Annotated in this window: 55 protein-coding genes, 1 tRNA gene, 1 other RNA gene, 1 pseudogene and 1 riboswitch; of the genes and pseudogenes, 21 read left to right on the forward strand and 37 right to left on the reverse strand. The window is 71.2% G+C overall.

What is annotated here, in order from left to right; genetic code table 11:
* Positions 1-148: 148 nt before the first annotated feature.
* Positions 149-1,666: a protein kinase domain-containing protein gene (locus WA640_RS24880; RefSeq protein WP_335991462.1), complete on the reverse strand. Its 1,518-nt coding sequence runs from the start codon at positions 1,664-1,666 to the stop codon at positions 149-151.
* A gap of 181 nt (positions 1,667-1,847) precedes the next feature.
* On the opposite strand from WA640_RS24880, the gene WA640_RS24885 reads away from it, so the two are divergent.
* Positions 1,848-3,089, forward strand: coding sequence for a M20 metallopeptidase family protein (locus WA640_RS24885; RefSeq protein WP_335991464.1), 1,242 nt, complete (start codon positions 1,848-1,850; stop codon positions 3,087-3,089).
* Positions 3,090-3,186: 97 nt separating this feature from the next.
* Here the strand turns inward: WA640_RS24885 and WA640_RS24890 are convergent, their stop codons facing one another.
* From WA640_RS24890 to WA640_RS24945, 12 genes are all read right to left on the reverse strand, one after another.
* Complete coding sequence (locus WA640_RS24890) at positions 3,187-3,324, reverse strand: hypothetical protein (RefSeq protein ID WP_335991466.1); 138 nt, start codon at positions 3,322-3,324, stop codon at positions 3,187-3,189.
* A 48-nt stretch (positions 3,325-3,372) separates the two neighbouring features.
* Entirely contained in the window at positions 3,373-4,650 is a 1,278-nt protein-coding gene (locus WA640_RS24895) for a thymidine phosphorylase (RefSeq protein ID WP_335991467.1), read from the reverse strand.
* A gap of 27 nt (positions 4,651-4,677) precedes the next feature.
* Positions 4,678-5,073, reverse strand: a complete 396-nt coding sequence (locus WA640_RS24900; RefSeq protein ID WP_335991469.1) for a cytidine deaminase — start codon at positions 5,071-5,073, stop codon at positions 4,678-4,680.
* 2 nt (positions 5,074-5,075) lie between these two features.
* A complete protein-coding gene (locus WA640_RS24905; RefSeq protein WP_335991470.1) occupies positions 5,076-6,344 on the reverse strand; it encodes an ABC transporter permease in 1,269 nt (422 codons plus the stop codon).
* Positions 6,345-6,349: 5 nt separating this feature from the next.
* Positions 6,350-7,636, reverse strand: coding sequence for an ABC transporter permease (locus WA640_RS24910; RefSeq protein ID WP_335991472.1), 1,287 nt, complete (start codon positions 7,634-7,636; stop codon positions 6,350-6,352).
* Complete coding sequence (locus tag WA640_RS24915) at positions 7,633-9,186, reverse strand: ABC transporter ATP-binding protein (RefSeq protein WP_335991474.1); 1,554 nt, start codon at positions 9,184-9,186, stop codon at positions 7,633-7,635. Before WA640_RS24915 ends, WA640_RS24910 begins: the two co-directional genes overlap by 4 nt.
* A 40-nt stretch (positions 9,187-9,226) precedes the next feature.
* Entirely contained in the window at positions 9,227-10,330 is a 1,104-nt protein-coding gene (locus WA640_RS24920; RefSeq protein WP_335991475.1) for a BMP family lipoprotein, read from the reverse strand.
* Between the two features lie 198 nt (positions 10,331-10,528).
* A complete protein-coding gene (locus tag WA640_RS24925; RefSeq protein ID WP_335991476.1) occupies positions 10,529-10,876 on the reverse strand; it encodes a hypothetical protein in 348 nt (115 codons plus the stop codon).
* Between the two features lie 184 nt (positions 10,877-11,060).
* Positions 11,061-12,218, reverse strand: coding sequence for a galactokinase (gene galK / locus WA640_RS24930; RefSeq protein WP_335991477.1), 1,158 nt, complete (start codon positions 12,216-12,218; stop codon positions 11,061-11,063).
* A gap of 42 nt (positions 12,219-12,260) precedes the next feature.
* Positions 12,261-13,286: a UDP-glucose 4-epimerase GalE gene (gene galE, locus WA640_RS24935; RefSeq protein WP_442904823.1), complete on the reverse strand. Its 1,026-nt coding sequence runs from the start codon at positions 13,284-13,286 to the stop codon at positions 12,261-12,263.
* Entirely contained in the window at positions 13,229-14,323 is a 1,095-nt protein-coding gene (gene galT / locus WA640_RS24940; RefSeq protein WP_335991480.1) for a galactose-1-phosphate uridylyltransferase, read from the reverse strand. Before galT ends, galE begins: the two co-directional genes overlap by 58 nt.
* Complete coding sequence (locus WA640_RS24945; protein ID WP_106363212.1) at positions 14,320-15,111, reverse strand: DeoR/GlpR family DNA-binding transcription regulator; 792 nt, start codon at positions 15,109-15,111, stop codon at positions 14,320-14,322. Before WA640_RS24945 ends, galT begins: the two co-directional genes overlap by 4 nt.
* Positions 15,112-15,215: 104 nt before the next feature.
* Between WA640_RS24945 and trpS the strand changes: the two genes are divergently transcribed.
* Together trpS and WA640_RS24955 are read left to right on the forward strand one after the other, a co-directional pair.
* Positions 15,216-16,232 carry a tryptophan--tRNA ligase gene (gene trpS / locus WA640_RS24950; RefSeq protein ID WP_335991482.1) on the forward strand — a complete coding sequence of 339 codons (1,017 nt, stop codon included), beginning with the start codon at positions 15,216-15,218 and terminating at the stop codon, positions 16,230-16,232.
* Entirely contained in the window at positions 16,232-16,807 is a 576-nt protein-coding gene (locus WA640_RS24955; protein WP_335991484.1) for a 2'-5' RNA ligase family protein, read from the forward strand. Before trpS ends, WA640_RS24955 begins: the two co-directional genes overlap by 1 nt.
* Before the next feature lie 30 nt (positions 16,808-16,837).
* Here WA640_RS24955 and WA640_RS24960 read toward each other — a convergent pair whose 3' ends face one another.
* Entirely contained in the window at positions 16,838-17,194 is a 357-nt protein-coding gene (locus tag WA640_RS24960; RefSeq protein WP_335991486.1) for a TFIIB-type zinc ribbon-containing protein, read from the reverse strand.
* 195 nt (positions 17,195-17,389) lie between these two features.
* Here WA640_RS24960 and WA640_RS24965 point away from each other — a divergent pair, with 195 nt between their 5' ends.
* Positions 17,390-17,716, forward strand: coding sequence for a hypothetical protein (locus WA640_RS24965; RefSeq protein WP_146148007.1), 327 nt, complete (start codon positions 17,390-17,392; stop codon positions 17,714-17,716).
* Positions 17,717-17,816: 100 nt separating this feature from the next.
* Here WA640_RS24965 and purH read toward each other — a convergent pair whose 3' ends face one another.
* The 4 genes and pseudogenes from purH to WA640_RS24985 all read right to left on the reverse strand — a co-directional run bounded on the left by purH (position 17,817) and on the right by WA640_RS24985 (position 22,085).
* Complete coding sequence (purH, locus tag WA640_RS24970) at positions 17,817-19,358, reverse strand: bifunctional phosphoribosylaminoimidazolecarboxamide formyltransferase/IMP cyclohydrolase (RefSeq protein WP_335991488.1); 1,542 nt, start codon at positions 19,356-19,358, stop codon at positions 17,817-17,819.
* Positions 19,359-19,383: 25 nt separating this feature from the next.
* Positions 19,384-19,547: riboswitch (ZMP/ZTP riboswitch) on the reverse strand.
* 78 nt (positions 19,548-19,625) lie between these two features.
* A pseudogene (locus WA640_RS24975) lies at positions 19,626-20,114 on the reverse strand (VanZ family protein); the annotation flags it as partial.
* Between the two features lie 10 nt (positions 20,115-20,124).
* Positions 20,125-20,730 (reverse strand): phosphoribosylglycinamide formyltransferase, encoded by a 606-nt coding sequence (gene purN / locus WA640_RS24980; protein ID WP_335991489.1) that lies wholly within the window; start codon positions 20,728-20,730, stop codon positions 20,125-20,127.
* Positions 20,727-22,085 carry a cell division protein PerM gene (locus WA640_RS24985; protein WP_335991491.1) on the reverse strand — a complete coding sequence of 453 codons (1,359 nt, stop codon included), beginning with the start codon at positions 22,083-22,085 and terminating at the stop codon, positions 20,727-20,729. Before WA640_RS24985 ends, purN begins: the two co-directional genes overlap by 4 nt.
* 114 nt (positions 22,086-22,199) lie before the next feature.
* On the opposite strand from WA640_RS24985, the gene WA640_RS24990 reads away from it, so the two are divergent.
* Positions 22,200-22,637 (forward strand): thermonuclease family protein, encoded by a 438-nt coding sequence (locus WA640_RS24990; RefSeq protein ID WP_181245687.1) that lies wholly within the window; start codon positions 22,200-22,202, stop codon positions 22,635-22,637.
* Between the two features lie 33 nt (positions 22,638-22,670).
* On the opposite strand, the gene WA640_RS24995 is transcribed toward WA640_RS24990, so the two are convergent.
* The 3 genes from WA640_RS24995 to WA640_RS25005 all read right to left on the reverse strand — a co-directional run bounded on the left by WA640_RS24995 (position 22,671) and on the right by WA640_RS25005 (position 25,430).
* Positions 22,671-23,381, reverse strand: a complete 711-nt coding sequence (locus tag WA640_RS24995) for an MIP/aquaporin family protein (RefSeq protein ID WP_106363202.1) — start codon at positions 23,379-23,381, stop codon at positions 22,671-22,673.
* A gap of 103 nt (positions 23,382-23,484) precedes the next feature.
* Entirely contained in the window at positions 23,485-24,132 is a 648-nt protein-coding gene (locus tag WA640_RS25000) for a response regulator transcription factor (RefSeq protein ID WP_106363201.1), read from the reverse strand.
* Positions 24,120-25,430, reverse strand: a complete 1,311-nt coding sequence (locus tag WA640_RS25005; protein ID WP_335991494.1) for a sensor histidine kinase — start codon at positions 25,428-25,430, stop codon at positions 24,120-24,122. The genes WA640_RS25000 and WA640_RS25005 overlap by 13 nt, the downstream gene beginning before the upstream one ends.
* A gap of 212 nt (positions 25,431-25,642) precedes the next feature.
* Here WA640_RS25005 and WA640_RS25010 point away from each other — a divergent pair, with 212 nt between their 5' ends.
* Positions 25,643-26,368 (forward strand): ABC transporter ATP-binding protein, encoded by a 726-nt coding sequence (locus WA640_RS25010; RefSeq protein ID WP_335991496.1) that lies wholly within the window; start codon positions 25,643-25,645, stop codon positions 26,366-26,368.
* Between the two features lie 70 nt (positions 26,369-26,438).
* Here WA640_RS25010 and WA640_RS25015 read toward each other — a convergent pair whose 3' ends face one another.
* Entirely contained in the window at positions 26,439-27,890 is a 1,452-nt protein-coding gene (locus tag WA640_RS25015; protein ID WP_335991497.1) for an MFS transporter, read from the reverse strand.
* A 140-nt stretch (positions 27,891-28,030) separates the two neighbouring features.
* Here WA640_RS25015 and WA640_RS25020 point away from each other — a divergent pair, with 140 nt between their 5' ends.
* From WA640_RS25020 to WA640_RS25045, 6 genes are all read left to right on the forward strand, one after another.
* Entirely contained in the window at positions 28,031-28,363 is a 333-nt protein-coding gene (locus WA640_RS25020) for a MarR family winged helix-turn-helix transcriptional regulator (RefSeq protein WP_335991498.1), read from the forward strand.
* A 143-nt stretch (positions 28,364-28,506) separates the two neighbouring features.
* Positions 28,507-29,574, forward strand: a complete 1,068-nt coding sequence (locus WA640_RS25025; protein ID WP_335991500.1) for a hypothetical protein — start codon at positions 28,507-28,509, stop codon at positions 29,572-29,574.
* Positions 29,575-29,685: 111 nt separating this feature from the next.
* Positions 29,686-30,117 carry a cobalamin B12-binding domain-containing protein gene (locus WA640_RS25030; protein ID WP_335991501.1) on the forward strand — a complete coding sequence of 144 codons (432 nt, stop codon included), beginning with the start codon at positions 29,686-29,688 and terminating at the stop codon, positions 30,115-30,117.
* A gap of 610 nt (positions 30,118-30,727) precedes the next feature.
* Positions 30,728-31,906 (forward strand): ADP-forming succinate--CoA ligase subunit beta, encoded by a 1,179-nt coding sequence (gene sucC / locus WA640_RS25035; RefSeq protein ID WP_106363194.1) that lies wholly within the window; start codon positions 30,728-30,730, stop codon positions 31,904-31,906.
* 4 nt (positions 31,907-31,910) lie between these two features.
* On the forward strand, positions 31,911-32,798 hold the full coding sequence (gene sucD, locus WA640_RS25040) for a succinate--CoA ligase subunit alpha (RefSeq protein WP_106363193.1): 888 nt from the start codon (positions 31,911-31,913) through the stop codon (positions 32,796-32,798).
* 178 nt (positions 32,799-32,976) lie between these two features.
* The gene (locus WA640_RS25045) at positions 32,977-33,702 is read left to right on the forward strand and encodes a ComEA family DNA-binding protein (protein WP_335991503.1); all 726 of its coding nucleotides are present in this window, start codon (positions 32,977-32,979) and stop codon (positions 33,700-33,702) included.
* A 6-nt stretch (positions 33,703-33,708) separates the two neighbouring features.
* Here WA640_RS25045 and WA640_RS25050 read toward each other — a convergent pair whose 3' ends face one another.
* Positions 33,709-34,197 carry a cupin domain-containing protein gene (locus WA640_RS25050; RefSeq protein WP_106363191.1) on the reverse strand — a complete coding sequence of 163 codons (489 nt, stop codon included), beginning with the start codon at positions 34,195-34,197 and terminating at the stop codon, positions 33,709-33,711.
* 110 nt (positions 34,198-34,307) lie between these two features.
* Between WA640_RS25050 and WA640_RS25055 the strand changes: the two genes are divergently transcribed.
* The 6 genes from WA640_RS25055 (at position 34,308) to WA640_RS25080 (ending at position 37,844) form a co-directional block, all read left to right on the forward strand.
* A complete protein-coding gene (locus tag WA640_RS25055) occupies positions 34,308-35,537 on the forward strand; it encodes a metal-dependent hydrolase family protein (protein ID WP_335991505.1) in 1,230 nt (409 codons plus the stop codon).
* A gap of 74 nt (positions 35,538-35,611) precedes the next feature.
* Positions 35,612-36,034: a YbaB/EbfC family nucleoid-associated protein gene (locus tag WA640_RS25060; RefSeq protein ID WP_335991508.1), complete on the forward strand. Its 423-nt coding sequence runs from the start codon at positions 35,612-35,614 to the stop codon at positions 36,032-36,034.
* The gene (locus tag WA640_RS25065; protein ID WP_335991509.1) at positions 36,034-36,363 is read left to right on the forward strand and encodes a hypothetical protein; all 330 of its coding nucleotides are present in this window, start codon (positions 36,034-36,036) and stop codon (positions 36,361-36,363) included. Before WA640_RS25060 ends, WA640_RS25065 begins: the two co-directional genes overlap by 1 nt.
* Complete coding sequence (locus tag WA640_RS25070; RefSeq protein WP_335991510.1) at positions 36,363-36,863, forward strand: WXG100-like domain-containing protein; 501 nt, start codon at positions 36,363-36,365, stop codon at positions 36,861-36,863. Before WA640_RS25065 ends, WA640_RS25070 begins: the two co-directional genes overlap by 1 nt.
* A gap of 1 nt (position 36,864) precedes the next feature.
* Positions 36,865-37,395, forward strand: a complete 531-nt coding sequence (locus tag WA640_RS25075) for an EndoU domain-containing protein (protein ID WP_335991511.1) — start codon at positions 36,865-36,867, stop codon at positions 37,393-37,395.
* Positions 37,392-37,844 (forward strand): hypothetical protein, encoded by a 453-nt coding sequence (locus WA640_RS25080; protein WP_335991513.1) that lies wholly within the window; start codon positions 37,392-37,394, stop codon positions 37,842-37,844. Before WA640_RS25075 ends, WA640_RS25080 begins: the two co-directional genes overlap by 4 nt.
* A 44-nt stretch (positions 37,845-37,888) precedes the next feature.
* Here WA640_RS25080 and WA640_RS25085 read toward each other — a convergent pair whose 3' ends face one another.
* The 8 genes from WA640_RS25085 to WA640_RS25120 form a co-directional block, all read right to left on the reverse strand.
* Positions 37,889-38,953 carry an ABC transporter ATP-binding protein gene (locus tag WA640_RS25085; RefSeq protein WP_106363184.1) on the reverse strand — a complete coding sequence of 355 codons (1,065 nt, stop codon included), beginning with the start codon at positions 38,951-38,953 and terminating at the stop codon, positions 37,889-37,891.
* Positions 38,950-40,035 carry an ABC transporter ATP-binding protein gene (locus WA640_RS25090; protein ID WP_219926616.1) on the reverse strand — a complete coding sequence of 362 codons (1,086 nt, stop codon included), beginning with the start codon at positions 40,033-40,035 and terminating at the stop codon, positions 38,950-38,952. The genes WA640_RS25085 and WA640_RS25090 overlap by 4 nt, the downstream gene beginning before the upstream one ends.
* Complete coding sequence (locus WA640_RS25095) at positions 40,035-40,997, reverse strand: ABC transporter permease (RefSeq protein ID WP_335991516.1); 963 nt, start codon at positions 40,995-40,997, stop codon at positions 40,035-40,037. Before WA640_RS25095 ends, WA640_RS25090 begins: the two co-directional genes overlap by 1 nt.
* Positions 40,994-42,001 carry an ABC transporter permease gene (locus tag WA640_RS25100; RefSeq protein WP_335991517.1) on the reverse strand — a complete coding sequence of 336 codons (1,008 nt, stop codon included), beginning with the start codon at positions 41,999-42,001 and terminating at the stop codon, positions 40,994-40,996. Before WA640_RS25100 ends, WA640_RS25095 begins: the two co-directional genes overlap by 4 nt.
* Before the next feature lie 21 nt (positions 42,002-42,022).
* Complete coding sequence (locus tag WA640_RS25105) at positions 42,023-43,765, reverse strand: ABC transporter substrate-binding protein (protein WP_335991519.1); 1,743 nt, start codon at positions 43,763-43,765, stop codon at positions 42,023-42,025.
* Between the two features lie 212 nt (positions 43,766-43,977).
* On the reverse strand, positions 43,978-44,574 hold the full coding sequence (recR, locus tag WA640_RS25110; protein ID WP_106363180.1) for a recombination mediator RecR: 597 nt from the start codon (positions 44,572-44,574) through the stop codon (positions 43,978-43,980).
* 39 nt (positions 44,575-44,613) lie between these two features.
* The gene (locus tag WA640_RS25115) at positions 44,614-44,940 is read right to left on the reverse strand and encodes a YbaB/EbfC family nucleoid-associated protein (RefSeq protein ID WP_219926649.1); all 327 of its coding nucleotides are present in this window, start codon (positions 44,938-44,940) and stop codon (positions 44,614-44,616) included.
* Positions 44,941-45,053: 113 nt separating this feature from the next.
* The gene (locus WA640_RS25120) at positions 45,054-47,015 is read right to left on the reverse strand and encodes a DNA polymerase III subunit gamma and tau (protein WP_335991522.1); all 1,962 of its coding nucleotides are present in this window, start codon (positions 47,013-47,015) and stop codon (positions 45,054-45,056) included.
* Positions 47,016-47,334: 319 nt separating this feature from the next.
* Between WA640_RS25120 and WA640_RS25125 the strand changes: the two genes are divergently transcribed.
* Positions 47,335-48,819, forward strand: a complete 1,485-nt coding sequence (locus WA640_RS25125) for an RICIN domain-containing protein (RefSeq protein WP_335991523.1) — start codon at positions 47,335-47,337, stop codon at positions 48,817-48,819.
* A gap of 92 nt (positions 48,820-48,911) precedes the next feature.
* Here the strand turns inward: WA640_RS25125 and WA640_RS25130 are convergent, their stop codons facing one another.
* From WA640_RS25130 to WA640_RS25145, 4 genes are all read right to left on the reverse strand, one after another.
* A complete protein-coding gene (locus WA640_RS25130) occupies positions 48,912-50,090 on the reverse strand; it encodes an ABC transporter permease (RefSeq protein WP_442904827.1) in 1,179 nt (392 codons plus the stop codon).
* A 114-nt stretch (positions 50,091-50,204) separates the two neighbouring features.
* Positions 50,205-50,909 (reverse strand): ABC transporter ATP-binding protein, encoded by a 705-nt coding sequence (locus tag WA640_RS25135; protein WP_335991526.1) that lies wholly within the window; start codon positions 50,907-50,909, stop codon positions 50,205-50,207.
* Positions 50,906-51,988 carry a peptidoglycan-binding domain-containing protein gene (locus tag WA640_RS25140; protein ID WP_335991527.1) on the reverse strand — a complete coding sequence of 361 codons (1,083 nt, stop codon included), beginning with the start codon at positions 51,986-51,988 and terminating at the stop codon, positions 50,906-50,908. The genes WA640_RS25135 and WA640_RS25140 overlap by 4 nt, the downstream gene beginning before the upstream one ends.
* Positions 51,988-52,551, reverse strand: coding sequence for a hypothetical protein (locus WA640_RS25145; RefSeq protein WP_335991528.1), 564 nt, complete (start codon positions 52,549-52,551; stop codon positions 51,988-51,990). Before WA640_RS25145 ends, WA640_RS25140 begins: the two co-directional genes overlap by 1 nt.
* Before the next feature lie 143 nt (positions 52,552-52,694).
* On the opposite strand from WA640_RS25145, the gene WA640_RS25150 reads away from it, so the two are divergent.
* Both WA640_RS25150 and WA640_RS25155 read left to right on the forward strand, forming a co-directional pair.
* The gene (locus WA640_RS25150) at positions 52,695-53,351 is read left to right on the forward strand and encodes a response regulator transcription factor (RefSeq protein WP_106363436.1); all 657 of its coding nucleotides are present in this window, start codon (positions 52,695-52,697) and stop codon (positions 53,349-53,351) included.
* Positions 53,348-54,511 carry a sensor histidine kinase gene (locus tag WA640_RS25155; protein WP_335991529.1) on the forward strand — a complete coding sequence of 388 codons (1,164 nt, stop codon included), beginning with the start codon at positions 53,348-53,350 and terminating at the stop codon, positions 54,509-54,511. Before WA640_RS25150 ends, WA640_RS25155 begins: the two co-directional genes overlap by 4 nt.
* A 44-nt stretch (positions 54,512-54,555) precedes the next feature.
* On the opposite strand, the gene WA640_RS25160 is transcribed toward WA640_RS25155, so the two are convergent.
* Positions 54,556-54,631, reverse strand: a tRNA-Thr gene (locus WA640_RS25160).
* Positions 54,629-54,722, reverse strand: an RNA gene (gene ffs, locus WA640_RS25165) — signal recognition particle sRNA small type. The genes WA640_RS25160 and ffs overlap by 3 nt, the downstream gene beginning before the upstream one ends.
* Positions 54,723-54,818 lie beyond the last annotated feature (96 nt).

A 54,818-nucleotide genomic window follows, 5' to 3' on the forward strand; every position in this document is an offset into this window, starting at 1 on the left:
CCACCACCACCAGAGACAGGTGTTTTTTCTCTACTAACTCTCACAGGTCGGGTCGAGTTTGCACAGAACTATTTTCCAGCCTGTGGATAACTCTGTGGAAGTGCTGTTCAGAAGGCGTGTCGTGGATCTGGGCCGACGGCGACGCGGGTCAGCAGGCTCCGGGGAAGGACTCCCAGTAGGTCAGCGTGACCGTGGTGTCGTAGTGGGTCGGGGTGCCGCCTGAGGGGTTCTGGTAGACGACCGAGCACTCGGTCTGGCCGGTGCCGGGGTCGTCGGTGACGGTGTCGTAGGCGACCGATTCCCAACCGGCGGAGACGAGTTCGTCGCGGGCGTCGGTGTACCAGATGCCTGTGACATCGGGAATGGATGCGGCGCCCGGGTCGACCTGGCCTCCTTCGTCTTCGCCTCCGTCTTCGGGTTCGGTCGGGTCCGGGTTGTTGTCGTCATCGGTGCTGCCGGGGTTTCCGCCGGTGTCGTCCGCCGCCGTTGTCGTTTCCTCTGCGGCGGATTCCGTCGCGGAGGTCGACGGTTCTGCGGAAGGTGAGCCTGTGCCGGTCGCGGCCTGAGTCTCGTTGTCGGTTGCGGCGTTGTGCGTCTCGATCACGCCGGTCGCGCCGTCGCCGTTGTCGTCGGCCCGGCTCCATGGGGACAAGGCCACCACGACCGCTGCGGCGCAGACCGCCATCGCCGCGGAGGAGGCGATGAGCAGGCGGCGGCCGCGGCGCCGCGGGATCGGGGTCGCAGTGGTGACCGGTTCGAAGGGCCGGGCGCCCGCGGGCGGCGTCCACGGCTGGGCCGCGCCCGGGATCGCGAGGACCGGTGAGGCTGCCTGGGGCGTCAGCGGATCGGCGACCGCGTCGCGGCAGACGCGCGCGAAGTCCTCGGCCGTGGGCCAGCGCTGGCCTGGGTCCTTCGCGAGGGCCTGGAGGATCGCGGCGGCCGGGGCGGGCGGGATGTCGGGGTCGAGGGGCGGGGGCGGGTGATGGAGGTGGCCGTTGAGGATGGTGCCGGCGGTGTCGCCGGTGAACGGCGGTGTGCCGGAGAGGCATTCGTAGGCGACGGCGCCGAGGGAATAGACGTCGGTGGCGCCGGTGAGGGGGCGGCCTTCGAGTTGTTCGGGGGAGGCGTAGTAGAGGGTGCCCATGAGCATCCCGGATTCGGTGATGGTGCCGCGACCGGGTGAGAGGGCGATGCCGAAGTCGACGAGGACGGCTTGGCCGCGGGCGTCGATGATGATGTTGGCGGGCTTGATGTCGCGGTGGACGATGCCGTGCTCGTGGGCGTGGTGGAGGGCGGCGGCGACTTCGGCGGTGAGGCGCATGGCGTCGGGGTGCGGGAGGGGGCCGTCGAGGAGGCGGGCGGTGAGGGTGCGGCCTTCGATGAGTTCCATGACGAGGTAGGCGAGGGTGCCGCCGTCGCCGTCGTCGGTCTCGCCGTAGTCGTGGAGGGCGGCGATGCCGGGGTGGCGGAGGGAGGCGACGGCCTGGGCTTCGTGCTGGAAGCGGGCGCGGGCGGTGTCGTCGTGTTCCAAGTCGGACTTGAGGATTTTGACGGCGACGGCGCGTTCGAGCCTGGTGTCGCGGGCGTTCCAGACCGAGCCCATGCCGCCGGAGGCGATCGGGGCGTCGAGGCGGTAGCGGTCGGCGATCATCGATCCGGTGTGCACGGCGATCCTCGCAAGCGGTGGTGCGGTAGTGGGTCCGGTGATCGTGGCACCGGCCGCCACGTATCGCTCACGCGAACGTCATGACGGGTCCGCCCGACCGCGATTCCGGGGGTCTGCATGACTGCGGAAGGGGCCGTGGAGGATCGAGAATCGGGGCATCGACTTCCGTTCGGAGGAAACCATGAATGCACCCCGTCTCTCCCGTCTCAGCCGCCGCGTGCTGCTCGGCTCCGCGGCCGTCGCCGCCGCGGTGGGGCTCCCGACTCCTGCCGGTGCGGCGTTGCGGCGCAGCGCGATCGACGCGGAAGTGGACCGGCTCGAAGGCGATCTGATCGCGTTCCGCCAGGACCTGCACGCGAACCCGGAGGGTCCCGGCGAGGAGTCGCGCACCGCGGCCAGGGTCGCCGAGCGGCTGACGGCCGCAGGGCTGTCGGTCACGGCCGGTGTCGGCGGGCACGGCGTCGTCGCGGTCGTGCGCGGGCGCCATCGCGGCCGCACGGTCGCCTACCGCGCCGATATGGACGCGGTCCCGGGCGGGGACCAGATCGGCGGCGGGACGGCGCCGCTGCACCTGTGCGGGCACGACATCCACACGACGGTGGGTGTCGGTGCGGCGCTGGTGCTCTCGCGGCTGCGGCACCGGCTGCACGGCACGGTCGTGTTCGTGTTCCAGCCCGCGGAGGAGACGCTCACCGGGGCCCGCGCGATGCTCGATGCGGGGGTGTTCGGGATCGCCCGGCCGGAGGAGATCCATGCGCTGCACTGCGGTCTGCTCCCGGTCGGCACGTTCGGTATCAATCCGGGCTCGGGTCTGCCGGGGCAGGACCGGGGGACGGTCGTCCTCGACGGGGAGGGTGCGGCCGAGCGCGCCGAGCGGCTGTCGGCCGATATCGCCGCGCTCGCGACGGTGTCGGTGCCGCAGGGCCCGGCGGACCTGGAGCGGCTGGTCGAGGACCTCCAAGTCGAGGACGGTCCGCTCGCCGAGTTCGTGTACACGCGGGCCTCGGCCGAGGAGGGCACGGTGTCGTTCGCGTCGCGCTGCTGGCCGGAGGACCGCTACACGGAGGTGCGCGCCGACATCGACGCGCTCGCCCGGTCGTACGGCGGGTCCGCGGTGTTCCCGCAGGACCCGTTCCCGGCCATGGTCTGCCCGGCCCCGGAGGCGTACGGGCTCAAGCGGTTCCTGGACCGGAACGGGTTCGGCACCGGTGTCGTCCATGCCGCGATCCCGTTCAGCGGAGAGGACTTCGCGCTGTTCCTCGACGAGCTTCCCGGGACGTACACGTATCTCGGGGTCCGGTCGCCGGGCGCGGACGTCACGACGTCGTACCCGCACTTCCCGACGTTCGACCCCGACGAGGCGGCGATCGGGCACGGCGTGCGGGCCATGTCGGCGTGGCTTTCCGAGCGCACTGCTTGCTGAGGAACCGTCTGCTGGCAGGCGCTTGTTGAATCGTCGTCTGCCGCAGGCGCGGTACGGGCGTCAGATCCGATGTGGAGCCGCTGCCCGTCAGAGTCGGTCAGTGCCTTTGCGAGAAGTCGAACCCGCCCCGGCCGGTGAGGGTGCGGTCGTAGACCTCGGACCCGATCAGGTCGTCCATCGTCATGCGGTGGAGCTCGCCAGTCGGGACCTCGACGGCGGCCAGAGTAGTCGACATCGTCCGCGCTGACGCGGTCGAAGTCCCCGGCCCTTCCGGTGGATCGGGTTATGCGGTGACGCGGTCGAGGATGATCGGGCCGCGGTCGGCCGGGCGGTCGCCGACGGACCAGTGGCCCGCGAGGGCGTCCTTGGCGGCGGCGAAGCGGTCCGGGGTGTCGGTGTGGAGGCGCAGGACCGGCTCTCCGGCCTTGACGGGTTCGCCGACGGTCTTGAGGATCTCGATCCCCGCCCCGAACTGGACGGGCTGGCCCTGGCGCTCGCGGCCCGCGCCGAGGCGCCAGGCGGCGACGCCGACGGCGTAGGCGTCCATCTCCGCGACGAAGCCGTCCGTGTCGGCGGTGAGCTCCTCGGTCTCGCGGGCGATCGGGAGGGGCGCGTCGACCTCGCCGCCCTGGGCGGTGATCATCTTGCGCCAGGCGTCCATCGCGCGGCCGTCCTTGAGCGCGGCGGCCGGGTCCGCGTCGGGTCGCCCTGCGGCGGCGAGCATCTCCTTGGCGAGGGCCACGGTGAGCTCGACGACGTCGGCGGGGCCGCCGCCCGCGAGGACCTCGACGGACTCGCGCACTTCCAGAGCGTTGCCCGCGGTGCGGCCCAACGGGATCGACATGTCGGTGAGGAGGGCGCGGGTGTCGACGCCGTGGTCGGTGCCGAGGCGGACCATCGTCTCGGCGAGCTCCTTGGCGCGCCCGAAGTCCTTCATGAACGCGCCCGAGCCGACCTTGACGTCGAGGACGATCGCGTCGGCGCCTTCGGCGATCTTCTTGCACATGATGGAGGACGCGATCAGCGGAATCGACTCCACAGTGGAGGTGATGTCGCGGAGGGCGTAGAGCTTCTTGTCGGCGGGCGCGAGGTCGCCGGTGGCGGCGCAGATGACCGCGCCGATCTCCTTGAGCTGCTCGACCACCTGGGCCTCGGTCATGTCGACCTGGAAGCCGGGGATGGACTCCAGCTTGTCGAGCGTGCCGCCGGTGTGGCCGAGGCCGCGGCCCGACAGCTGCGGGACGGCCACGTCGAAGACCGCGACGAGCGGCGCGAGCGGGAGGGTGATCTTGTCGCCGACGCCGCCCGTGGAGTGCTTGTCGACGCACTTCTTCCCCACGGCCGCGAGGTCGAGGGTGATCCCGGAGCGGATCATCGCGGCGGTCCAGTCGGCGATCTCGCGGGGCTGCGCTCCATTGAGGAAGATTGCCATCGCGAGCGCCGACATCTGCTCGTCGGCGACGTCGCCCTTCGTGTAGGCGTCGATGACCCAGTCGATCTGCGCGGACGAGAGCTCGCCGCCGTCCCTTTTGGTGCGGATGACGTCGACGGCGGTGATCATTGGCTTTCCCTCACTACAAGAATGGATTCAGTTAGCGGACAGGTGGTCCGGGCCGAACGCGCCGGGGAGCAGGGCCCCCACGGTCGTCGGCGCGGACCCCTCGTCCACGAGGCAGTCCGGGCCGCCGTGCTCGAACAGGAGCTGGCGGCACCGGCCGCAGGGGGTGAGGGGTTCCCCTGCGCCGTCCACGCATGCGACCGCGACCAGCCGTCCGCCGCCCGTGGCGGCGAGCTGGGAGACCATGCCGCACTCGGCGCACAGGGTCAGGCCGTACGAGGCGTTCTCGACGTTGCAGCCGGAGACGATCCGGCCGTCGTCCACGAGCCCGGCGACGCCGACCGGGTACTTCGAGTACGGGACGTACGCGTGCGCCATGGCCTCGCGGGCCTTGCCGCGCAGCAGCTCCCAGTCGACGTCGGCCACGGCTACTTGTCCCCCGGGTTGTACGGGACGCCGTCGGCCGCAGGGGCCTTGGCCTTGCCGATGAGGCCCGCCACGACCACGAGGGTGACCGCGTACGGGAGCATCTGGAGGAACTCGCCGGGCACGGACGACCCGGCGGCGGAGAGGTCGCGGGCGATCTGGGTGGTGAACCCGAAGATCAGGGCCCCGGCGAGGACGCCGAGGGGGTTCCAGCGGCCCACGATCATGACGGCGAGCGCGACGAAGCCGAGCCCGGCGGTCATGTTCTTGTTGAACGCCAGGGAGTTCCCGAGGGTGAACCACGCGCCGCCGAAGCCCGCGAGGAGGCCCGCGGCGACGACGTTCCAGTAGCGGAGGCGGTTCACGTTGACGCCCATGGAGTCCGCGGCGGCCGGGTGCTCGCCGACGGCGCGGGTGCGCAGGCCCCAGCGGGTCCGGTACAGCAGGAACCAGACGACGGCGACCATGACGAGGCCGACGTACACGAACAGCTTCTGCTGGAACAGGACCGGGCCGATCACGGGGATGTCCGTGAGCGGGCCCCAGGTGAGGACCGGCAGGGAGAACGCGTCGTTGAAGCCCTCGGCCTTCTTCAGCTGGTCGTACATGAAGCTGGTGAAGCCGAGCGCGAGCAGGTTGAGGATGACGCCGACGACGACCTGGTTGACCTGGTACTTCGTGGCGAGGAGCGCGAGGAGCATCGTCGAGAGCGACCCGGCGAGCATCGCGCCGACGAGCCCGGCGTAGACGCTGCCGGTGATGTTCGCGACGAGCACGCCGGTGAACGCGCCCATGAGGAACTGGCCCTCGATGCCGATGTTGATGACGCCGGAGCGCTCGCAGACGACGCCCGAGAGCGCGCCGAAGATGTACGGCATCGACAGGAACAGCGCCCCGGCGAGGATCGACTCGGCCCGGAAGACCGTGCCCTCCTGGGAGTAGGCCCAGAACAGCAGGCCCAGCATGATCGAGGCCACGCCCACTGTGGACGCGAGTTTGAACTGGCGCCGCGAGAGCCCGATGAGCATCCAGGCGCCCGCGGCGGCGCACAGGGCGCCGAGGACGAGCACGATCGCGAAGGTCGGTGCGGCCCAGGAGGCGTCGGTGAGGGTCTTGTCGAACGCGATGACGGTGCTCTTGCCGCCGAGCCATGTGAACGCGACGACGACGAGCAGCGCCCCCAGGACCAGGTAGACGGCTCCGGCCCTCGCGTGGCGGGCCGGGGCGCGGTCGTCGACCAGCGCGGGCGCGGGCGCGGTGTCCACTGCCATGGGGCTCACCAGCCTTTCGCTTCGAGAGTGACGAGGCCGCCGCGCGGGGTGCGCAGGTGGAGGATCGCCTTGACCAGGGCCGGTGCGGCGATGAACAGCACGATGGTGGCCTGGAGCAGGGTCGAGATGTCGACGGGCACGTCGGGCTGCGCCGAGAGCGCGCCGGCCTTCAAGGCGCCGAACAGGAGCGCGGAGGCGACGATGCCGCCGGGGTTGGCGCGGCCCAGGAGCGCGACGGTGATGCCGCTGAAGCCGTAGTCGAGCGCGGTGTTGGTGGTGATGCCGCCGGAGGAGACGCCGAGCGCGAGCGCGGCGCCGCCGAGTCCGGCGAGGGCGCCCGCGGCGGCCATTGTGGTCGTGTACGTGGAGCCGATGCGCATGCCCGCGGTGGCGGCGGCGTGCTCGTTGAAGCCGACGGCGCGGATGCGGAACCCGAACGTGGACTTGGAGAGCAGCCACCAGGTGAAGACCGCGGCGGCGAAGCCGATGACGAGCGCGAGGTTGACGCGCAGGGACGGGTTGAGCGAGGACAGGAGCCCCGGGAGGACCGCCGAGTCGTCGACGGGCTTGGAGACCAGGTCGGACTTGGTCTCGGAGTGGAGGAAGCTCGTGCCGAGCGCCCAGACGAGGAACAGCGCGGCGATGTTGTTGAGCATGATCGAGGAGATGACCTCGTGCGCGCCGGTGCTGGCCTTGAGGACGCCTGGGACGGCGCCGAGCGCGGCTCCGGCGAGGCCGCCCGCGATGATCGCGATGGGCAGGTGGAGCCAGATCGGCAGGTCGAGGCTGAAGCCGACGATGAGCGCGCCCATCATGCCGAAGATGAGCTGGCCCTGGGCGCCGATGTTGAACAGCCCGGCGCGGAACGCGAGGCCCACGGCGAGGCCGGTGAAGATGAGCGGCGTCGCGTAGGTGAGCGTCTCCGAGAGCGGCCGCAGCAAGTTGGCGAAGTCGGCCTCGCCGGCCTGGTAGGAGGCGAGGGTGTTGAAGTTGAGGATCGCGCCTTCGAACAGCGAGGTGTAGGAGTCGACGACGAGGTCGCGGGAGGCGTACCAGGCGTCGGCGGGCCGTGCGAAGAAGTACGAGAACGTGGAGCGGGTGTACTCGTCGGAGACGATCAGGAGGATCGCGCCGATGAGGAACGCCAGCAGCAGCGAGTAGACGGTGACCATGACCGAGTTGGCCTCGGTGAGGTAGCGGCCGAAGACCCGCATGAAGTTCGGCTTCTGCTCCGGTTCCTCAACGGGCGCTGGCGGTTCGGCCGGGGCCTCGGTGGTGGTGCTGTCGCTCATCGGTCACCTCCGTCGGCGTCCTCGGTCGGGGTCTCAGGGGTCTCGGGAGTCGCTGAGGCGCCGACCATGAGGCGGCCGATGACCTCGCGGGGCGTGTCGGGGGGGACTTCGCCGACGATGCGGCCGTTGTAGATGACGGCGATGCGGTCGGCGAGGGCGTAGATCTCGTCGAGTTCGGACGAGATGAGCAGGACCCCGGTCCCGGTGTCGCGCTCGGCGATCAGGCGGGAGTGGATGAACTCGGTGGCGCCGACGTCGACGCCGCGGGTCGGCTGCGCCGCGACGAGGAACCGGCGGGGCCGGGAGAACTCGCGGGCGATGATGACCTTCTGCTGGTTGCCGCCGGACAGGGACGAGGCGGCCTCGTCCGGGGACTGGGTGCGGATGTCGAACTCGGCGATGGAGTCGACGGCGCGCTTGTGGACGGCGGCGGCGTCGACGACGCCGCCTTTCGCGTAGGGGGCGTCGCGGTACTGGTTGAGCACGATGTTCTCGGCGACGGAGAACTCGGCGACGAGGCCGTCGCGGCCGCGGTCCTCGGGGATGTAGCCGAGGCCGTCGGCGATGCGGCGGGCCGGGGGGCGGCCGTGGACGTCGGCGCCGTCCACGGAGATGTGGCCCTCGTCGGGTTTGACGAGGCCGAGGATCGCGCGGGCGAGCTCGGTCTGGCCGTTGCCCTCGACGCCCGCCAGGCCCACGATCTCTCCTGAGTGGACGGTGAGTTCGAGGCCGTCGAGGACCTTGACGCCGGCGTCGGAGACGACGGTGAGGTCCTTGACCTCCAGGCGGGGCTCGCCGGGTTGCGCGAGGGTCTTGTCGACCTGGAGCGACACGGCGCGGCCGACCATGGCCGAGGCCATCTCCGACTCCGACGCGGTGGGCTCCAGCTCGGCGACGACCTTGCCGCGCCGGATCACGGTGATGTGGTCGGCGACGGCCTGGACCTCTTTGAGCTTGTGCGAGATGAACAGGATCGACGTCCCCGCCTCGGCGAGGTTGCGCATGATCTGGAGCAGCTCGGTGATCTCGGCGGGCGTGAGCACCGCCGTCGGCTCGTCGAGGATGAGCAGCTCGGTCTTGGGGCCCGAGAGGGCCTTGACGATCTCGACGCGCTGCTGGACGCCCACCGGCAGGTCCTCGCAGACCGCGTCGGGGTCCAGGCGGAGCCCGTACTGCTCCGACACGTCCAGGACCGCTTTGCGTGCGGCCCTGGCCGAGAGCACCCCCGCACCGCGGGTGTGCTCCCGGCCGAGCTGCACGTTGTCTGCGACGCTGAAGGGGCCGACGAGCTTGAAGTGCTGGTGGACCATCCCGATCCCGGCGGCGATGGCGTCGCCCGGACCGGAGAAGGACACCGGCTCCCCGTCGATGAGGATCTCCCCGCTGGTCGGCTGGAGGATCCCGTAGAGCATGTTCATGAGCGTCGACTTGCCCGCGCCGTTCTCGCCCAGGATGGCGTGGATCTGGCCGGGCTCGACCGTCAGGTCGATGTCGTCGTCAGCAGTGAACGAGCCGAACTTCTTCGTCAGGCCCTTCAGTTCGAGTCGCAATGCACGTCCCTCGTGAAATGGAATGCCGGAGCGCGGGCCGCTAGGAGGCGGCCGGGCTGGCCGGGGACTCGACGACGAGCGTGCCGTCGATGATCTGCTGCGTCAGCGCGTCGACCTCGGCCTTGGTCTCGTCGGAGACCGCGGCGTCGAAGTCGTGGAACGGGGCGATGCCGACGCCGCCGTTCGCGAGGGTGCCGACGTAGGTGCCGTTCCCGGCCTCCTTGTCGTAGGCGGCCTGGACGGCGTCCTGGACGGCCTGGGCGAGGCCCTTCTCCGCGGAGGTGATGAGCTTCGAGCCGTACTCGGTGGACTCGAAGCCGTCGGTGTCGACCCAGATCGCGTTGACCGCGTCGCCCGCTTCCTCAGCGGCGGTCAGCGCGCCGATGCCGGCGGGGCCGGCGACCGGGAAGAGGATGTCGGCGCCCTGGCTGATGAACGTGTCCGAAGTGGACTTGCCGGCGGCGGCGTCCTCGAAGTTGCCCAGGAACGTGCCGGTCTGCGCGGCCTCGTCCCAGCCGAGGAGCTGCACGTCGGTGCCCTTGTCCTCGTTGTGCTTGGCGATGCCCTCGGCGAAGCCGTCCATGAAGATGGTCACCGGCGGGATCTGCATGCCGCCCCAGGTGGCGACGGTGCCGGTCTGGGTCTGCGCGGCCGCGACGTAGCCCGCGAGGAACGCGGACTGGGCGGTGTCGAACTGGATGGAGTACACGTTCGAGGTCTCGACCGGGTTGCCCTCGGCGTCGGACGGCGAGCCGTCGACGATCGCGAAGCCCACGCCCTCGTTCGCCTGCGCGGCGGTCGTGACGTTCGCGGCCATGAGCCCGCCGACGCCGACGATGAAGTCGCAGCCGTCGTCGACCGACGCCTGGAGGTTCGGGTCGTAGTCGTCGGTGTTCGAGGACTCCTTGTACGTGACCTTGATGTCATCGTTCTCGGCTTCGGCGGCTTCCATGCCGGCCCAAGCGGACTCGTTGAACGACTTGTCGTCGATGCCGCCCGAGTCGGTCACCATGCAGGCGCTGAACGACGCGTCGGCGTTGTCGCCGCCGTTCGAGTCGGACGGGGCTTCGCCGCAAGCGGCGAGGGCGGCGAGGCCGACGGCGGAAAGGCCCGCCACAGCCAGCTTGAACGGCTTGACAGCCATTACGGTCTCCTTTGACAATCCAAGGGGGTAAGTCGATACCCGCCTAATCATGGCCGCACACGCGGGCCTCTGACACGCTCCTTGATGATTTCGTTACCGAAACATCCTATGACTGAGACCAGGAATGAACTGGTGTTTCGCCCCTAATACGGCCGCATTGCCGCGGCCCGCGTTACGGGCGCGTGAAGGCGTGCGGGGCTACTGCCAGAAGACCGCGACGCCCGCGGTGACCGCGATGAGCGCGCCGGTGGCCCAGAAGTGCCCGGCCGCGACCTTCTCGCGCTTCTTCCACACCGGGATCGCGATCATGACGGCGAGCAGCAGCGCCAGGAGGAACTTGACGCCGAGCTTCGCGTGGTTCGCGTCGCCCTCGGCGGCCACGATCCCGTAGAGGACGATGCCCGTCGCGAGCTGCACCGCGATCCCGTAGAGCATCGCCGTGTTGAAGTTGAACTTGCGCGACAGCCACGACACCAGCCAGCCGCCGAAGACCGCGGCGAAGCCGAGCAGGTGGAGGTAGCGCAGCACGAGGTGTACGAAGTCCATGCCGCGGAGTATTCCAGAGTGCGGGAACGGTGACACCGCAGCGTCACCGGTCCCGCAGCCGCTGTCACACCGGCCGCCGCGGCACCGGATCGCACGGCCGCGCCCGGTCTAAGGAGCAGTGCCGGAATGGGACGAAAAATCGGCGGCCCGGAGGTGTCACACTCCGGGCCGCCGTCTCGTCCTCTTACCGCACGCGGTGCGCTCCGGCGGCCGCGCGGGCGGTGAAGACCCGCGGGGTCGGCAGACCGGCCTGGGCCGCCGCGTCGACCACGGCCGCTTCCACCTTCTGCGCCGAGGCGGCCTCCACCAGGGCGATGGCGCTGCCCCCGAAACCGCCGCCGGTCATGCGCGCGCCGAGCGCTCCGGCGCCCAGCGCGGCGTCGACGGCGGAGTCGAGCTCCACCGAGGAGACCTCGTAGTCGTAGCGGAGGGAGGTGTGAGAGGCGGTCAGCAGGCCGCCGATCTCGGCGGTCCGGCCCTCCTTGAGCAGCGCGGCCGTCTGGAGGACCCGCTCGTTCTCCGTGATGATGTGGCGCATGCGCCGGTTCAGGCGCTCGTCGTCGAGCTTCGCGTGCTTCGGCGCGTCGCGCAAGAAAGGCACGCCGAGCTGGCGGGCGGCCTCCTCGCAGTCGGCGCGGCGGGCGGCGTACTCGCCGTCGGCGTGCCGGTGCGGGGCTTGCGTGTCGATGACGAGCATCGTCAGGTCGGCGGCGGCGAGGTCGAACGGGACCTGCTCGCGCGAGAGGTCGCGGCAGTCCATGAACATGACGTGCCCGGCTTCGCACAGCAGCGACGCCGACTGGTCGAGGACGCCCGTGGGCGCGCCGACGTACTCGTTCTCGGCCTTCTGCGCGATCCGCGCGGCCTCGGCTCGGTCGATGTCGTGGCCGTACAGGTCGGCCAGCGCGATGAGCACCGCGCACTCGATGGCGGCCGAGGACGACAGGCCGCCGCCGACGGGCACGTCGGAGTGGAGGGCGAAGCGGGTCGGGCCGACCGGGTAGCCGGACTCGTTCAGGGCCCAGGCGACCCCGGCGAGGTACCCGGCCCAGCCGTCGACGGTGCCGCCCGTGGGGCCGCCGAGGTCCTGGGCGCGGACGGTCTCGCCTTCGCCGTAGGTGGAGTGGAAGGACCACTCGTCGGCCTTGGCGGCGGCGACGACGGCGTAGAACGGCAGCGCGAAGGGCATCACGAAGCCGTCGTTGTAGTCGGTGTGCTCGCCGATGAGGTTGACGCGGCCGGGCGCGGCCCACAGGCCCTCGGGTTCGGTGCCGAACGTGCTGCGGAAGGCGGCCGCGGCGGTCTCGGCGAGGGCGGCGGCGTGCGTGTCGGTGTTCGTCATGGTCGTTTCCGGTTCGGGTGGCGGTGGTCGGCGGTCGGGCGGCTAGCCACGGGCATGCTGGTAGTAGGCCCAGGCGTCGGCGACCATGCGGTCGAGGGCGTCGCGGCTGGGCTTCCAGCCGAGCTCGGTCCTCGCGCGCTCGGAGGAGGCGACGAGCTCGGCGGGGTCCCCGGCGCGGCGGGGCCCGACGACGACCGGGAAGTCGGTGCCGGTGACCTGCTTGACGGTGGCGACGACCTCCTTGTTGGAGAAGCCGTTGCCGTTGCCGAGGTTGTAGATCTTGTGCTCCCCGGCCTTGGCGGCGCCGAGGGCGAGGAGGTGGGCCTCGGCGAGGTCGGCGACGTGGATGTAGTCGCGGACGCAGGTCCCGTCGGGGGTCGGGTAGTCGTCGCCGAAGATCGCGAAGGACTCGCGGCGCCCGGAGGCGGCGTCGAAGGCGATCGGGATGATGTGGGTCTCCGGGTCGTGGTTCTCGCCGTGCCAGATCCCGCTCTGGTCCTGGTAGGCGCCGACGACGTTGAAGTAGCGCAGGGAGACCGCGGCGAGGCCGTGGGCGGTGGCCTCGGACTGGATGGCCATGTCGCTGGAGAGCTTGGTGGCGCCGTAGGTGGAGGTGGGGGCCTTGACGGCCTCCTCCTTGATGGGCACCTCGGTCGGGTTGCCGTAGACGGCGGCGGTGGAGGAGAACACGAGGGTGCGGACCCCGGCTTCGCGCATAGCGGCGAGGAGCGCGAACGTGCCGTTGGTGTTGGCCTCCCAGTAGATCTCGGGCTTCTCCATGGACTCGCCCGCGGCGATGAGCCCGGCGAAGTGGAGGACGCCGTCGAAGGAGCCGTCGAGGACCTCGGCGACCTGCTGCACGCTCTTGCGCACGAGTTCGGCCCCGGCGGGGACGCGCTCGGCGGCGCCGGTCGAGCAGTCGTCGAGGACGACGACCTCGTGGCCCGCTTCGAGGAGCATGGTGGCGACGATCGAGCCGATGTAGCCGGCGCCGCCGGTCACGAGGTATTTCACAGTGCCTCCTTGAGAATGGTGGCCGAGGTCTCGGGGCCGAGGTCGTGGACCCATCCGCCCATGACGGACTCCGAGGAGGCCAGGAATTTCACGCGCCCGGGGCCGCGGCGGATCGAGACGAGCTCGAAGCGCAGCCGTCCGAGGTCGCGGTCCTCGCCGAACGGGGCCTGGTGCCAGCCGGCCATGTACGGCATCTGCTCGCCAGGGTAGGCGTTGTCGCAGCGTTTGAGGACGTCCAGGTAGAGCGGCGCGAACGCGTCGATGTACTCGTCGGGCAGTTCGGTGAGGTCCGCGAACCGCTCGCCGCGCGGGTAGAGGTGGACCTCGAAGGGCCAGCGGGCGGCGTACGGGGTGAACGCGGTCCAGTGGTCGTTCTCGGCGATGACGCGGGGGCCGCGGCGCTCGGATTCGAGGATGTCGTCGAACAGGTCGCGGCCGGTGGCGGCCCGGTGGCGGCGGTTGGCGTCGAGGTGCTTGCGGGTCTGCGGGGTGGTGTACGGGTAGCCGTAGATCTGGCCGTGCGGGTGGTGGAGGGTCACGCCGATCTCGACGCCGCGGTTCTCGAAGCAGAAGACCTGCGCGACGTCGCCGCGCTCCCGGAGGGCGGCGGTGCGGTGGGCCTGGGCGCGGACGATGAGCGCGACCCGCTCGGGGCTGAGGTCCACGAGGGAGGAGTCGTGGTCGTCGGAGAAGACGACGACCTCGCAGCGGCCCGAGGCGGGCGCGGAGGTCTCCATGCCGGCGGCCTCGGTCGGCGGGAGGGGCCCGGGTTCGCCGAAGCCCCCGAAGGAGGGGAAGCGGTTCTCGAAGACCGCGACCTCGTAGTCGGGGGCGGGGACCTCGGTCAGCTCCTGGCCGTCGGAGGGGCACAGCGGGCAGGCGACGGGCAGGTTGGGGCGGCCCGAGCGCCCGGCCGAGACGGCGACCCACTCGTCGCGGAGCACGTCGTACCGGATCTCCCCGGCGCTGACGCGGTCGCCGAGGTCGCGCTTGTCGGCGAACGAGGCGCGCCCGGCGTCAGGGGCGGTGTTGAAGTACAGGATCTGGCGGCCGTCGGCGAGGCCGCCGGTCTCCACGTGGAACGAGGTCATGGTCTCTTCTCGATGTGGACGGGCGCGAGCACGACCTGGTCGACGTGCTCGCCGAGCGTGCGGCGGGCCTCCTCGTCGAGGAGGGAATCGGTGACGACGACGTCGGCGCTGTCGAGGGACGCGACGGTGGCGATGCCGACGACGTCGAACTTGGTGTGGTCGGCGACGACCACGAGGCGGCGGCCCTTCGACGCGAGGGTCGCGACGGTCTCGGCTTCGAGGAGGTTCGGGGTGGTGAACCCGGCCCGCGCGGACATGCCGTGGACGCCGAGGAACACGGTGTCGACGTTGACCTTCTCCAGGGACGCGACGGCGAACGGCCCGACGAGCGCGTCGGAGGGGGTGCGCACGCCGCCGGTGAGGATCACGGTCTGGTCGGGGCGCCCGGCCCGGTAGAACACGTCGGCGACCGGGACCGAGTTGGTGACGACGGTGAGGTCGGGGACGTCGGTGAGGCGGTGCGCGAGGGTCCACGTGGTGGTCCCGGCGGAGAGGGCGATGGCCTGGCCGGGCCCGACGAGGGTCGCGGCGGCGTCGGCGATGGCCTGTTTCTCGGGCTCCTGCCGGACCTGCTTGACGGCGAATCCGGGCTCGGAGGTGGAGCCGAAGTCGACGGCCGTGGCGCCGCCGTGGACCTTGGCGACGAGGCCCCGGTCGGCGAGGGTTTCGAGGTCGCGGCGGATGGTCATGTCCGAGACGCCGAACTCCTCGACCAGCTCGGCCACGCGGACCGCGCCGGTCCGGTGCACGCGTTCGGCGATCCGGCTCTGTCGCTGCTGCGCCAGCATCGGCGACTCCCCTTCCCTCAAGATCCAACACAATTAAACATCAGGATCGGCGGGGCCGCAATACCGGGTGGCCGCGGTCTCGGCCCGGATGTCAGAATCGGTCCATGACCACTGCCGACCGCAAGCCCCGCGTCTTCTCCGGGATCCAGCCGACCTCGGACTCGTTCCACCTCGGGAACTACCTGGGGGCGCTGCGGCAGTGGGTGGCGATGCAGGACACCACGGACGCGCTCTACTGCGTCGTCGACCAGCACGCGATCACCGTCGATCACGATCCAAAGGTATTGCACGAGCGCTCGCGCGTGAGCGCCGCTCAGCTTCTGGCCCTGGGTCTCGACCCCGAGCGGTGCACGCTGTTCGTGCAGTCCCAGGTCCCCGAGCACACGATGCTCGCGTGGATCCTCGGCTCCGAGACCGGGTTCGGCGAGGCCAGCCGCATGACCCAGTTCAAGGACAAGTCGGCCAAACAAGAACGCACAACGGTGGGCCTGTTCACCTACCCGATCCTCATGGCCGCCGACATCCTCCTGTACCGGACCGACCAGGTCCCCGTCGGCGAGGACCAGCGCCAGCACCTGGAGCTCACCCGCGACCTCGCGATCCGCTTCAACGGCACCTTCGGCGAGACGTTCACCGTCCCCGAGCCCTACATCGTCAAGGAGACCGCGACGATCAAGGACCTCGCCGAGCCCGAGAAGAAGATGTCGAAGTCCTCGACCTCCCCGCGTGGGTGCCTGTACCTGCTCGACGAGCCGAACCAGATGCGCAAGAAGATCAAGAGCGCCGTCACCGACTCCGAGGCCGAGGTCCGGTTCGACCCCGAGCGCAAGCCGGGCGTGTCGAACCTGATGAACATCTACACGGCCCTGGGCAACACCACGGTCGAGAAGCTCGAAGCGGAGTACGCCGGGCGCGGCTACGGCGACTTCAAGGGCGACCTCGCCGACGTCGTCGCCGACACGCTCGGGCCGGTCGCCCTGCGCACCAAGGAGATCCTCGCCGACAAGGCCGAGCTGGACCGGATCCTCACGATGGGCGCCGAGAAGGCCAGGCACCTCGCGTCCCGCACGATCGCCAAGACGTACAAGAAGATCGGCTTCTACCCGCCGGCGGCGCTTTAGTGGCCGACACCGGCGGGAGGACCGTCACGGTGGGGGTGGCGATCCCGGTGCCCCCGCCGTGGGGCGAGATCCTGGACCGCGCCCGCATCGCCTCCGGCGACGCGCTCGGCGGGATCGTCCCCGCGCACCTGACGCTCCTGGGGCCCACCGAGATCCCCGCGGCATCGCTCGACGCGTTCCGGGCCCACCTCGCGGCCGTCGCCGCCGCCTGCCCGCGCTTCGACCTGCACCTGCGCGGCACCGGCTCGTTCCGGCCGGTCACCGAGGTCGTGTTCGTGGCCGTCGCCGACGGCATCGCCATCTGCGAGCAGCTCGAAGCGGCGATCCGCACCGGACCGGCCGAACGCGAGCGCACCTTCCCGTACCACCCGCACGTCACCGTCGCGCAGAACGTCGGCACCGCCGCGCTCGACCACGCCTTCGCGGCCCTCGCGGGCTTCGAGGCGAAGTTCCGCGTGGAGTCCTTCACGCTCTACACCCACCCGAGCCCCGGCGCCTGGACCTTCGAGACCCTGGCCGGAGCCCCGGTCCCCTGGACCCCGCGCGCGGTCTTCCCGCTCGCGGCGGCGCGGTAGCCGCCGGGCCGGGCCCGGCGGCGGGGACCGCTAGAAGTCGAAGAGGTCCTCGAAGACGCTCTTGCGCTTCTTCTTCTTGTAGTGGTAGTCGTCGCCGTGGTGGCGGCGGTCGTCGTAGTGGTCGTCGCGGCGGCGGTCGTCGTACCGGCGGTCATCGCGCCGGTCGTCGTAGCGGCGGTCGTCACGGCGGTCGTCGTATCGGGGCGGGGGGCCGGCGGGGGCGACGGGGGCGCCGCGCTGGAAGGACGCCTCGGCGGTCATGAGGTGTTCGAGCTCCCCGCGGTCGAGGAAGATGCCCTTGCATTCGGAGCACTGCTCGACGACCACGCCGTTCCGCTCGTACTGGTGCATCGGGTTCTGACATTTCGGACAGAGCATCTGCATCATGACATCAACCTATCGTGAAACGGCCATGGATGCCCAACCGGAAGCGGGCCTCCCACCTGTGAGTTCTCTCAGCTAGAACGCCTTCGGTAAGAAACCTGACCATTCCCGTTCGGGCCTCGACTGGGACGCCGCATCCGTGAAAGCGTCATCGTGGCGCGGGCAATCCCCGCGAACCATGACGAAATGGAGTGGAACGTGAAGCGATTGATGACGGCTGCGGCGGCCCTGGCGGCCGCGGCGGCGTTCACGGCCGGATTCGCGACCTCGGCGAACGCCTCCGAGGCGGACGCGGTGTGCCAGGCCGTGGCCGACGAGAACCGCGCGGTCTGGGCCGAGCCGGGCACCGCGGGCGGCACGGTCGGCGCGGTGACCGCCGGGAGCACCTACGACGCGGACTGCGCGCTCGTCCCGGGCGCCTCCTACACCGCGTGCGGCGGGACCACCGACCAGTGGGCCCGCGTCAACTACGCCGGCGACGACTGGGGCTACCTCCCGAGCACCTGCGTCACCTGGGCTTCGTAAGCACAGCGAAGGGCCGCACGGGAATCGCCCGCGCGGCCCGAATCCTATATCCTATAGGGATCAGTGCGTACTGCGCCGCTTGCTTCACGCACGTCCTCCGTCAGTGCGTGAAGTGCCGGGTCCCGGTGAGGTACATGGTGATCCCGGCTTCCTTGGCCGCGCTGATCACTTCCTCGTCGCGGACCGAGCCACCCGGCTGGACGACGGCCTTGACGCCCGCGTCGATGAGGATCTGGAGCCCGTCGGGGAACGGGAAGAACGCGTCGGAGGACGCGACCGAGCCCGCGGCCCGCTCGGCGCCCGCGCGCTCGACGGCGAGCTTCGCGGAGTCGACGCGGTTGACCTGGCCCATGCCGACGCCCACGGAGGCGCCGCCGGAGGCGAGGAGGATCGCGTTCGACTTCACCGAACGCACCGCGCGCCAAGCGAATTCGAGGTCCGCGAGGGTCGCCTCGTCGGCGGGCTCGCCGGTCGCGAGGGTCCAGTTCGCGGGCGCGTCGCCGTCCGCGTCGACCCGGTCGGGGCGCTGCGCGAGCACGCCGCCGGAGATCGGCTTGAGCTCGACCGCGGCGGGCGTCCACTCGGGGGCCTTGAGCAGCCGCAGGTTCTTCTTCGCGGTGAGGATCGCGACGGCCTCGTCGGTGAACGACGGCGCCACGACGACCTCGGTGAAGATCTCCGCGATCTGCGCGGCGGCCTCGGCGTCGACCTCGGCGTTCGCGGCGATCACGCCGCCGAAGGCGCTCAGCGGGTCGCACGCGTGGGCCTTGCGGTGGGCCTCGGCGATCGAAGCGCCCGTGGCGATCCCGCACGGGTTGGCGTGCTTGATGATCGCGACCGTGGGCGCGGTGAAGTCGTGCGCGGCGCGCCAGGCGGCGTCGGCGTCGGTGTAGTTGTTGAAGCTCATGGCCTTGCCGTGGAGCTGCTCGGCCTGCGCGAGGCCCGGCGCGCCCGGGACGGCGTAGACGGCCGCGTCCTGGTGCGGGTTCTCGCCGTAGCGCAGGTCCGCGAGCTTCGTCGCGGGCAGCGCCAGGAAGTCCCCGAGGCCGTCGGCGGTCTGCTCGGCGAGCCAGGTGGCGACGGCGGAGTCGTAGGTCGCGAGGTGCGCGAACGCCTTGGCGGCCAGGCGGAGCCGTTGCTCCGCGGTGGTGCCCTCCTTGGCGGCGTCGCGGATCCACGAGTAGTCGGCGGGGTCGACGACGACCGCGACGTTCGCGTGGTTCTTGGAGGCGCCGCGGACCATCGAGGGCCCGCCGACGTCGATCTTCTCGACGATGTCGTCGACGCCCGCGCCCGTGGCGACGGTCTCCTGGAACGGGTACAGGTTGCTCACGAGGAGGTCGAACGCCTCGATGCCCAGTTCGGCGAGCTGCTCGCGGTGGGACTCGCGGCGCACGTCGGCGAGCATCCCGGCGTGGACCTTCGGGTGGAGGGTCTTCACGCGGTCGTCGAGGATCTCCGGGAACCCGGTCAGGTCCTCGACCTTCGTGACGGGGATGCCGGCCTCGGCGATGCGCGCCGCGGTGGAGCCGGTGGAGACGAGCTCGACGCCTGCGGCGTGGAGGTCGCGGGCGAGGTCGATGACGCCGGTCTTGTCGAAGACAGAGACGAGGGCCCGCTTGATGAGCTTCCGCTCGGACATGAATGCACTGCTCCTGATCGAAGATGACTGCGGCCCAGGCGTTCGACCGCAGTAACAGGTTCAGCAGCGCCGCTCCCCGGTGGTACTCCACCCGTGGCGTCTTCTGAAGGTCCCCCCTCAACAACGAGCTGCCCGGTCCGTGCCACGGGAAACCTCGAAAGACGTCACTCGCCAGTCGCGACCAGCCGAGCGTAACACGGCCTTCCGAGGCTCCCGGCTGGCCGCGTCGCGTGACGCCCGCCACCACGGCCGGGACGCCAGCGCCGCGAGCACGGCCCCCGCCGCGTTCATGAGCGCGTCGTCCGCGGACACGACCCGGCCGGTCAGGAACGTGTACTGGAGGGCCTCAAGGAGGACGGCGGCAGCGGCGGCGCCGATCGCGACGGCGCCGAGGCCGATGCGGAACCGGACGGGCAGGAAGAACCCGGCGGCTGCGAACACGAAGAGGTTCCCGGCGAGCTGCTCGACGATCCGGCGCGGCGAGGCCCCGGCCAGGTCGGCGAGGTCCACGAGCGGGACGAGCTGGAGCGCGTTCGCGCCCTCGCGGGAGGTGAGGCCGAGGAACAGCAGCGGCACCGAGCCGACGACCGCGCCGACCTCGGCGAGCGAGTGGAGCCAGGCGTCGCGGCGCGGCCGGCCGCGGCGGATGCGCCATGCGGCGAGCGCCCATGCGGCGGCGAACGCCAAGGGCAGCAGGGCGAAGGCGACGTAGAGGGTGTTCGCTTCGAGGGAGTTGACGGCGAGGGGTGGGTGCATTCGGGCGATGCTAGCCGAGGATGACCCGGCGGCCCTCGACCTTCCAGCCGTCGCGCATCATGCGGCCCACGGACTCGACGAGCTGGGCCCGCTCGGCCTCCTTGATGCGCTCGGTGAGGGTCTCGACGGTGTCGTCGTCCTCGACGGGGACGGCGCACTGGGCCACGATCGGGCCGGTGTCGACGCCGGAGTCGCAGACGAAGAGGGTCGCGCCCGCGATCTTGACGCCCGCGGCGAGGGCCTCGCCGGGGCCGTTCATGCCCGGGAACGCGGGGAGGAGCGAGTTGTGGGTGTTGACGTAGCGGCCGGGGAACGCGTCGAGGAACCGCGGCCCGCAGAGCTTGAGGAACCCGGCGGAGACGACGAGGTCGGGCTCGTAGGAGGCGACCTCGGCGGTGAGCGCGGCGTCCCACTCGTCGCGGGTGGCGTAGTCCTTGACCTTGTGCACGAAGGTCGGCACGCCGAGCTTCGCGGCGCGCTCGGCCCCGTAGGTGCCGTCGCGGTCGGCGCCGACGGCGACGACCTTCGCGCCGTAGGCGGGGTCGGCGCTGGCGTCGAGGAGGGCCTGGAGGTTCGAGCCCGAGCCGGAGACGAGCACGACGAGTTTGGCGGTCACGGGTGAAACGGTAACCCGTCCTCGCGGCTCGGCGCCGGATCGGGGATGACCACCGTGTCCCTGCGCACGAGCTCGGCTTCGGCGGCGCGGCGGTGGACGGCGAACAGGCGGGCGACGAGCGCGGCGCCGACGAGGCCGATGAGGAACTGGACCCCGGCGATCCCGGCGACCGCGACCGGGTCGGGGCCGAGTTCGGCGAGGAGGTCCTGCCCGGCGGCGCCGCCGGAGAGGTACGACAGGAGCGCGAGGGCCAGGGCGCCGGTGGCGGCGGCGACGATCGACGCGGTCGTGACGCGGGGCAGCCGCAGGTCCGGGGACCGGTAGGTGAGGATCACGCCGAACACGGCGGCGAGCATGAGCGGCAGCCCGACGAGGACCGTGGCGTAGTCGGGCAGCGGCGCGTTCGGGACGGCCGCGAACACGGGGAACGCGGGGAGCGGCCCGAGTTCGACGAGCTCGGTCTGGACGGCGGTGCCCGCGCCGACGGCGAAGCCGGGACCGGCGAGGTACGCGGCGGCCCACACGGCGAGGTTCGGCAGGTACAGCAGGCTCATGAGCGCGACGATCCACGACGCGTTCCCGTACAGCCCCAGGGTGTCGGCGACGACGGGCCCGCGGACGGCGAACGCCGCGCCCGTGGCGGCGGCGCCGAACGCGAGGAGCGCCCCGGCGGTGATGAGCCCGGTGCGCAGGCCGCGGCGCAGCCACACGGAGGCGGTGCCCCACGGGAGGACCCCGGCTTCGCGGGCGGCGCCGAACGCGGTGGCCGCGACGATGAGCGGGACGGCGTGCAGGAGCGCGGGGAGCATGTCGATGCCGAAGGGCCCGCGGGCGCTGAGCGCGGCGGCCCCGGCGACGAGTCCGGTGTAGAGGATCGAGACGAGCCCGGCGGCGGCCCGGACGGCGGCGGCGTCGCGGCCGCCGATCGCGCGGGTCGTCCCGGCGGCGGCCTTCGCGAGCCGCCAGGCGATGAGGACGGTGAGGGCGAGCGGGGTGACGCTCAGGTGCACCGGTCCGATGTCGACGGGCACGCCGTGCCCGGAGAGCCAGGCCGTGCCGGCGGCGGCCACGACCACGGAGACCGGGCCTTGGGCCCCGGCCTGCCACCAGCCGATGATGACGCACACCAGGATCGGCGTGAACACCACCGTCGCGCACCACACGGTCGTCGCCAGCGCGGACGCGAGCAGCGCGCGCGGGCGCTTCGCGCGGGGCCGGGCGCCGGTGTCGAGGACCTCGGTCTCGCGTTCGTTCTCGCTGCGGGACTGGCGGGGCGGCGCCGAGGCGTCGATGCGCACGGTGTGGCGCTGCGCGGACCCTGTGCTGCCAGGGCGTCGGTTCGGTCGTCGCTCCACGCCGACCAGTCTGTCACAAGGGGGCACGCGGAGCACGGTTCCCATGACGGGCGGGCGAATGCGAGGATGGGTCGGCGGCGGTCCCGCGGGGGTCCGCCTGGAGGAGGCAGCAGTATGGAAGGTCCGGGCGACTTCTACGCCACGGTGGACGTCGAGGAGGTCGTGGACGGTGACACGTTCCGCGCCTACATCGACGGCGAGAAGATCCGGGTGCGGATCATGGGCATCAACTCCCCCGAGTCCGGCGGGTTCCGCGAGGAGGAGGACTGGGGCGCGGAGGCGAAGGTCTACGCGAAGTCGAAGCTCGAAGGCCGCACGGTGAACCTGTTCACCGATCCGGGTGACCCGGCGTTCGACCAGTACGACCGGCTGCTGGCGCACGTGGTGATGGAGAACGGCATGAACTACGCCGTTCTGGCCGTCGCCGAGGGGATGGCGCACTGCTACATCCTGGGGCACCAGGAGCTGACGATCGGCGACACGCTGCGCAAGGCGGAGCGGCTCGCGAAGGCGGAGAAGCGCGGCATGTGGGGGTCCCTGAACGACGAATAGCCCTCCCCGGAGGGAGGGCCGTCCGTTGCCGCGCTACAGCGCCGACGAGGTCTGGACGTCGGTGTCCTCGGGTTCGGGCTCGCGGCCGTACAGCCAGAGCTGGACGGCCGCGCCGAGCGCGCCGCCGACGAGCGGCGCGACGATGAAGACCCACACGTGCTCCAGCGGTGCGCCCCCGGCGAACAGGGCCGGGCCGAGCGAGCGGGCCGGGTTGACCGAAGTGCCGGTGAGCGGGAGCCCGACAAGGTGGATGATCACCAGGACCAGGCCGATGGCGGCGCCCGCGGCCGGGGTGGCGCCCTTCTTGCCGGTGACGGCGAGGACGGTGAAGACGAGCAGGAACGTCAGGAGCGCCTCGATGACGAGGGCGCCGGCGAGGTTCACGGTGGCGCCGTAGTCGTTGGCGCCGAGCGCGCCGGTCTGGTCGGTGACGTCGCCGCCGGTGGTCATGAACTTCAGGAGCGCGGCGGCGGCGATGCCGCCGGCGAACTGGGCGATCCAGTAGCCGACGGCGGTGCCGGCGTCGACGCGGCGGGCCAGGAGCGCGCCGAGCGTGACGGCGGGGTTGACGTGGGCGCCGGAGACCGGGCCGATCGCGTAGGCGAGTGCGAAGAGGACGAGGCCGAACGCGAAGGCGACGCCGACGAATCCGATCGCCTCGGGGCCGATGCCGTAGACGGCGGCGCCGACCGCGAAGAAGACCAGGCAGAAGGTGCCGAGCAGCTCGGCCCAGATCGCGCGCATGACGTCCTCCTTGAAACCGTTTCCTACGTCTGTCCCAGAGGATGGCAGGACTGGGGCGGCTTCGTGAGCGTTTTGCGCTATTTGGACGGTAGTGGGGCGCGGTTCAGGCGCGGTCGAGGTAGTGGAGGACGGCCGCGACGCGGCGGTCGGTCTCGTCGTCGGGGGCGAGCCCGAACTTGAGGAAGATGTTGCGGATGTGCTTGTGGACGGCGTTCTCGGTGATGAACAGCCGCTGCGCGATCGCGCCGTTCCCCAGGCCCTCGGCCATGACCGACAGGACCTCCTTCTCGCGGGGCGTGAGGCGCTCGACCGGGTCGTCGGCGCGGCGCTGCGCGAACAGCTGGGCGACGACCTCGGGGTCGATGGCGGTGCCGCCCTTCGCGACGCGGTGGAGGGCCTCCACGAACGCGTCGACGCGGCCGACCCGCTCCTTCAGGAGGTAGCCGACGCTGCGGGCGCCGTCGGCGAGGAGGTCGGTCGCGAACGACTGCTCCACATAGGCCGAGAGGACGAGGACGGCGAGGCCCGGGTGGGCGCGGCGGGCCGCGACGGCGGCCTTGATGCCCTCGTCGGTGTGCGTGGGGGGCATGCGCACGTCGACCACGGCGACGTCGGGACGGTGCTCCTCGACGGCGGCCAGGAATGAGGCCGGGTCCCCCACGGAGGCCACGACCTCGAACCCCTCCCCTTGCAGCACCAGGTTGAGGCCCTCGCGCAGGAGGGTGTCGTCCTCGGCGATCACGATCCGCACGGCAGCTCCACTCTGATCTCGGTCGGCCCACCGGGTGGGCTGGTCACGGTCGCGGTCCCGTCGAGCGCCTCGACGCGCCGCGTGATGCCCGCCAGGCCCGATCCGGCCCCGGCGTCGGCGCCGCCGCGGCCGTCGTCGACCACGGCCACAGTGAGGGTATTCCCCCGCCTGGTCACCTCCACCGACGCGTTCGCCGCACGGGAGTGCTTGGCCACGTTGGTGAGCGACTCGGCGACCACGAAGTAGGCGGTCGCCTCGACGCTCGCCGGGCACCGGCCCGGCACGTCCACGGCCACCGTGCACGGCACGGGGCAGTCGGAGGCCAGCGCGTTCAGGGCCCCGGCGAGCCCGCGGTCCTCCAGGACCGGCGGGAGGATCGACCGCACGACCGCGCGCAGCTCGGCGAGCGCGTCCTCCACGGTGTCCTGGGCGCGGCCGAGGATCTCCACGGCCTTGTCCGGGTCGCGCGGGACCTCCCGCTTCGCGGCGCCGACGAGGACGGCGACGGCGACGATCCGGTTCTGGGCCCCGTCGTGCAGGGCCCGCTCGATGCGGCGCAGCTCGACGGCGTGCGCGTCGAGCGCGGCGGCGCGGGTCGCCGTCAATCGGGCGACGCGCTCGGACAGGTCGATGTCGGGGTCGGGCCCGAGGAGGTTGACGCCGGGCCGGGCCTGGAGGTCGAGGAGCTTGGGGCCGAACAGGAGCCACAGCGCGCACACGGCGATGCCGGTGGCGAAGCCGAGGGCCGCCGCGGGCGCGGTCTGCGCCTCGATCATCCCCGAGAGGATCTGCTGCTCCGAGGACGGCGCGAACGCCCACCACAGCGGGTAGGTCGCGTCGCGGACCGCCACGAACGGCATGTTGATGAGGATCGCCCCGATGATGAGGCCCCACGTGCCGTGCAGGAACACCCACTGGAGGTCGCGGCGCGCGGACGGGTCGGCGCGCACCTCCCGCAGGCTCCGCGGCAGTTCCGCGTCGGGGCCCGCGTACGGGGACTCGACGTCGTGGCCGAGGCGCAGCAGGCGGCGGCGCTCCAGGCCCGCGAGCATCCGCACCCACTGCATCGTCGGGTGGACGAGGAACCTCCCGGCGCCGAGCAGCGAGAGGAAGCCGACGAGGACCGCGATCGGGATCGTGTAGAGCGCGAGGATGCCGAACCCGGCGCCGACCGCGCCGTATCCGGAGGCGCGCAGGGCCGCGGCGAGCACCGAGCCCAGCCCGGTCCTGCCCTCGCCGTCCGGGCGCAGCTGCGCGTCGAACCACGCCCGCACCCGCTCGCGCCTGCCGATCGCCATCGCTTCCTCCAAGAACTCGCTTGGAACCGTACCCGCGTCGGGGCCGCACCGTCGCTACAGCCTGCTGTACAAGCCCGAAAGCGGCGGCACTACAGCTGGCTGTACCCGCCCGGCTCCGGTTGTCCCCACCCCCTTTCCGGCAGCTGACCGCATTGGAAACGGACACGGATCCCCATAGCGTCGTGGGTACCAAGGAAACCCGGAGGCACCCGATGACCACCACCCTCGCCGCTCCCCCGAGCAGGCGCCCCGCGACCGCCGCGCCCGCGCTCGCCTTGAGGGAGATCACGAAGACCTACGACGGCGCGCACACCGTCCTCGACCGCGTCAGCCTCGACGTCCCCGGCGGCGCGCTCATCGCCGTCATGGGCGGGCCCGGGGCCGGGAAGTCCACGCTCGTGCACTGCGCGGCCGGACTCGACGACCCCTCCCGCGGGGAGGTCCGCATCGCCGACCGGCGCATCACCGGCCTCGACGAGGCCAAGCGGACCCTCCTGCGGCAGGGCCGCATCGGCTTCGTGTTCCAGTCGTTCAACCTGCTCCCCTCGCTCACGATCGAGGAGAACCTCGCGATGCCGCTGCGCCTCGCGGGCGAGGCCGAGGACCGCGACTGGCTGCGCCACCTCGCCGAGCGCACCGGCGTCGACCGGCTCCTCGCGCGCCGCCCCGGGGAACTCGCACCCGTGCTCCAGCAGCGCGCCGCCGTCGCGCGGGCCTTCGCGTCCCGCCCCGACGTCGTCGTCGCCGACGAGCCGACCGGCGCGCTCGCGCCCGCCGACGCCGCCGACGTCCTCGACCTCATGCGGTCCCTCGTGGACGAGTGGGCGCCGGGCCTGCTCATGGTCACGCGCGACCCCGCGGCCGCCTCCCGCGCCCACGCCACGTTCGCCCTCGAAGTGGCGCGCCTGCGCCCCGTCCTGACGACTTCCATTCGGTAGCAAGAGAGACAGCAGGGCCCGCCGTCCGGGGGACGGCGGGCCCTGCTGTGCGGGTGTTCAGGTATCCGGTCTAAGCGGCTTCGACGACCTCGGCCGTGCGGCGGCCCATCAGCGCGGTGGCGCTGGCGAGGAGGCCCACGACCGCGACCGCGGTCACCAGGTAGAGCCCGGGCCGGTACTGGTCGAGGCTGGTGGCGATGCCGCCGGAGATCAGGCCGGTGGCGACGGCCAGGACGACCGCGCCGCCGATCTGGCCGGAGGTCTGGACGAGCCCGGAGGCCAGGCCCTGCTCGTCGTCCGCGATGCCTTCGGTGGCCTGCACCATCGTCGCGGAGAAGCCGATGGCGAATCCGAGACCCAGCAGCAGGAACGCGGGCAGGTAGTCCACGAAGTAGGCGGGCGTCGGGTCGCCGGCGCGGAGGATGAACCAGAGGTAGCCGAGGACGAACGAGGTCATCGAGGCGATGATCATCGGCGTGGTGCCGAAGCGGTCGATGACCTTGCCGGCCTGCGGCGAGAGGATCGCGACGATGACACCGGTGGGAGCCAGCGCGAGCGCCATCTGGAGCGGGCCCCATTCGAGCGTGTTCTGGAGGTACAGGGACACGATCGTCTGGAAGGTGATGTAGGAGCCGAAGATCGCCATCGCGGCGAGGTTCGCCCGCACGATCGACTTGATCCTCAGGATGCCGAGCCGGATCAGCGGCTCGCGGATCTTGTTCTCCACCACCAGGAACGAGCCGATGAAGAGGACGGCTGCGGCCGTGGTGGCGATGGTGAGGGCGGTGAACCCGGTCTCGGGGACGGTCACGATGGTGTAGACCGCGGCGAGCATGCCGCCGGTGAGGAGCGCGGCGCCGCCGAAGTCGATCCGGCCGTGCTCGGGCTCGCTCTTCGGCACCACGAAGAAGGCCAGGATGATGACGCCGACCACGAGCGCGGTGGGCACGTAGAAGGTCAGCCGCCAGTCGATGCCGGTGAGCAGGCCCGAGACGATGAGGCCCGAGGCGTAGCCGGTGGCGCCGAAGACGGTGAAGAAGGACAGCGCCTTGTTGCGGTCGTGGCCCTCCTTGAACGTGGTCGTGATGATCGAGAGCGCGGCCGGGGCGGTGAACGCGGCGGCGACGCCCTTGACGATGCGCGAGGCGATGAGCAGGCCCTCGTGCTCGACGAGCCCGCCGACGAGCGAGGCGATGCCGAAGACCACGAGCGCGCTCAGGAAGACCTTGCGGCGTCCCAGCAGGTCGGCCATGCGTCCGCCCAGGAGGAGGAGGCCGCCGTAGCCGAGGATGTAGCCGTTGACGATCCACTGGAGCGAGGCCGTTTCGAGGCCCAGCTCGGCGCCGATGGACGGGAGCGCGACGCCGACCATGGAGACGTCGAGGGCGTCCAGGAACATCGCGAGGCCGGCCACGAAGAGGACGGCCCACAGCTTTGGTCCCCATCGGCTCGGGGCATGTGCGGGCGTATCGATGCTGGTCGAAGTGGTGGTGGGGAGGGGTTTCGGTTCGGTGATCGTCATGGGGAGAAACTTACATGCACGTGCATTGGATGTCAACACATCAAATGCGTGGACATTAAATGTCTTGACATGGTAATCTCCTGGTCATGGAGGCCGTAGTATCCGAAGACGTGTGCACGAAGTGGTCTGAAACACTCCGCGTGTACCACACCACATCGTGCGAGCTGGAGAGCGAGCTCCAGGAGCGGCACGAGCTGGGCCTGAGCGAGTTCGAGGTCCTCAAGATCCTGTCCCGCAGCTGCTCCAAGGGCGGCGGGAAGGCGAAGATGAAGGAGCTGGAGGCCGAGATGTACCTCAGCCAGAGCGCCCTCTCCCGCACCGTCACGCGCCTGGAGAAGGACGGCCTCGTCACCCGCGCGACCTGCGACTTCGACCGCCGCGCCATGTTCCTCATGCTCACCCCCGCCGGGCAGGAGCGCTACGAGGCCGCGCAGCCCACGTACATGGGCGTGCTCCGGGCCCACTTCGCCTGAGCCGGTTGGCGATCCGCCGCTGACGCCGGTGCGGCGCCCTGTCCGCGCGCCCCTGTTCGGACGGCATACCCCCTTGCGGCGTGACGGTCGGTAAGGTGAGGTGGAGAGCAGTCACAACCGATCCGGCATGGAGAGTGGATGTCATGACTCCCCCAGAGAACGACCGACCCGACGACGAGGACGGCGGCACCTTCAAGCTCAAGCCCGGCGCGCAGCCGCCCGCCGCGGCCCCTGAAGGAGGGGAGGAGGCCGGACTCGACCGCACCATGAAGATCAACCGGGTCGAGGCCCAGCAGGGCACCCCGCCCCCGCCGCCCTCCCCGCTCGGCAACCCGACCGGCCCGTCGAACCCGCCGCACGCGGAGTACGCCGAGACCACGGTCATGCCGCAGACCGGCTCCCAGACCGGGTTCAACCCGGCCGGGACCCCGCAGCCGCCGCAGCCGAACCCGCTCGGCTCCGGCCAGCTCCCCCAGACCGGCCAGCAGCCGTACGGCCAGCCGGGCCAGCCCCAGCAGCCCGGCTACCCGCCGCCCCCGCCGCAGGCGGGCTTCCCGCAGCCGCAGGCCGCGGGGCCGCAGGGCGCGGTCCCGGAGGGCATCAAGCGCATCGGCCTGATGGTGCTCATCGCCGCGGGCGTCGGCGTCCTCGGCAACCTCGTCCAGGTCTTCACCTTCGGCGGGTTCTACGTCGGCTCGGCCGTCTTCGGCATCCTCATCTGCGGCGCCTTCGGCTGGTACGGCTGGGCGCTGCCGCAGGGCAAGGTCAATCCGGCGGGCCTGCGCCTGACAGGCATCATCCTCATCATGATCGGCGCGGGGTTCTCGATCCTGTCGATCTTCGGCTCGTTCTCGGCCTTCGCGCTGTTCGGCGGCCTCGGGGCGGTCCTGCTCCTCCAGAGCCTGGCCCTCGCCGGCACGCTGGGCTACGCCAGCTTCATCTACTTCAAGGACGAGGCCGTCAAGGCGTTCATCCGGGGCCCGCAGGCCGCCGCGCCCGCGGGCTACCCGCAGCCCGGGTACGGGCAGCAGCCCGGCGCGTACCAGCAGCCGGGCGGCTACCCGCAGCCCGGCCAGCCGCAGCAGCCCCCGCAGGGCTACGGCCCGCCGCAGGGCCAGCCGGGGCAGCAGCCCGGCGGGTACCCGCCGCCGCCTCCCGGCTACGGGCAGCCGGGCCAGCAGCAGCCGCCGCAGCCGCCCTACGGCCAGTAGGACTTCCAACCCGCACCGGTCGCGACTAAGCTCACTCGTATGAACTGGCCGCGGCGCCGACGATCGCCACGAGCGACGCAGGCGCCGCGGCCTCCGTACGAGGAGGTACAGATGACTGCAACCGGGGCGCCCATACGCGTCGTCGTCGCCAAGGTCGGGCTCGACGGCCACGACCGCGGAGCGAAGGTCGTGGCCCGCGCGCTGCGCGACGCGGGCATGGAGGTCGTCTACACGGGCCTCCACAACTCCCCCGAGCAGGTCGTCGCGACCGCCCTCGCCGAGGACGCCGACGCGATCGGACTGAGCATCCTCTCCGGCGCCCATATGACGCTCTTCCCGCGGGTGCTGAAACTCCTCGACGAGAACGACGCGCGCGACATCGTCGTATTCGGCGGCGGCATCATTCCCGACGAGGACGCGGCCCAGTTGCGCGAAGCCGGAGTAGCGCAGATATTCGGCCCCGGCGCCTCGACCCAGGCCATCGCCGAATGGGTCCGCGGCCATGTGCCCTCACCCGATCAGGGCAGCCCTGCGTCCGTCTGATCGGCCCTGGCCTGCGGATACGCCCGCTGCAAAAAATTCTTCGAGGAGACCGTAACCGCGCCTGGCGGCCCTCGTTCTTATAAGTGTCGGACGCGGAAGCAAAGCCGCGGAAGACGCATCAGCAGTCGGCCGAAAGGCCGCCGGACAATAACGCAGAGGCTTCACCGGGGGTTCACTTCCGAAGCGTCGTGCAATTGAGCTGTGCCACAAGCTGCCGATGCCCTGTCGATTGAGGGGTGGCGATAGGGCATCGTGCCTAAGGGAATCAAGCCTTTGAGGGGTGGGCTTGGTTCCCGCTGAGGGGACCGGACGCCTGAGGGGTGCGTCCGGTCCCCGCCTCTTTCCCCCGCGGACCCCGCACAACCGCCCCGCCGGACCGTGAATCGCCTGCAAGGGCCCGGCAAACGGCATCCCAAGCCTGACTCGTCACACCGGCCGCCCGCCCGGACCCGGGGCGGCTCGCCGCGCGTTACCCTGCGATAACGGGCACCTGTAGCTTTCCCCCGCCTGACCGGACCCGGTTCGCCGAGGCCGCGGCCCGCACCGGGCCCGGGCGGGGAGGCCCAGGCAGTCCGGTCAAAGAAGACTAGCTAGTGGAGCGGACTCTACAGTGGATCTGTACGAATACCAGGGCCGCGCACTGTTCGCCCGGCACGGAGTGCCGGTTCTGGACGGCGGCGTCGCCACCACCACACAGGAGGCCGTTGCGCTCGCCGAGCGCCTCGGCGACCGGGTGGTCGTCAAAGCGCAGGTGAAGGTCGGCGGCCGCGGCAAAGCCGGCGGGGTCAAGCTGGCCGACACCGTGGACGAGGTCAACACCCACGCCACGAACATCCTCGGCATGGACATCAAGGGCCACACCGTCGAGAAGGTCATGCTCACCGTGACCGCCGACATCGACGAGGAGTACTACTTCTCGTACCTCCTCGACCGCGCGAACCGCACGTTCCTGTGCATCGCGTCGACCGCGGGCGGCATGGAGATCGAAGAGGTCGCCCACACCGCCCCCGAGAAGGTCGTGAAGCTCCCGATCGACGCCGGCACCGGCGTCACCGCGGAGATCGCCGACGGCATCGTCACCAAGGCCGGCTTCCCCGAGGACCTCCGCGACCAGCTCGTGGACGTCTTCGTGAAGCTCTGGGACGCCTTCGTCGCCGAGGACGCGACCCTCGTCGAGGTCAACCCGCTCGTGCGCACGCCCGAGGGCAAGGTCCTCGCGCTCGACGCGAAGGTCACCCTCGACGAGAACGCGGACTTCCGCCACCCCGACAACGCCGAGTTCGAGGACAAGTCCTCGGTCGACCCGCTGGAGCAGCGCGCCAAGGACTCCGGCCTCAACTACGTGAAGCTCGACGGCTCCGTCGGCATCATCGGCAACGGCGCCGGCCTCGTCATGTCCACCCTCGACGTCGTGTCGTACGCCGGTGAGGGCCACGGGGGCGTCAAGCCCGCGAACTTCCTCGACATCGGCGGCGGCGCCTCCGCGGCCGTCATGGCCAACGGCCTCGAAGTGGTCCTGTCGGACCCGCAGGTCAAGGCCGTGTTCGTGAACATCTTCGGCGGGATCACCGCCTGCGACGAGGTCGCCCGCGGCATCCTCGGCGCGCTCCAGACGCTCGCCGACCGCGGCGAGGACGTCACCAAGCCGCTCGTCGCCCGCATCGACGGCAACAACGCCGAAGAGGGTCGCAAGATCCTCGCCGACGCCAACCACCCGCTCATCACCGTGGTCGAGACCATGGACGCCGCGGCCGACAAGGCCGCCGAGCTCGCGAACAAGGGGGCCTAGTCCAATGGCGATCTTCCTCAACGAGAACTCCAAGGTCATCGTCCAGGGCATGACCGGCTCCGAGGGCATGAAGCACACCCGCCGCATGCTCAAGGCCGGCACCGAGATCGTCGGCGGCGTGAACCCGCGCAAGGCCGGCACCAAGGTCGACGTCGACGGCGTGAGCCTCCCGGTGTTCGCCTCCGTGCAGGAGGCCATCGCCGAGACCGGCGCGAACACCTCCGTCGTGTTCGTGCCCCCGGCCTTCTCCAAGGCCGCCGTGGTCGAGGCGATCGACGCCGAGATCGAGCTGGTCATCGTCATCACCGAGGGCATCCCGGTGCACGACTCGGTGACCTTCTGGAACTACGCCGAGTCCAAGGGCAACAAGACCCGCATCGTGGGCCCGAACTGCCCCGGCATCGCGTCCCCCGGCAAGTCGAACGCGGGCATCACCCCCGCCGACATCACCGGCTCGGGCCCGATCGGCCTCGTCTCCAAGTCGGGCACGCTGACCTACCAGCTCATGTACGAGCTGCGCGACATCGGCTTCTCGACCTCCGTCGGCATCGGCGGCGACCCGGTCATCGGGACCACCCACATCGACTGCCTCAAGGCGTTCGAGGAGGACCCCGAGACCAAGGCGATCGTCATGATCGGCGAGATCGGCGGCGACGCCGAGGAGCGCGCGGCCGAGTACATCAAGAACCACGTGACGAAGCCGGTCGTCGGCTACATCGCCGGGTTCACCGCCCCCGAGGGCAAGACGATGGGCCACGCCGGCGCCATCATCTCCGGTTCGGCCGGCACCGCCGAGTCGAAGAAGGAGGCCCTGGAGGCCGCGGGCGTCAAGGTCGGCAAGACCCCGAGCGAGACCGCCCGCCTCATGCGCGAGGTCATCGAGAACCTCTAAGCAAGGCAAGCGAAAGGGCCGGGCGGCGGTGCCGCCCGGCCCTTCGTCGTGCGACGGCGGTCCCAGAGCGGTGGGCCGGACCCGTTCGGCCGCGCGGCGGCCCGTTCCGCCGGTCCCGGCCCGTTGCGGCCGGATCCGCTCCCCGGTCGCCCGCGCACCCGGTCGTTACGATCGGGGCATGCCCTCGACGCCCCCGTCCCCGCATCCGAGTCCGCCCGCGATCCCGGCCCGCGGCCCGGGCGCGGCAACGGCCGGGTGGGCGCTGCTGCCGCTGCTGGTGCCCGGAGCCGGTGCGCCCCTGGCGTTCGGGATCGCCGCCGGGCGGCGGCCCTCAGCGCGGACAGTGGCGCCGCTGATCGCCTACACCGCCGCGTTCCTGGGGTTCTTCGCGCTCATCCTCCCGTTCGACGTGGGCGAGACCCCCGACTGGGCGCTGTGGAGCGCGTTCCTCGTCATGCTGGCCTCCACGTTCGGCGCCGCGATCCACGCCGCCGCGATCCGCCGGTACGTCTGGGCCCCGGTGCGGACTGAAACCGCGCCCGCACCGCCGCCGAAGCCCGTCCCGGCCGGCGACTGGGTCGCCCCGGCCCTCGACCAGGCCGCGCGGCTGCGCGAGGACGCCCGGCGGCTCGCCGACGGCGACCCGTCGCTGGCGAAGCGCAGCGGCGTCGGCCGCCCCGACCAGCCGCGGCACCTCGACGACGGCGGGCTGGTCGACCTCAACCACGCTCCCGCCGACGTGCTGCGCGACCTCCCCGGCTTCAACGCGGCGCTCGCCGCGCAGGTCCGCGAGCGCGTCGAGCGCATCGGGCCGTTCCAGAGCCTCGACGAGGTGATCGTCGAGGTCGGCGTCGCGCCCGGGTTCGAGCGGCACCTGCGCGAGTACGCGGTGCTGATCCCCTAGCGCCCCTTAGGACTCCTCGATCCAGAAGTTGTCGTGAAGGGCGAAGAACTCCTTGCGTTCCTCGTCCGACAGCTCCCCGAGGGTCAGCAGGCCCTCGAAGTAGTCCTCGCGGGGCGCGCCCGGGTGGAACATGAGCAGCATCGAGGCGGGCTCGCCGGACTCGTTGCGGAAGCCGTGGACGCCGCCTTCGGGGACGTGCACGAAGTCGCCCGGCACGTGGTCGACCCACTTGGCGCCGTTGTAGATCCGGATCGTGCCGGTGAGGATGTAGAAGGACTCCGAGATGGTGCGGTGGAAGTGCGGGTCGGGCCCGGACCGGGCGCCGCTCATGTTCCACTGGTAGAGGCCGAACTGGCCGTTCGTGGTCGCGCCGGTCGCCAGGTAGTCGGCCGTGCCGCCGTTCGGGTACTCGATGTCGGGCGCCTGGCCGGCGGGCCGGAAGTACGCGCTGATCTCGCCTTCGTCGCCGAAGTACCGCGGTTCGGGATAGGACATGTCGCTCGCTTTCTCTCTGGGGCGGGGCCCGCGTCAGACGCTACCGGTCGGTCCGGCATATTGGTAGCGTTCCTAGCCGAGCGGCTAGCCCTGATCGTGAGGAGACGCCGATGCCCGAGACCGTGCTCTTTGTGAACGCCGCCGTGCTCGACACCGCCGCGGGGGTGCTCGTGCCGGGGCAGCGGGTGCTGGTGCGGGACGGGGAGATCGCGGCTGTCGGGGCCGATGTCGAGGCGGCCGACGCGAAGACGGTGGACCTGGGCGGGAAGACGCTCATGCCGGGGCTGATCGACTGCCACGTGCACGTCAACGCCCACACCGCGGACCTGTCGGGGCTCGGCGACGAGTCGCCCGCCTATGTCGCCGTCAAGGCCGCGATCGAGCTGCGGGAGATGCTCCACCGCGGGTTCACGACGGTGCGCGACCCCGGCGGGGCCGACTTCGGCATCCACGACGCCGTCGCCGAGGGCCTTATCGACGGGCCGCGGATCTTCTTCGGCGGCAAGGCGCTCTCGCAGACCGGCGGGCACGTGGACATGCGCCCGCGCGGGCGCTCGGTGAGCGACGACCACCAGTGCTGCCCGGGCCTGGGGCTCGTGTGCGACGGCGTCGACGGCGTGCGCAAGGCCGCCCGCGAGCAGCTGCGCACCGGCGCGCACCACGTCAAGATCATGCTGTCGGGCGGCGTCGCCTCCCCCACCGACCGGATCGACTCGACGCAGTTCTCCCTCGACGAGATCCGCGCGATCGTCGAGGAGGCGCAGGCCGCCAACCGCTACGTCGCCGGGCACGCCTACACCGCGCGGGCCATCAACCGCGGCCTGGAGGCGGGCGTGCGGTCCATCGAGCACGGCAACCTCCTCGACGAGTCCAGTGTGGAGCTGTTCCTGGAGCACGACGCGTTCCTGGTGCCCACCTTGGTGACCTACCGGCGCATGTCGATCGAAGGCGCCGAATACGGGCTGTCCCAAGCGAACCTCGCCAAGAACGAGCTCGTCCTCGACGCCGGGCTCCGGGCCCTCGAACTCGCGCACAACGCGGGCGTCAACCTCTGCTACGGCTCGGACCTCCTGGGCGGCATGCGCAGGCACCAGCTCGACGAGTTCACGATCCGCGGCGCGGTCGTCCCCGCCGCCGACGTCATCCGCTCCGCCACCGTCACCGCCGCCCGGCTCCTCGGCGAAGAGGACCGCATTGGCCGCATCGTCCCCGGCGCCCGAGCCGACCTCCTCGTGGTCGACGGCGACCCCCTCGCGGACCTCGCCGTGCTCACCGACCCCGAGGCGCACCTGAAGCTGGTCATGCAGGGCGGCAAGGTGAAAGCGGGCGCGCTCGACTAGCGGCGGACCCCACGGGTTGCAGCCGCTTGCTAACTTCAATGGGCTCCGAACACTCCGGAAAACCAGGGAGCCCCTTGAACACTGAATCGAACGGCATCGCCGACGCGCTCGCGAAGGCGATGCAGGTCGTCAACGACGGGAAGCAGGCGCAAGAGGCGGCCGGGAACCAGACCGTCGAAGTCGAAGCGGCCGAAGGCATGATCCGCGTCTCCGCGACCCTCGCGGGCAAGGTCAAGGTCGACCTCGTCGACCCCCGCGCGGTGCGCCTCAGCAAGGAGTACCTGAGCGAGGAGATCACCAACGGCGTCAACGCCGCCCTCGACGCGGCCCGCGAGCAGGCCGGCATGCCCGGCGCGGTCGACCTCGCCGCCCTGTCGGAGAAGGTCGAGGAGATCCAGCAGCAGTCGGTGCGCCAGCTCGGCTCGTTCATGAACTCGCTCGCCGAGTCCCACACCAAGATCGTCCAGACCGCCGCCCAGGCGAAGGGCCTCGACTGATGGCGGGCCTCCAGATCGACCCTGAAGGCCTCGACAGCGCCGGACAGGCCATCGAGGCCGTCGCCGAGAGCTTCTTCGCCGCGGTGAACTCGTTCTCCTCCAGCATCGAAGGCGTCACCGAGGCCTGCGGCAGCGACGAGATCGGCGGCCTCATCCAGCAGGCCCACACCGAGGTCTTCGAATGGGCCAAGGAGTGCTTCGAGGAGGCGGCCCAAGAGCTCGCCGACGCCGGATTCGACGTGCGCGACTTCGCGAAGCAGCACCTCGACAACGACGACGCCATCGCGCAGATCTTCACGCAGTTCTCTTCGGAGATGGGAGGCTCCTGATGGGGATGACCCTGCCGTCCGAGCTCGTCAGCGTACTCGGCGTCCTCGGATACGACTGGCCGCAGTCGGACGAGGAGCACCTCATGAACTTCGGCCAGTCCTGGATGAACTTCAGCGGCGACCTCGGCAACGTCGGCGCCGAAGCCGCCGCCGCCTCCGCCAGCGCCAGCGCCTGGGCCGACCAGGTCGGCCAGGACATCGACGCGTTCAAGACCTGGTGGGAGGGCGAGGACAGCCCCCGCAAGGTCATCGAGGACGGCGCGATCGGCGCCATGATCGCCGGCGTCGGGCTCATGATCTGCGCGATCATCGTCCTGTGCCTGAAGATCATGGTGATCGTCCAGCTCATCATCCTCGCGGTCCAGATCGCCATCGCCATCGCCGAGGCCGCCGTCACCTTCGGCGCCTCCCTCCTCCAGATCCCGATCTTCCAGCAGCTCGCCCGCACCGTCGTCGGCAACCTGATCCAGGAAGCCGTCTTCAAGCTCCTGGAGGCGTGACATGGCGAAGGGCAAAGGCGGTGGGAAGCTGGTCCGCGCCGCACTCCAGTTCCTCAAGAAGCAGCGCAAACGCGCGGGCAGTCGCAACCGGATGTCGGGCGAGCGGCTCGACCACCAGCAGCGCGGCGGCATCACCTTCAGCAAGAAGGACCAGAAACTCACGATGACGGGGTACCACCACCGCCCCGGCGGCGTCGACCACGCCGGGCGGCGGACGACCGACATCGGCGACCACTGGGACAACGGCGTGTACTCGGGCAAGGTGGAGATCAAGAACCCGAGCCCGCCTCCGCCGTGGGTGCCGAAGCTGACGACGGACGGCAAGAGCACCTTCTTCCCCGACAACTGGAGCGCTGAGCGGATCGACAACGCGACCTCCGACGCATTCCGGAACAGCACGTCTCGCAACCCCGCCAAAGGGACCTGGGAGGGCTACTCGGACGGCGTCTGGATCCAGGGCCGATATGATCCTGCGACCGGGAACATCGGGCACGGGTTCCCGTCGGGCAACCAGCAGACTGGAAGGCCATGAGCATTCACATCAACGATCAAGGCAGTCTTGAGATCTCCGACGACATCGACGACACGCTGGGGACCTTCCTGTTCTTGGACTTGGGGGCCGACCCGTACAAGTGCCTCGTCGCGCTCTATCACGTCGCTCAGATCACGCAGGGGCGGTCGGGGAGGCAGGTCGTCGGCGGGGAGTCAGTGACGGTGGAGGTCACGCCGGAGCTGGCGGTGCTGGAGGATCATTTCGCGCCTGAGCGGAGCAAGAGCATTCCGTTCGCGGACTTCAAGAACGCGGTCGAGGAGCTGTGGGTGGTGGCGTACCGCGCGAACAACGAGGGGCGCCCGAGCCGGGTGTACCGGCCGGATCTGACTCCCGCGCAGGGGGATCTGGTCTTGTGGGAGGAGACGTTCGGTCAGCGGCATCCGTACCGGGGCCGGATCGAGGGGATCCCCGCCACCGGGCCCGAGTAGCGCGAAGGCGCGGACCGCAGTTGCGGTCCGCGCCTTGCTTCTTGTCACAGGTCGAAGTGGCAGGCGACCTTGTGGCCGCTGGCGGCTTCGCGCCATTCGGGTTCCTGTTCGGCGCAGATGTCCTGGGCCCAGGGGCAGCGGGTGCGGAAGCGGCAGCCCGAGGGCGGGTTGGCCGGGGAGGGGAGGTCGCCCTTGAGGATGATGCGCTCGCGGGTGGCCTCCTTCTCGGGGTCCGGCTGGGGGACTGCGGAGAGCAGGGCCTTGGTGTACGGGTGGCGGGGGTGCTCGTAGATCGACTCGGAGTCGGCCTCCTCGACGAGCTTGCCGAGGTACATGACGCCGACGCGGTCCGAGAGGTGCCGGACCACGGCGAGGTCGTGGGCGATCACCAGGTAGGTGAGGCCGAACTCGCCCTGGAGCTCGTCGAGCAGGTTCATGACCTGGGCCTGGATCGAGACGTCGAGCGCGGAGACCGGCTCGTCGCAGACGATCAGGTCGGGCCGGAGCATGAGGGCCCGGGCGATGCCGAGGCGCTGGCGCTGGCCGCCCGAGAACTCGTGCGGGAAGCGCTCCAGCACGGTCTTGGGCAGGCCGACCGCGTCGAGGGTCTCGACGGCGAGCTTGCGGCGCTCCTCCTTCGAGCCGACGCCGTGGACCTTGAGCGGCTCCGACAGGAGCATGTCCACGTTGTGGCGCGGGTTGAGGGAGCCGAGCGGGTCCTGGAAGACCATCTGCATGCGGGAGCGGAACTTCCGCAGCCGCTCGCCCTTGAGGGACGTCACCTCGTCGTCGCCGAGGCGCACGCGCCCGCCCGTGGGCTCCTCCAGGCGCAGCACGGCCCGCCCGAAGGTGGTCTTGCCGCAGCCGGACTCGCCCACCAGGCCGTACGTGCCGCCCTGGGCCACTTGGAGGCTCACGCCGTCGACCGCGCGGACGTGGCCGACGGTGCGCTCCACGACCACGCCGCGGCGGATCGGGAAGTGGACCTTCAGGTCCTCGACCTCCAGCAGCGCCGGGTCGGCGGAGGCGGCGGGAAGCTCCGGCTCCGCGGTCCGCTGCACCGGCACCTGCGGCGACTCGTCTTGCAGTGCATGGTCTTCGGTGCTCATGCGACCTCCTCGGCCATGACGCAGCGGTGGGCGTGCGCGGACCCGACGAGCGCGGGCTCGCCCGCGACGCACGCGTCGGCGACGCGGTCGCAGCGGGGCGCGAACGCGCAGCCGTCCTTCCAGCGGATGACGTCGGCGATCGAGCCGCGGATCGGCGTCAGCGGCTCGTGCAGCGGCAGGTCCAGGCGCGGGATCGACCCGAGCAGCCCCACCGTGTACGGGTGCGTGGGCCGCGCGAACAGCTCGCGCACCGGCGCCGACTCGACCACGCGCCCCGAGTAGAGCACGTTCACCTCGTCGCACATGCCCGCCACGACCCCGAGGTCGTGCGTGATCATGAGCAGCGCGGTGCCCTCGTGGTCGACGAGGTCCTTGAGCAGCTCCAGGATCTGCGCCTGGATCGTGACGTCGAGCGCGGTCGTCGGCTCGTCGGCGATCAGGAGGCGCGGGGCGCACGCGACGGCGATCGCGATGAGCACGCGCTGGCGCATGCCGCCCGAGAGCTGGTGCGGGTACTCCTTGAGGCGGCGCACCGGGTCGGGGATGCCGACGCGGTCGAGGAGGCTCGCGGCCTCCTTGTTCGCCTTGTCGCCCTTGAGGCCCCGGTGCCGTTCGAGGACCTCGGTGATCTGCCGTCCGATGGGGACGACCGGGTTGAGGCTCGACAGGGGGTCCTGGAAGACCATGGCGAGGTCCTTGCCGCGGCGGCGGCGCATCGCGGCGGGCGGGAGCGACAGCAGGTCGGTGCCGTCGAAGACGGCCCGGCCGCTGACGTCCGCGCCGCCGCCCCTGCGGCGCCCGCCCCCGGCCGGGACGGCCTGGGGCGCGGCCACGGCGGCCTTCACCGAGCCGCCCGCGACCTCTTCGGCCGCGGCCTGGACCGGCTGGTCCCCCTTGCGGCCCTTCGCGGCCCGGCCGCGCGGGAGGAGGCCCATGACGGCGAGGCTGGTGACGGACTTGCCGCACCCGGACTCGCCGACGAGGCCGACGATCTTCCCCTGCTCCACGGCGAAGGAGACGCCGTCGACGGCGGTGGACGCGCCGAACGCGACCCGCAGGTCCTCTACTTCGAGCAGTGCCACTACTCCTGCCTCCTCAGCCTCGGGTCGAGCGATTCGCGCATGGCCTCGCCGAGGAGGGTGAACCCGAGCGCGGTCACGATGATGGCGACCGCCGGGTAGATGGCGAGCTGCGGCGCCCCTGAGAGGAACCGCTGCGCGTCGGCGAGCATGGTGCCCCATTCGGCGCTGCCGGGGTCGGGGTTGCCCAGACCCAGGTACGACAGGGCCGCGGCCTCGATGATCGCGGTCGCGAGCACCAGGGTCGCCTGGACGATGACGGGCCCGAGCGAGTTGGGCAGGATGTGCGAGACCACGATCCGTCCCTTGGGGACGCCCAGGGAGACCGCGGCGAGCACGTAGTCCGAGTGCGCCTGCGCCAGCATCGATCCGCGCAGCAGCCGCGCGAAGATCGGGATCTGCGCGACCCCGACGGCGACCATGACGGTGCTCAGCGACGGGCCCAGGAGGGCCGCGACGCTCAAGGCGAGCAGGAGCATCGGGATGGCGAGGGCGACGTCGACGGTGCGCATGAGGACGGCCTCGACGCGCTCGCCCCAGCGGCCCCCGAAGGTGCCCGCGGCGGCGGCCACGCCGCCGATGACGGCGCCCGCGACGAAGCCGATGAGCGTCGCCACGACGCCCACCAGGAGCGTCTGGCGGGCCCCGACGATCATGCGGGAGAACATGTCCCGGCCCAGGTGGTCCAGGCCGAACCAGTTCTCGGCGCGCGGCCCGGGGAAGATGTTCCGGTTGAGGAACACCTCGCGGCCCCACGTCTGCGCGGTCGGGTCGTACGGCGCGATCCACGGCCCGAGGATCGCCACGACGACGAACAGGCCGACGATGACGGCGCCCGTGACGGCCATCGGGGAGCGCCGGAGCCTGCGGTACGACTGGCGCAGCAGCGAACCGGTCTGCGCCTCGCGGGCGGAGACGCTCGCCTCGATGAGGCGGTCGAGCTTCTCGATCTTCGCGATGGTCATGACCGCACCCGCACTCTCGGGTCGAGGAGCCCGTACGACAGGTCCACGATCAGGTTGATGGCGACGTAGAACATGGCGATCACCAGAATGAAGCCCATGAGCGCCGGGTAGTCGCGCTCGGTCGTCGCCTGGTACACGAAGGACCCGATGCCGCCGAAGGAGAACACCGACTCGGTGAGCACGGCGCCCGCGAACAGGCTGCCCAGGAGCAGGCCGATGATCGTGGCGATCGGGAGCATCGCGTTGCGCATGACGTGGCGGCCGCGGATCACGGAGGGCTTGAGGCCCTTGGCGTCCGCGGTGCGCACGTAGTCCTCGCCGACGACGTCGAGGACGCTGGCGCGGGTGATGCGCACGATGACCGCGAGCGGGATCGACGAGAGCGCGATCGCGGGCAGCACCAGGTGCAGCACCGCGTCCCAGGCGATGTCGAACTCGCCGGTGATCAGCCCGTCGAGCACGCGCAGGCCCGTGATTTCCGTGTAGTCGGCCCCGGCGGAGAGCCGGAACGTCGTGGGCAGCCACCCGAGCTCCTGCGCGAACACCACTTTCAGCATGGCGGCGAGGAAGAAGATCGGGATGCACGTGCCCAGGAGGGACCCGGAGACGGCGGTGAAGTCCAGCCACGTCCCGCGGCGCCGGGCCGCGAGGTAGCCGAGCGGAATGCCCACGCCGACGGCGATGATCATCGCGGCGAGGGACAGTTCGATGGTGGCGGGCAGCCGGTCGGCGAGCTCCGTGGCGACGGGCCGCCCGCTCGACAGCGAACTGCCGAAGTCGAAGCGGACGACCCGTCCGAGGAAGTCCCCGTACTGCACCCAGATGGGCTCGTCGAGCCCGAGGGCGGCCCGCAGCGCCTCCCGCTGCTGGTCCGTGGCGTTCTCGGGGAGCAGCCGGTTCTCGGGTCCGCCCGGGAGGGCCTTGAACCACGCGAACAGCAGCAGCGAGAGTCCCAAGAGGGCCACGGCCAGTTGCAGGAGGCGCTTGACGGTGTAGCGCAGCATGTTGTGCTAGCTGGGTTTCAGTTACGAGCCGGTGGTGAAGTAGACCTGCGCGAAGTTCTCCTGCGTCAGCGGGGAGACGTCCGGCGGGTACACGTTGGCGGCGAAGGCGATCGACGGCGGCGAGGACGACAGCGGCAGGCCCGGGAGCTCCTCCATCACGGCCTCGTTGGCGGCCTTCCACAGGTCGACGCGGGTCGCCTCGTCGGGCTCGGTGTTGGCGGCCGCGATCGAGTCGAAGACCTCCTGGTTGTCGAAGCCCCACTCGGTGGACTCGGCGGCGAACCAGGTGCCGAGGAAGTTGTACGGGTCGCTGAAGTCGCCGGTCCAGCCGAGCAGGTACAGCGGGCACTCGCCGGAGCGGGTGGTCGGGATGTACTCGACCCACGTGATCGGGCGGGCCTCGACGGTGACGCCGGCCGCTTCGAGGTCGGAGGCGATCATGTCGAAGATGTCCTTCGGCGCGGGCATGTACGGGCGCGACACGTCGGTCGGGTAGCAGAACGTCAGCGTCAGGTCCTCCTGGCCGGCCTCGGCGAGCAGGTCCTTGGCCTTGTCGACGTCGTAGTCGTACGTCTTGACGTCCTCGGAGTAGCCCTCCAGGCTCGGCGGGATGAACTGCGTGGCGACCAGGCCGCCCGGCGGGAGCACGTTGTTGACGATGCGCTCGCGGTCGACGGCGTAGGACAGCGCCTCGCGGACCGCGTGGTCCTCAAGGGGCGCCTGGCCCTGCGTGTACGCGAGGTACAGCAGGTTGAACACGCCGCGGACGGGGACCTGGAAGCCCGCGTCGATGAGCGGCTGCACGTCGGCGGGGGCGGCGAGGTCGTAGCCCTGGATGTCGCCGGCTTCGAGGGCCTGGCGGCGGGCGGTCTCGTCGGAGATGGTGCGGAAGATCAGGGTCTTGACCTTCGCGGCGTCGCCCCAGTAGTTCTCGTTGCGCGTCAGGGTCACCTGCTGCTCGCCGTGGTCCCACTCGGTGAGGACGTACGGGCCGGTGCCCGCGAGGGTCCCGGCGGTCTGCGAGTACTCCGGCAGCGGCGAGTCGGCGGCGGGCAGCTCGACGTCGGCGATCGCCTCAAGGGAGGCGGGGCTGATGATCGAGAAGGAGCTGAGCGAGAACGCGCCCGGGAAGCTGGAGGTGTACTTGCTGAGCGAGATCGTCGCGTCCAGCCCGTCGGCCTCGCAGCCCTGGTAGATCGACTCGGCCTCGATGCCCATGGCCGGGTCGTTCTCGGTGAAGCCGCCGAAGATCGCGGAGTAGTAGTAGGTGAAGTTCGGGGACTGGAAGCCGCCCTTGAAGTTCGCCCAGCGCTCGAAGTTGGTGCAGACCGCGGCGCCGTCGAGGGCGGTGCCGTCGGAGAAGGTCACGCCTTCACGCAGGTGGAAGGTCCACTCGGTGCCCTCCGGGTTCTGGTCCCACGACTCGGCGAGGCCCGGCACGTTGTCGGTGCAGTCGGTGTCGACGAGGGTCTCGTAGATCTGGCGCGTGACGCGGAAGGTCTCGCCGTCGGAGGCGAGGACCGGGTCCATGCTGGTCGGGTCGCCCGGGGAGCCGAAGACGAACGGCTGCGACTCGTTGGCGGCGGTGTCCGCCTCGGGGGTCCCGTCCGTGCGCTCGGGGCAGGAGAAGTCGAAGTCCTCGGCGGACTCGGCGTCGCCGCCGTCGTCGCCGTCGGAGCCGCAGGCGGCGAGGATGCCCACTGCCATCGCGGCGCTCGCCGCGGCGGCCAGGACGCGCCTGACTGGGGTTGGGGACGTGCGCATAGGTTGTCTCACCCGTCGGTCGTTGGGTATTCGGAGGTACCTGACAGACTAGAACACGGTGAGTTACACCACTGTTAAGCGTTATGTGATCGTGACCGTTCCGCGGGCTATTGTTACCGAATCCGGATCAACCATGCACAAGCGAAAAACGTTGTACCACAACGCGTTTCAAAACGGTGCAAGCGCGGCGCGGAACGGCGCGGGCGGTCCACTCAGTCCATGGTCCGGCGGCCCGAGAAGGCCCGCCCGAGGGTCACTTCGTCGGCGTACTCCAGGTCGCCGCCCACGGGCAGACCGCTGGCCAGCCGCGTCACCTTGAGCCCCATGGGCTTCAGCAGCATCGCCAGGTACGTGGCGGTGGCCTCGCCCTCGGTGTTCGGGTCGGTGGCGATGATGAGCTCGGTGGTCTCGCCTGCCTGGAGCCGCACCATGAGCTGGCGGATGCGCAGGTCGTCGGGGCCGATGCCCTCCAAGGGGTTGATCGCCCCGCCGAGCACGTGGTACCGGCCGCGGAACTCGCCGGTCCGCTCGATGGCGAGCACGTCCTTCGGCTCCTCGACGACGCAGATGAGCGCCTCCGAGCGGCGCGGGTCGCGGCAGATGCCGCACTGCTCGCCTTCGGTGACGTTGCCGCACGTCTCGCAGAACCGGACCTGGGCCTTCACCCGCTCCAGCGCCGAGGTGAGCCGCTCGACGTCCGCGCTCTCCGACGCCAGCAGGTGGAAGGCCAGCCGCTGCGCACTCTTCGGGCCGATCCCGGGCAGCTGCCCGAGCTCTTCGATGAGGTCGCCCAAAGCCCCGTCGTACAAGGAATCTCCTCCGTGGTTCCGCGTGTGGATGGGGACGGGCTACATGCCCGGGAGGCCCATGCCGCCGAGGGCGTCGCCGAGCGGGCCCATCTTCTCGGCGGCGAGGCGCTTGGCGTTGTCGTTCGCGGCCTGGACGGCGGCGATGATGAGGTCTTCGAGGGTCTCGACGTCCTCGGGGTCGACCGCCTGCGGGTCGATCTTGACGGCCTTGAGCTCGCCGTCGCCGGTGACGGTGGCGGTGACGAGCCCGCCGCCCGCCGCGGCGCTGACCTCGGTCTCGGCCAGTTCTGCCTGGGCCTTCAGCATGTCGGTCTGCATCTGCTGCGCCTGCTGGAGCAGCTTCTGCATGTCTCCGCCCGGGAACATGTCCATGTTTCGTCCTCGCCTTCGGTCTTCCGGTTCCTTGGTCTGGCGGCAAGCCTAGCCGCAGTGGGCGACGCTGGCGGGGCGCGCACGCCCGGCCGTGCCCCGGAACCGGGTCAGCGGGCGATCTGCTTGGCGCCGAACGCCGTGGTGATGAGCTTGATCGCCTGCTCCTCACTGGTGCCGAACCCGCCCGGGGCGACCGGGTCGTCGGGGCTGGGCTCGTCGTAGTCGTCCGGCGGGGGCTCCTCGACGGCTTCGGCGGCGGGCGCGGCGGCCTGGCGGCCGGGGGCCGCGGCGGGCCGCGACGCGGGCGCGGCCGCTCTAGGCGCCGGGGCCGGCGCCGCTCCCGCCGGGGCTTTTGGGAGGGTCCCCGCCTCCCCCACTTCGCATCGGATCTTCCAGGTGCCGCCGAGGACCTCGCCGAGGACGCCCACGACGATGCCGTAGGCGGGCTCCTTCTGGAGGTTCTCGGCGTGGAACGCGTGCTTGAACGCGAGCACCAGTTCGCCGTCGCCCGCGTCGGCGATGGTGGCGTCCTGGAGGAGCGCGGCGGTGGTGCGCTTGCGGTCCTTGACGGCCATCATGATGCGGTCCCACTGACGGCGCACGGACGCGGCCGACGTGCCGCCTCCGGCGGGCTCGGGCGCGGGCTCGTAGACGGGGGCCGGCTCGGGCTCGGACCACTCCTCGGCCGGGGGTTCCGGCGCGGGCGCGGCGGTGGCGGGTTCGGGCGCTTTCTCCTGCGGCGCTTCGGTTTCCTCCCACGGCGGGACCGCGGTCTTCGGTTCGGCGGCGGGAGCCGGGGCGGGCGCTTCGGCGGGCTTCGCAAGCGCGGACCGGACCGCGGCGGGGCCGGTCTCGGCGGGCGCGGCGACCGGGGCCGCGGCGGGCCGCGCGGGGGCGGCGAGGGCCGCTCCGGCGGCGCGCTGCTCCAGGGTTTCGAGGCGCTGCATGAGCCCGGCCATCGACTCGTCGGAGCCGGGGAGGATCGCGCGCACGCAGGCGAGTTCGAGGAGCAGGCGCGGCGCGGTGGCGCCGCGCATCCCCGCGAGCCCGGCGGCGACGACCTCGGCCATGCGCGCGAGCGTCGAGGTGCCCATGCGGGTGGCCTGGCTGGTCATCTTGGCGAGCTGGTCGGCGGGGGCGTCGACGAGGCCGTTCGCGCCCGCGTCGGGGACCTGCGTGAGGACGATGAGGTCGCGGAGGCGTTCGAGGAGGTCTCCGGCGAAGCGGCGCGGGTCGTGGCCGCCTTCGACGACGCGCTCGACCACTTCCATGACGGCCGCGCCGTCGGCGGCGGCGAACGCCTCGCACATCTCGTCGAGGAGCCCGGCGTCGGTGACCCCGAGGAGCCCGGCGGCCCGCTCGTAGGTGACCCCTTCGGGCCCGGCCCCGGCGATGAGCTGGTCGAGGACCGAGAGCGTGTCGCGCGCGGAGCCGCCCCCGGCGCGGACCACGAGCGGGAGCACGTCGTCGGCGACGACCGCCCCCTCCTCGTCGCAGAGCTTGCGGCACAGCTCGCGCATCGCGGGCGGCGGGATCAGCCGGAAGGGGTAGTGGTGCGTGCGGGAGCGGATGGTCGGGAGGACCTTGTCCGGCTCGGTGGTGGCGAAGATGAAGAGGACGTAGTCCGGCGGCTCCTCGACGAGCTTGAGCAGCGCGTTGAAACCGGCGGCGGTGACCATGTGCGCTTCGTCGATGATGTAGATCTTGAAGCGGGAGTCCACGGGCGCGAAGACGGCGCGTTCGCGCAGCTCGCGGGCGTCGTCCACGCCGCCGTGGCTGGCGGCGTCGATCTCGATCACGTCGACCGAGCCGTGCCCGTCGGCGGCCAGCGCGCGGCAGGAGCGGCACTCGCCGCAGGGCTCGGGGGTGGGGCCCTGGGCGCAGTTGAGGGAGCGGGCGAGGATGCGGGCGGAGGAGGTCTTGCCGCAGCCGCGGGGGCCGGAGAAGAGGTAGGCGTGGTTGAGGCGTCCGGCGCGGATGGCGTTGATGAGGGGTTCGGTGACGTGCTCCTGGCCGACCACTTCCGCGAAGGTCTGCGGCCGGTATTTGCGGTAGAGCGCGAGTGCCACGTCGTCCTCCTGTTGCCGTTCGCCCCACACGCCGGTTCGCGGCGCGCCTGAAGCCAGGGTACGGCCTGGGTCCGACGTTCTGCGGCTGACCGGGGGTCTTGGTGCGGCGGGCACAGTGCGGGGCGGGAAGAAGGGGAGGTGCGGCGAAGCCGCTCGGGTTCGGGGAGAGGCGAGCGCAGTGAGCCGGAGGGCGGGGCGACGGGTGCGGGCGGGTTGTGTGGGATTTCGGCGGTTTGAGGGGTGGCTCGGATCGGATGAAAGCGATATCCTCTTAAAACCACAAGACATTTAAACGTTTCAATGTAAAGGAGCTCCCCCCTTGCGCACTCCCGCTCCGACCCGCCGCGCGCGGCTCGCCCGGTGGCTGGCCGCCGCCGTCGTGGCCGTCTGCACCGCGGCCGGGTTCACCGCCCTCGGCTCGGCTCCGGCCGCCGCCGTGGAGACCGGTACCTGGTACCGGATCGTCAACGACTTCTCCGGCCTCGCCGTCAGCATCCAGGACGGCTCTACGGCGACCGGCGCGGCCGCCGTGCTCGCCGCGCAGTCCTCGGCCACCAGCCAGCAGTTCCGATTCGTCGACTCCGGCAGCGGCTACTACCGGATCCAGGCCCGGCACTCGAATCAGGTACTCGACGTCTACGCCAAGTCCACCGAGAACGGCGCGGACCTCGTGCAGTGGACCGACAACAACGGCACGAACCAGCAGTGGCAGGTGAACACCCAGTCCGACGGCTCCGTCGAACTCGTGAACCGCAACTCCGGCAAGGCCCTCGACAACTGGGAGTGGGCCACGAGCGCCGGCTCGCGCGTCTCCCAGTACGACCGGAACAACCTCGAATCCCAGCACTGGAAGCTCGTCCCCGTGGCCGCCGCCGGGAACGGCGCGGTCAACGACCCGAACCTCCAGTACTACGGGCGCTGGAACACCGCCGACGCGTCGTTCTACACGATGGGCTGGGCGGGCGGCTACGTCGAGGCGGCCTTCACCGGCTCCTCGATCGGCGTGAAGCTGCGGAACACGATCGACATGTACTACTCGGTCGACGGCGGCGCCGAGACCTGGATGCGGGCCGTCTCCGGGAACGTCACGATCCGGACCGGGCTCTCCTCGGGGACCCACACGATCCGCATCGGCTTCCGCGAGAAGGCCGGGTCGTACACCGGCGACCCGGCGTTCGGCGGGCTCATCCTCGCCTCCGGCGGCGCGACCAGCGCGATCGGCCGCCCGGCGAACTTCGTGGAGTTCATCGGCGACTCCATCACCGTGGGCCAGCCGAACGGGGACCGGCCGTTCACGGCCTACCCGTACCTGGTGGGCGACAACCTGAACGCGGGCCACACGCAGGTCGCGCAGGGCGGCGCGTGCCTGGTCAGCACCTCCGACGGGTGCTGGGGGATGATGGACTGGTTCCGCCGCACCTCCATGGCGTCCACTTCAGACGACTGGAACTTCTCGCGGTACCAGGCCACGGCCGTGGTGATCAACCTGGGCACCAACGACGTCGGGCACGGGGTCTCGACGACCACCTTCCAGGCCAACTACATCACCATGCTGGAGCGGGTGCGCCAGGCCTACCCGAACGCGCACATCTTCGCCATGGAGACGTTCCGGAACCGGTACAGCCCCGAGACGCAGAACGCCGTCAACGCGAGGGTCAGCGCCGGCGACTCCAAGGTCCACTTCGTCGACACGACCGGGTGGCTGCCCGACGCGGGCGACCTGGTCGACTCGGTCCACCCGAGCGACGCGGGACACCTGAAGATCGCCAACCGCCTGACGCCGATCATCGACCAGTACATCTGACCCCGGATGAGCGGTGCCCGCCCTGGTCGGGGCGGGCACCGCTCATCCACTCGGGACGAATCCTATAGGATATACGATATAGGATATAGGGTTTATTGCGCCGTAAGGGCCTCAGTCGGCGAGAGCCGCGAGGCCCGCACCGCCGGGTACAGCCCCGCGACCGCGCCGATGAACAGCGTCGCGGCCACGCCGCCGACGCTCGCCCAGTACGGGACGACCGTCGGCCACTCCCGCACCGCCGCGAACACCGCGGTCACCGCCGTCCCCAGCAGCACCCCGCCGACGCCGCCGAGGGCGCTCAGCAGCAGCGACTCCGCGAGGAACTGGACGCGGATCTGCCCCTTCGTGGCGCCGAGGGACCGGCGCAGGCCGATCTCGCTGCGCCGCTCCAGGACCGAGATGACCATCGTGTTCGCGACGCCGACGCCGCCGACGAGCAGCGCCACGCCGCCCAGGCCCAGCAGCATCCCCGTGAACGCCGTGTCGACGGCGTTCTTCGCGGCGAGCGCGTCGGAGGGCCGCGACACCGAGGTCTCGTCGGGCGCTTCGGGGTTCGCGGTCGCCGCGAGGACGCCCGCCACCTCCTCCACGTACTGCTCCTCGGCGCGGGTGTACACCGTGGTGGGGTGCCCGTCGAAGCCGAGGTAGGTCGCGGCGGCGTCCCAGCCGACGAGGACCGCGAGGTCCAGTTCCGAGGCGAGCGCGACGGGTTCGAGGATGCCGACCACGGTGAACCACTGCCCGCCGATGTACACCTCGACGCCGTCGCCGACCGAGGTGATGCCGAGCTGCTCGGCGGCGGCAGAGCCGAGGACCACCGTCGGGTACTGCGCGGTGGCCGCGTTGAGCCACACGCCGTCCGCGAGCTCCGCGCCGACCGTGTCGAACAGGTCGAGCTCGGCGGCCTTCACGGTCATGCCGCCGGACTGGCCCTCGGGGATGTGGTCGGAGCGGTAGACGTTCGCGTCCGAGACGTTCCCTGTCGCCGCGACGGCGTAGACCGGCTCGATGCGGGCGACCATCGCGGTCGCCTCGTACGGCAGGACGCCTTCCTCGCCAGAGAGCATCGAGGTGCCCGGTTCGACCCTGAGCAGGTTCGTGCCGAGTTCGGCGAGCTGCCGGTCGAGTTCGGCGCGGCTCGACGAGGAGATCCCGACGACCGCGATCATCGCCGCGATGCCGATCGCGATGCCCAGGGCCGACAACCACGCCCGCAGGGGCCTGGTCCGCAGGCCGGTCGCGCCGACGCGGAGGACGTCCCCGGTGTGCATCCGCGCGGGCCGCAGGACCTTCGCCGACGGCGGCGGCTCGGCGGCGGGCGGCGCGGGCGGAGGCGGGCTCCCGGGCGGCCCTCCGGGGCCGGTTCCCGTTGTCGCCGTTGCCATTCAGACCACCTCTCCGTCGCGCATCGCGACCTGCCGGGGCAGCGAGCGGGCGATGTCCTGGTCGTGGGTGATGACCACGACCGTGGTGCCGGCCTCGTGCAGTTCGTGCAGGAGCGCCATCACGCCCGCCCCGGAGACGGAGTCGAGGTTCCCCGTGGGCTCGTCGGCGAGGAGGACCGCGGGGCCGCCGACGATCGCGCGCGCCACGGCGACCCGCTGCCGCTCGCCGCCGGACAGCTCGTTCGGGAGGTGGTCGAGGCGGTGGCCGAGCCCGACCCGCTCCAGCGCCTCCGCGGCGCGGGCGCGCCGGTCGGGGCCGCGCCGGCCCGAATAGAGGAGCCCGTCGGCGACGTTGTCGAGCACCTGCTGCCCCACGGCGAGGTGGAACTGCTGGAACACGAACCCGATCCTGGTGGCCCGCAGCGCCGAGAGCTGCTTGTCGCGCAGCGACGCCACGTCGAACCCGTCGATGCGCACCGACCCCTCGCTGGGCCGGTCGAGCGTGCCGATGAGGTGGAGCATCGTCGACTTGCCCGAACCCGACGGGCCGACGATCGCGCACATCTCCCCGGCCTCGATCCGCAGGGACACGCCGCGCAGGGCCCGGACCCCGCCGGGGTAGGTCTTCGAGACCCCGTCGAGCTCGACGACCGGCCGGGGCCGCGTGTGCGGCTGCGCCGCTTCGGCTTCCGCGACCACGGTCATGAGGGCACCACCACGGACTGGCCCGCTTCCAGGCCCTCGCCGCTGACCTCGACGTACCCGTCCGCGAACAGGCCGGTGTCGACCGCGACGATCTCGGTGGTGTCGCCGTTCACGACCTCGACGCCGTAGCCGCCTTCGGCGAGGCCGAGAAGTGCCTCCACGGGGACGGTGAGCACGTCGGCGGCGCTGTCGCCCGCGAAGCCCACATCGACGGACGCCTGGTCGAGCGCGTCGAACACGGCCGCGTCGTCGGCGGCCACGGTCACTTCGAGGTACGTGACGTCCTCGGTCTCGCCGCCCTGGCCGGTGTCCTCCGAAACCGCGGTCTCGGAGTCGGTGACGGTCCCGGTGGCCTCGGTCCCGTCCGGAAGGGTGATGGTGACCGGGTCGCCGACGACCACCAGCTCCTGGTCGTCGAGCTCGACCTCGACGGTGACGACCTTGTCGAGGCCCGTGTAGGTGAACACGGTCCCCTGGGCCATCGCGCCGAGCTGCGGGTCGACGGTGTCGACGCGGATCTGGTCGGGCGCGAAGACGACCCGGCCGAGGTCCACGCGGCCGGTCTCCTCGATGCCGAGGTCCTCCTGCCACGCCTCGACGGCGTCGGCGGTCGCGTCGGTGAACTCGTCGTCGACGGTGAAGCCGTCGTAGCCGAGCTTTTCGAGGTTCTTCTCCAGCTGCTCCACGTCGGCGCCCTCGGCGCCGACCGCGAGGGCCCGGTAGGCCGGGAGCGAGCCGTACATGAGGGCCACCGGCTGGTCGTCCACGGAGTAGAGCACGTCGCCGCGCCCGAGCACGTCGCCCGCGGACGGCAGCCCGGTGAGCGTGCCGTTGAGCAGGCACGCCATGTCGAGCGCGTCGCCGTAGCCGAGGTCCCCGGAGACCGAGACGGTCTCGGTGAGGGTCTGCACGGCGACCTCGGCGGTCGCCGGGGTCTCCTGGGTCGCCTCGGCCTCCGACTCCTCGAAGAAGGTGCGGGGGTCGAAGCCGAGCGCGGCGGCCACGGCGCCCGCCGCGGCCAGCGCGATCGCGGCGCCCGCGACGGCCTTGCCCGCGCGGCCCTTGCGTCGGCGCGCCATCACTCGTCACCGCTGTTCGTCGAGCCGCCGGGGCCTTCGGGACGCAGGTCGGCGCAGGCGGCCTCGGCGTCCTGGAACTCCTGGCTCTGCGGGTCGAAGCCCATGTCGGGGCTCACCATGATGCCGCCGCCCGGCTCGGGGTCCGGGAAGTTCTCGACGCCGTTCTCGCGCATGCACTCCGAGTACTCGACGAGCTTCTCGTAGATCTCGGGGTCGATCGTCGCGTTCTCGTCGGGGCCGGGCTGCATGTCCTCGCAGGCCGCTTCCGCGTCCTTGAACTCCTGGCTCTCGGGGTCGATGCCCTCGGGCAGGCCGAGGCTGACGCCGCCCTCGCCCTGCTGCTCGGGGTCGGGGAACTCGGGGACGCCGTTGTCGCGCATGCACTGCGAGTACGCGAGGGCTTCTTCGAAGCCGCTCAGGTCCTCGTCCCCGCCTCCGTCGTCGGCGGACTCGGTGGCGTCGCCGTCCGCGGAGGCCACGCCCCCGTCGTCGGCGTCGTCGCCGCAGGCCGCCGCCGTCAGGGCGGTCAGGCACAGGAGGAGTGCGATGAGGTATCGCCGCATGATGCTGCCTTTCGTGTGTCGTTGGCGCGGCCGGGGGCGGGAGGCACCCCGGCCGCGCAGTCAGTACACCGGCCGGGGCGTTGCGCGGCCGTAATCCGGAACGGCAATGCCGCGGCAACACCGGAAGCGCCAAGATGGGAGGCATGAGGATCCTGGTGGTGGAGGACGAGCCCCTCCTGGCCGACGCGGTCGCCGAATGGCTCCGCGGCGACGCGCACGCCGTCGACGTCGCCGCGGACGGCGGCGCGGCCCTGGAGCGGTTCGGCGTCAACGAGTACGACGTCGTGGTCCTCGACCGGGACCTGCCCGTCGTCCACGGCGACCAGGTGTGCCGCGAGATCGCCGCCGCCGGGGGCGACACGCGGGTCCTCATGCTCACGGCCGCATCCGACATCGACGACCGCGTCGCCGGTCTGTCCCTCGGCGCCGACGACTACCTGCCGAAGCCGTTCGCGTTCCGCGAGCTCGCCGCCCGGGTGGCGGCCCTGGGCCGGCGCACCCGCCGCGCCGCGCCGCCGGTCCTGGAGCGCGCTGGAATCAGCCTGGACGTGCACCTCCACCAGGTGTTCCGCGACGGCCGGTACGTTCCGTTGTCCCGCAAGGAGTTCGCGGTCCTCGCCGAGCTGCTGCGCGCCGACGGCGCGCCCGTCTCCGCCGAGCAGCTCCTAGAGAAGGCGTGGGACGAGCACACCGACCCGTTCACGCAGGCCGTGCGCATGACGATCCTGAAGCTGCGCCGCAAGCTTGGGGACCCGCCGGTGGTCCTCACCGAACCCGGAGTGGGGTACCGCATCCGATGAGACTCACCCTCCGCGCCCGCCTCACCCTCGTCTACGGCGGGCTGTTCCTCGTCGGCGGGATCCTCCTGCTGGTCCTGACCCACAGTCTCATCCGCGACAGCCTCCCCGACGAGGCCGAGGCGAACTCCACGTTCACCGGGACCATGTCGGGCGAGGAGATCCCGACCCCCGAGCCCGGCCAGGACCCGAAGGTCTACGGCGAGCAGCTGCGCTTCGTCATCACCGGGGAGGTCTGGAAGAACGCGCTCGACGCGCTCGTCAGGCAGGGCGGTATCGCGCTCGCCCTCGTCTCGGTGGGCACGATCGCGCTCGGCTGGCTGGTGGCCGGGCGGATGCTCCGGCCGCTCCAGCGCGTCACCGACACCGCGGCCCGCATCGCCGAGGCTCCCGCCGCAGGCCAGGGCCTTCACGAGCGCATCCGCCTCGAAGGGCCGCAGGACGAGCTGCGCGAGCTCGCCGAGACGTTCAACCGGATGCTGGAGCGCCTCGACCACTCCTTCGACGGCCAGCGCTCCTTCATCTCCAACGCCTCCCACGAACTGCGCACGCCCCTGACGGTGACCCGCGCGCTCCTGGAGGTCGCCGTGCACCGCAAGGGGGCTTCTGCGGACGTGCAGCAGCTCGGCGAGACCCTCCTCGAAGTGAACGCCCGCCACGAGCGCCTCATCGAGGGCCTGCTCCTGCTCATGCGCTCCGACCGCGAGCTCGGCGAGCGCTCCTACCTCGACCTCGCCGACATCGCCGCCCACGTCGCGGCCCAGACCCCCGCCCCCGGCGTCGCGGTCACCGCCGACTGCGCCGAGGCGCCCGCCCGCGGCGAGCCGGTCCTGCTGGAGCGCATGGTCCAGAACCTCGTCGAGAACGCGGTCCGCTACAACCTCCCCGAGGACGGCTGGGTCACCGTGACCACCCGCACGGAGGACGGCCGCTCGGTCGTCGAGGTCGCCAACTCCGGGCCCGTCGTCCCGGCCTTCGAGGTCCCCGGCCTCTTCACCCCGTTCCGCCGCCTCGGCACCGAGCGCCTCGCCACCGCCTCCAAGGGCGCGGGCCTGGGCCTCTCGATCGTCCGCGCGGTCGCCGAGGCCCACGGCGGCGAGGCCGCTGCGAAGGCGGGGACGGAAGGCGGCCTGGTGGTCACGGTGTCGCTCCCGGCCGCCTAGTGGAGACGCGAAAAAGGCCCCGGCGTTCGCCGGGGCCTTTCCGTTGGAGCCGCCTGTCGGAATCGAACCGACGACCTATTCATTACGAGTGAATCGCTCTGCCGACTGAGCTAAGGCGGCGGGGTCTCCCACACACCCGCCAGAGCCCGCTTATCCTTGCTGCCTTCCGGCCCTGGGGAGGTTCACAAGATGACGCCGCGTGGGAGACGGGCGAAAGTCTACCGCACGCCTCCCGCCCCGCCGAACCCGGAGCGCCCGCCGCGGTCCCGATGCAACGCAGGTCACCTCGATCAACCCGGTTGGAGGC

Source organism: Glycomyces sp. MUSA5-2, assembly GCF_037034145.1.
Lineage (GTDB): Bacteria > Actinomycetota > Actinomycetes > Mycobacteriales > Micromonosporaceae > Glycomyces > Glycomyces artemisiae.

What these genes read in the sequence shown, in the direction of transcription:
- WA640_RS24885 (WP_335991464.1), top strand. Translation starts at nt 1,848, where the DNA reads ATGAATGCACCCCGTCTCTCCCGTCTCAGCCGCCGCGTGCTGCTCGGC.
- WA640_RS24890 (WP_335991466.1), bottom strand. Translation starts at nt 3,324, where the DNA reads ATGTCGACTACTCTGGCCGCCGTCGAGGTCCCGACTGGCGAGCTCCAC.
- WA640_RS24895 (WP_335991467.1), bottom strand. Translation starts at nt 4,650, where the DNA reads ATGATCACCGCCGTCGACGTCATCCGCACCAAAAGGGACGGCGGCGAG.
- WA640_RS24905 (WP_335991470.1), bottom strand. Translation starts at nt 6,344, where the DNA reads ATGGCAGTGGACACCGCGCCCGCGCCCGCGCTGGTCGACGACCGCGCC.
- WA640_RS24910 (WP_335991472.1), bottom strand. Translation starts at nt 7,636, where the DNA reads ATGAGCGACAGCACCACCACCGAGGCCCCGGCCGAACCGCCAGCGCCC.
- WA640_RS24920 (WP_335991475.1), bottom strand. Translation starts at nt 10,330, where the DNA reads ATGGCTGTCAAGCCGTTCAAGCTGGCTGTGGCGGGCCTTTCCGCCGTC.
- WA640_RS24925 (WP_335991476.1), bottom strand. Translation starts at nt 10,876, where the DNA reads ATGGACTTCGTACACCTCGTGCTGCGCTACCTCCACCTGCTCGGCTTC.
- galK (WP_335991477.1), bottom strand. Translation starts at nt 12,218, where the DNA reads ATGACGAACACCGACACGCACGCCGCCGCCCTCGCCGAGACCGCCGCG.
- galE (WP_442904823.1), bottom strand. Translation starts at nt 13,286, where the DNA reads ATGGGTCCACGACCTCGGCCCCGAGACCTCGGCCACCATTCTCAAGGA.
- galT (WP_335991480.1), bottom strand. Translation starts at nt 14,323, where the DNA reads ATGACCTCGTTCCACGTGGAGACCGGCGGCCTCGCCGACGGCCGCCAG.
- WA640_RS24945 (WP_106363212.1), bottom strand. Translation starts at nt 15,111, where the DNA reads ATGCTGGCGCAGCAGCGACAGAGCCGGATCGCCGAACGCGTGCACCGG.
- trpS (WP_335991482.1), top strand. Translation starts at nt 15,216, where the DNA reads ATGACCACTGCCGACCGCAAGCCCCGCGTCTTCTCCGGGATCCAGCCG.
- WA640_RS24960 (WP_335991486.1), bottom strand. Translation starts at nt 17,194, where the DNA reads ATGATGCAGATGCTCTGTCCGAAATGTCAGAACCCGATGCACCAGTAC.
- purH (WP_335991488.1), bottom strand. Translation starts at nt 19,358, where the DNA reads ATGTCCGAGCGGAAGCTCATCAAGCGGGCCCTCGTCTCTGTCTTCGAC.
- WA640_RS24990 (WP_181245687.1), top strand. Translation starts at nt 22,200, where the DNA reads ATGGAAGGTCCGGGCGACTTCTACGCCACGGTGGACGTCGAGGAGGTC.
- WA640_RS24995 (WP_106363202.1), bottom strand. Translation starts at nt 23,381, where the DNA reads ATGCGCGCGATCTGGGCCGAGCTGCTCGGCACCTTCTGCCTGGTCTTC.
- WA640_RS25005 (WP_335991494.1), bottom strand. Translation starts at nt 25,430, where the DNA reads ATGGCGATCGGCAGGCGCGAGCGGGTGCGGGCGTGGTTCGACGCGCAG.
- WA640_RS25010 (WP_335991496.1), top strand. Translation starts at nt 25,643, where the DNA reads ATGACCACCACCCTCGCCGCTCCCCCGAGCAGGCGCCCCGCGACCGCC.
- WA640_RS25015 (WP_335991497.1), bottom strand. Translation starts at nt 27,890, where the DNA reads ATGACGATCACCGAACCGAAACCCCTCCCCACCACCACTTCGACCAGC.
- WA640_RS25025 (WP_335991500.1), top strand. Translation starts at nt 28,507, where the DNA reads ATGACTCCCCCAGAGAACGACCGACCCGACGACGAGGACGGCGGCACC.
- WA640_RS25030 (WP_335991501.1), top strand. Translation starts at nt 29,686, where the DNA reads ATGACTGCAACCGGGGCGCCCATACGCGTCGTCGTCGCCAAGGTCGGG.
- sucD (WP_106363193.1), top strand. Translation starts at nt 31,911, where the DNA reads ATGGCGATCTTCCTCAACGAGAACTCCAAGGTCATCGTCCAGGGCATG.
- WA640_RS25045 (WP_335991503.1), top strand. Translation starts at nt 32,977, where the DNA reads ATGCCCTCGACGCCCCCGTCCCCGCATCCGAGTCCGCCCGCGATCCCG.
- WA640_RS25050 (WP_106363191.1), bottom strand. Translation starts at nt 34,197, where the DNA reads ATGTCCTATCCCGAACCGCGGTACTTCGGCGACGAAGGCGAGATCAGC.
- WA640_RS25055 (WP_335991505.1), top strand. Translation starts at nt 34,308, where the DNA reads ATGCCCGAGACCGTGCTCTTTGTGAACGCCGCCGTGCTCGACACCGCC.
- WA640_RS25065 (WP_335991509.1), top strand. Translation starts at nt 36,034, where the DNA reads ATGGCGGGCCTCCAGATCGACCCTGAAGGCCTCGACAGCGCCGGACAG.
- WA640_RS25070 (WP_335991510.1), top strand. Translation starts at nt 36,363, where the DNA reads ATGGGGATGACCCTGCCGTCCGAGCTCGTCAGCGTACTCGGCGTCCTC.
- WA640_RS25075 (WP_335991511.1), top strand. Translation starts at nt 36,865, where the DNA reads ATGGCGAAGGGCAAAGGCGGTGGGAAGCTGGTCCGCGCCGCACTCCAG.
- WA640_RS25080 (WP_335991513.1), top strand. Translation starts at nt 37,392, where the DNA reads ATGAGCATTCACATCAACGATCAAGGCAGTCTTGAGATCTCCGACGAC.
- WA640_RS25085 (WP_106363184.1), bottom strand. Translation starts at nt 38,953, where the DNA reads ATGAGCACCGAAGACCATGCACTGCAAGACGAGTCGCCGCAGGTGCCG.
- WA640_RS25095 (WP_335991516.1), bottom strand. Translation starts at nt 40,997, where the DNA reads ATGACCATCGCGAAGATCGAGAAGCTCGACCGCCTCATCGAGGCGAGC.
- WA640_RS25100 (WP_335991517.1), bottom strand. Translation starts at nt 42,001, where the DNA reads ATGCTGCGCTACACCGTCAAGCGCCTCCTGCAACTGGCCGTGGCCCTC.
- WA640_RS25105 (WP_335991519.1), bottom strand. Translation starts at nt 43,765, where the DNA reads ATGCGCACGTCCCCAACCCCAGTCAGGCGCGTCCTGGCCGCCGCGGCG.
- WA640_RS25115 (WP_219926649.1), bottom strand. Translation starts at nt 44,940, where the DNA reads ATGTTCCCGGGCGGAGACATGCAGAAGCTGCTCCAGCAGGCGCAGCAG.
- WA640_RS25130 (WP_442904827.1), bottom strand. Translation starts at nt 50,090, where the DNA reads ATGCACACCGGGGACGTCCTCCGCGTCGGCGCGACCGGCCTGCGGACC.
- WA640_RS25135 (WP_335991526.1), bottom strand. Translation starts at nt 50,909, where the DNA reads ATGACCGTGGTCGCGGAAGCCGAAGCGGCGCAGCCGCACACGCGGCCC.
- WA640_RS25140 (WP_335991527.1), bottom strand. Translation starts at nt 51,988, where the DNA reads ATGGCGCGCCGACGCAAGGGCCGCGCGGGCAAGGCCGTCGCGGGCGCC.
- WA640_RS25145 (WP_335991528.1), bottom strand. Translation starts at nt 52,551, where the DNA reads ATGCGGCGATACCTCATCGCACTCCTCCTGTGCCTGACCGCCCTGACG.
- WA640_RS25150 (WP_106363436.1), top strand. Translation starts at nt 52,695, where the DNA reads ATGAGGATCCTGGTGGTGGAGGACGAGCCCCTCCTGGCCGACGCGGTC.
- WA640_RS25155 (WP_335991529.1), top strand. Translation starts at nt 53,348, where the DNA reads ATGAGACTCACCCTCCGCGCCCGCCTCACCCTCGTCTACGGCGGGCTG.